Annotated in this window: 50 protein-coding genes (2 of these 50 running past the window's edge); 33 read left to right on the top strand and 17 right to left on the bottom strand. The window is 71.6% G+C overall.

Features of this window, described 5'->3' with window-relative positions; all coding sequences use genetic code 11:
• The 3 genes in view from fmdA to ACFY3J_RS30185 are tightly spaced (at most 38 nt apart) and all read right to left on the bottom strand, a layout consistent with a single transcriptional unit that may run on beyond the window.
• Positions 1-633, bottom strand: partial view of a formamidase gene (gene fmdA / locus ACFY3J_RS30195; protein WP_384174677.1) — the 5' portion only. It extends 618 nt beyond the left edge of the window; 633 of the gene's 1,251 nt are visible here — the first part of the coding sequence; it begins with the start codon at positions 631-633; the stop codon falls past the left edge of the window.
• A 9-nt stretch (positions 634-642) separates the two neighbouring features.
• Positions 643-1,296, bottom strand: coding sequence for an AmiS/UreI family transporter (locus ACFY3J_RS30190; RefSeq protein ID WP_384174679.1), 654 nt, complete (start codon positions 1,294-1,296; stop codon positions 643-645).
• Between the two features lie 38 nt (positions 1,297-1,334).
• Entirely contained in the window at positions 1,335-1,613 is a 279-nt protein-coding gene (locus ACFY3J_RS30185; protein WP_390842137.1) for an FmdB family zinc ribbon protein, read from the bottom strand.
• Positions 1,614-2,005: 392 nt separating this feature from the next.
• On the opposite strand from ACFY3J_RS30185, the gene ACFY3J_RS30180 reads away from it, so the two are divergent.
• Positions 2,006-2,428 carry a hypothetical protein gene (locus ACFY3J_RS30180; RefSeq protein ID WP_361427156.1) on the top strand — a complete coding sequence of 141 codons (423 nt, stop codon included), beginning with the start codon at positions 2,006-2,008 and terminating at the stop codon, positions 2,426-2,428.
• 79 nt (positions 2,429-2,507) lie between these two features.
• Here the strand turns inward: ACFY3J_RS30180 and ACFY3J_RS30175 are convergent, their stop codons facing one another.
• A complete protein-coding gene (locus ACFY3J_RS30175) occupies positions 2,508-3,401 on the bottom strand; it encodes a Yip1 family protein (RefSeq protein ID WP_384174683.1) in 894 nt (297 codons plus the stop codon).
• A gap of 218 nt (positions 3,402-3,619) precedes the next feature.
• On the opposite strand from ACFY3J_RS30175, the gene ACFY3J_RS30170 reads away from it, so the two are divergent.
• Positions 3,620-3,952, top strand: coding sequence for an antibiotic biosynthesis monooxygenase (locus ACFY3J_RS30170; protein WP_141359740.1), 333 nt, complete (start codon positions 3,620-3,622; stop codon positions 3,950-3,952).
• A gap of 74 nt (positions 3,953-4,026) precedes the next feature.
• Here the strand turns inward: ACFY3J_RS30170 and ACFY3J_RS30165 are convergent, their stop codons facing one another.
• Positions 4,027-6,309, bottom strand: a complete 2,283-nt coding sequence (locus tag ACFY3J_RS30165) for a (Fe-S)-binding protein (RefSeq protein WP_390842136.1) — start codon at positions 6,307-6,309, stop codon at positions 4,027-4,029.
• Positions 6,310-6,534: 225 nt separating this feature from the next.
• Here ACFY3J_RS30165 and ACFY3J_RS30160 point away from each other — a divergent pair, with 225 nt between their 5' ends.
• From ACFY3J_RS30160 to ACFY3J_RS30130, 7 genes are all read left to right on the top strand, one after another.
• Positions 6,535-7,920: an undecaprenyl/decaprenyl-phosphate alpha-N-acetylglucosaminyl 1-phosphate transferase gene (locus tag ACFY3J_RS30160; protein WP_390842135.1), complete on the top strand. Its 1,386-nt coding sequence runs from the start codon at positions 6,535-6,537 to the stop codon at positions 7,918-7,920.
• 94 nt (positions 7,921-8,014) lie between these two features.
• Positions 8,015-9,862 (top strand): molecular chaperone DnaK, encoded by a 1,848-nt coding sequence (dnaK, locus tag ACFY3J_RS30155; protein ID WP_225077047.1) that lies wholly within the window; start codon positions 8,015-8,017, stop codon positions 9,860-9,862.
• Complete coding sequence (gene grpE / locus ACFY3J_RS30150; protein ID WP_390842134.1) at positions 9,859-10,545, top strand: nucleotide exchange factor GrpE; 687 nt, start codon at positions 9,859-9,861, stop codon at positions 10,543-10,545. The genes dnaK and grpE overlap by 4 nt, the downstream gene beginning before the upstream one ends.
• Positions 10,546-10,584: 39 nt before the next feature.
• Complete coding sequence (gene dnaJ, locus ACFY3J_RS30145) at positions 10,585-11,760, top strand: molecular chaperone DnaJ (RefSeq protein WP_384174691.1); 1,176 nt, start codon at positions 10,585-10,587, stop codon at positions 11,758-11,760.
• A gap of 5 nt (positions 11,761-11,765) precedes the next feature.
• Positions 11,766-12,215 carry a heat shock protein transcriptional repressor HspR gene (locus ACFY3J_RS30140; protein WP_384175063.1) on the top strand — a complete coding sequence of 150 codons (450 nt, stop codon included), beginning with the start codon at positions 11,766-11,768 and terminating at the stop codon, positions 12,213-12,215.
• A gap of 649 nt (positions 12,216-12,864) precedes the next feature.
• On the top strand, positions 12,865-13,974 hold the full coding sequence (locus tag ACFY3J_RS30135) for a sugar ABC transporter substrate-binding protein (protein ID WP_384175065.1): 1,110 nt from the start codon (positions 12,865-12,867) through the stop codon (positions 13,972-13,974).
• 197 nt (positions 13,975-14,171) lie between these two features.
• A complete protein-coding gene (locus ACFY3J_RS30130) occupies positions 14,172-15,215 on the top strand; it encodes a LuxR C-terminal-related transcriptional regulator (protein ID WP_384174694.1) in 1,044 nt (347 codons plus the stop codon).
• Here ACFY3J_RS30130 and ACFY3J_RS30125 read toward each other — a convergent pair.
• Together ACFY3J_RS30125 and ACFY3J_RS30120 are read right to left on the bottom strand one after the other, a co-directional pair.
• Positions 15,178-16,167, bottom strand: a complete 990-nt coding sequence (locus tag ACFY3J_RS30125) for a helix-turn-helix transcriptional regulator (RefSeq protein WP_384174696.1) — start codon at positions 16,165-16,167, stop codon at positions 15,178-15,180. The two genes, ACFY3J_RS30130 and ACFY3J_RS30125, sit on opposite strands and share 38 nt — an antisense overlap.
• A 19-nt stretch (positions 16,168-16,186) precedes the next feature.
• Positions 16,187-17,188, bottom strand: a complete 1,002-nt coding sequence (locus ACFY3J_RS30120) for a helix-turn-helix transcriptional regulator (protein ID WP_384175067.1) — start codon at positions 17,186-17,188, stop codon at positions 16,187-16,189.
• Positions 17,189-17,498: 310 nt separating this feature from the next.
• Here ACFY3J_RS30120 and ACFY3J_RS30115 point away from each other — a divergent pair, with 310 nt between their 5' ends.
• Entirely contained in the window at positions 17,499-17,834 is a 336-nt protein-coding gene (locus ACFY3J_RS30115; RefSeq protein ID WP_390842133.1) for a hypothetical protein, read from the top strand.
• 146 nt (positions 17,835-17,980) lie between these two features.
• Here the strand turns inward: ACFY3J_RS30115 and ACFY3J_RS30110 are convergent, their stop codons facing one another.
• Complete coding sequence (locus ACFY3J_RS30110; RefSeq protein ID WP_390842132.1) at positions 17,981-18,400, bottom strand: pyridoxamine 5'-phosphate oxidase family protein; 420 nt, start codon at positions 18,398-18,400, stop codon at positions 17,981-17,983.
• A gap of 165 nt (positions 18,401-18,565) precedes the next feature.
• Between ACFY3J_RS30110 and clpB the strand changes: the two genes are divergently transcribed.
• Entirely contained in the window at positions 18,566-21,163 is a 2,598-nt protein-coding gene (clpB, locus tag ACFY3J_RS30105; RefSeq protein ID WP_390842131.1) for an ATP-dependent chaperone ClpB, read from the top strand.
• A gap of 42 nt (positions 21,164-21,205) precedes the next feature.
• Here clpB and ACFY3J_RS30100 read toward each other — a convergent pair whose 3' ends face one another.
• The gene (locus tag ACFY3J_RS30100; RefSeq protein WP_384174702.1) at positions 21,206-21,355 is read right to left on the bottom strand and encodes a hypothetical protein; all 150 of its coding nucleotides are present in this window, start codon (positions 21,353-21,355) and stop codon (positions 21,206-21,208) included.
• Positions 21,356-21,494: 139 nt separating this feature from the next.
• Here ACFY3J_RS30100 and ACFY3J_RS30095 point away from each other — a divergent pair, with 139 nt between their 5' ends.
• A complete protein-coding gene (locus ACFY3J_RS30095) occupies positions 21,495-22,028 on the top strand; it encodes a YbjN domain-containing protein (protein ID WP_384174704.1) in 534 nt (177 codons plus the stop codon).
• Between the two features lie 188 nt (positions 22,029-22,216).
• Here ACFY3J_RS30095 and ACFY3J_RS30090 read toward each other — a convergent pair whose 3' ends face one another.
• A complete protein-coding gene (locus ACFY3J_RS30090; RefSeq protein WP_384174706.1) occupies positions 22,217-23,410 on the bottom strand; it encodes a pyridoxal phosphate-dependent aminotransferase in 1,194 nt (397 codons plus the stop codon).
• An 866-nt stretch (positions 23,411-24,276) separates the two neighbouring features.
• Between ACFY3J_RS30090 and ACFY3J_RS30085 the strand changes: the two genes are divergently transcribed.
• From ACFY3J_RS30085 to ACFY3J_RS30000, 18 genes are all read left to right on the top strand, one after another.
• Positions 24,277-24,804 (top strand): DUF2617 family protein, encoded by a 528-nt coding sequence (locus tag ACFY3J_RS30085; protein ID WP_384174708.1) that lies wholly within the window; start codon positions 24,277-24,279, stop codon positions 24,802-24,804.
• Between the two features lie 89 nt (positions 24,805-24,893).
• Positions 24,894-26,534: a polyamine aminopropyltransferase gene (locus tag ACFY3J_RS30080; RefSeq protein ID WP_390842130.1), complete on the top strand. Its 1,641-nt coding sequence runs from the start codon at positions 24,894-24,896 to the stop codon at positions 26,532-26,534.
• A gap of 94 nt (positions 26,535-26,628) precedes the next feature.
• A complete protein-coding gene (locus ACFY3J_RS30075) occupies positions 26,629-27,729 on the top strand; it encodes an SRPBCC domain-containing protein (protein WP_384174712.1) in 1,101 nt (366 codons plus the stop codon).
• 484 nt (positions 27,730-28,213) lie between these two features.
• The gene (locus tag ACFY3J_RS30070) at positions 28,214-29,011 is read left to right on the top strand and encodes an aldose 1-epimerase (protein ID WP_390842129.1); all 798 of its coding nucleotides are present in this window, start codon (positions 28,214-28,216) and stop codon (positions 29,009-29,011) included.
• Positions 29,012-29,021: 10 nt separating this feature from the next.
• Positions 29,022-29,570 carry an orotate phosphoribosyltransferase gene (gene pyrE / locus ACFY3J_RS30065; RefSeq protein WP_384174716.1) on the top strand — a complete coding sequence of 183 codons (549 nt, stop codon included), beginning with the start codon at positions 29,022-29,024 and terminating at the stop codon, positions 29,568-29,570.
• A 163-nt stretch (positions 29,571-29,733) separates the two neighbouring features.
• Positions 29,734-30,765 (top strand): class II fructose-bisphosphate aldolase, encoded by a 1,032-nt coding sequence (gene fbaA, locus ACFY3J_RS30060; protein WP_225077030.1) that lies wholly within the window; start codon positions 29,734-29,736, stop codon positions 30,763-30,765.
• Positions 30,766-30,881: 116 nt separating this feature from the next.
• Positions 30,882-32,387, top strand: a complete 1,506-nt coding sequence (locus ACFY3J_RS30055) for an MFS transporter (protein ID WP_390842128.1) — start codon at positions 30,882-30,884, stop codon at positions 32,385-32,387.
• 75 nt (positions 32,388-32,462) lie between these two features.
• On the top strand, positions 32,463-32,876 hold the full coding sequence (locus ACFY3J_RS30050) for a DUF3151 domain-containing protein (RefSeq protein ID WP_384174720.1): 414 nt from the start codon (positions 32,463-32,465) through the stop codon (positions 32,874-32,876).
• A gap of 142 nt (positions 32,877-33,018) precedes the next feature.
• On the top strand, positions 33,019-33,876 hold the full coding sequence (locus ACFY3J_RS30045; protein WP_390842127.1) for a tryptophan 2,3-dioxygenase family protein: 858 nt from the start codon (positions 33,019-33,021) through the stop codon (positions 33,874-33,876).
• Positions 33,869-35,071, top strand: coding sequence for a kynureninase (kynU, locus tag ACFY3J_RS30040; RefSeq protein ID WP_384174725.1), 1,203 nt, complete (start codon positions 33,869-33,871; stop codon positions 35,069-35,071). The genes ACFY3J_RS30045 and kynU overlap by 8 nt, the downstream gene beginning before the upstream one ends.
• A 207-nt stretch (positions 35,072-35,278) precedes the next feature.
• Entirely contained in the window at positions 35,279-36,253 is a 975-nt protein-coding gene (locus ACFY3J_RS30035; protein WP_384174727.1) for an alpha/beta hydrolase, read from the top strand.
• Between the two features lie 513 nt (positions 36,254-36,766).
• A complete protein-coding gene (locus ACFY3J_RS30030; protein WP_384174729.1) occupies positions 36,767-37,741 on the top strand; it encodes an alpha/beta hydrolase in 975 nt (324 codons plus the stop codon).
• Positions 37,734-38,951 (top strand): acyltransferase, encoded by a 1,218-nt coding sequence (locus ACFY3J_RS30025; RefSeq protein WP_384174731.1) that lies wholly within the window; start codon positions 37,734-37,736, stop codon positions 38,949-38,951. Before ACFY3J_RS30030 ends, ACFY3J_RS30025 begins: the two co-directional genes overlap by 8 nt.
• Entirely contained in the window at positions 38,951-40,441 is a 1,491-nt protein-coding gene (locus ACFY3J_RS30020; RefSeq protein ID WP_384175069.1) for a sensor histidine kinase, read from the top strand. The genes ACFY3J_RS30025 and ACFY3J_RS30020 overlap by 1 nt, the downstream gene beginning before the upstream one ends.
• Positions 40,438-41,112, top strand: coding sequence for a response regulator (locus ACFY3J_RS30015; RefSeq protein WP_384174733.1), 675 nt, complete (start codon positions 40,438-40,440; stop codon positions 41,110-41,112). Before ACFY3J_RS30020 ends, ACFY3J_RS30015 begins: the two co-directional genes overlap by 4 nt.
• A gap of 101 nt (positions 41,113-41,213) precedes the next feature.
• On the top strand, positions 41,214-42,581 hold the full coding sequence (locus ACFY3J_RS30010) for a sensor histidine kinase (RefSeq protein ID WP_390842126.1): 1,368 nt from the start codon (positions 41,214-41,216) through the stop codon (positions 42,579-42,581).
• Complete coding sequence (locus ACFY3J_RS30005; RefSeq protein WP_384174737.1) at positions 42,578-43,252, top strand: response regulator; 675 nt, start codon at positions 42,578-42,580, stop codon at positions 43,250-43,252. Before ACFY3J_RS30010 ends, ACFY3J_RS30005 begins: the two co-directional genes overlap by 4 nt.
• Positions 43,253-43,338: 86 nt before the next feature.
• Positions 43,339-44,568, top strand: coding sequence for a cytochrome P450 (locus ACFY3J_RS30000; protein WP_384174739.1), 1,230 nt, complete (start codon positions 43,339-43,341; stop codon positions 44,566-44,568).
• An 89-nt stretch (positions 44,569-44,657) separates the two neighbouring features.
• Here ACFY3J_RS30000 and ACFY3J_RS29995 read toward each other — a convergent pair whose 3' ends face one another.
• Together ACFY3J_RS29995 and ACFY3J_RS29990 are read right to left on the bottom strand one after the other, a co-directional pair.
• Positions 44,658-46,301 carry an ABC transporter permease gene (locus ACFY3J_RS29995; protein WP_390842125.1) on the bottom strand — a complete coding sequence of 548 codons (1,644 nt, stop codon included), beginning with the start codon at positions 46,299-46,301 and terminating at the stop codon, positions 44,658-44,660.
• Entirely contained in the window at positions 46,298-47,296 is a 999-nt protein-coding gene (locus ACFY3J_RS29990; RefSeq protein ID WP_390842124.1) for an ATP-binding cassette domain-containing protein, read from the bottom strand. Before ACFY3J_RS29990 ends, ACFY3J_RS29995 begins: the two co-directional genes overlap by 4 nt.
• Before the next feature lie 114 nt (positions 47,297-47,410).
• Between ACFY3J_RS29990 and ACFY3J_RS29985 the strand changes: the two genes are divergently transcribed.
• Complete coding sequence (locus ACFY3J_RS29985) at positions 47,411-47,908, top strand: GbsR/MarR family transcriptional regulator (protein WP_384174745.1); 498 nt, start codon at positions 47,411-47,413, stop codon at positions 47,906-47,908.
• Between the two features lie 28 nt (positions 47,909-47,936).
• On the opposite strand, the gene ACFY3J_RS29980 is transcribed toward ACFY3J_RS29985, so the two are convergent.
• Positions 47,937-48,803 (bottom strand): diacylglycerol kinase family protein, encoded by an 867-nt coding sequence (locus ACFY3J_RS29980; protein ID WP_384174747.1) that lies wholly within the window; start codon positions 48,801-48,803, stop codon positions 47,937-47,939.
• Between the two features lie 197 nt (positions 48,804-49,000).
• Here ACFY3J_RS29980 and ACFY3J_RS29975 point away from each other — a divergent pair, with 197 nt between their 5' ends.
• A complete protein-coding gene (locus tag ACFY3J_RS29975; RefSeq protein WP_141359700.1) occupies positions 49,001-50,284 on the top strand; it encodes an adenylosuccinate synthase in 1,284 nt (427 codons plus the stop codon).
• A gap of 114 nt (positions 50,285-50,398) precedes the next feature.
• On the opposite strand, the gene ACFY3J_RS29970 is transcribed toward ACFY3J_RS29975, so the two are convergent.
• The 4 genes from ACFY3J_RS29970 to ACFY3J_RS29955 all read right to left on the bottom strand — a co-directional run bounded on the left by ACFY3J_RS29970 (position 50,399) and on the right by ACFY3J_RS29955 (position 55,738).
• Positions 50,399-51,049, bottom strand: a complete 651-nt coding sequence (locus tag ACFY3J_RS29970) for a hypothetical protein (protein WP_390842123.1) — start codon at positions 51,047-51,049, stop codon at positions 50,399-50,401.
• 92 nt (positions 51,050-51,141) lie between these two features.
• On the bottom strand, positions 51,142-53,571 hold the full coding sequence (locus ACFY3J_RS29965; RefSeq protein WP_390842122.1) for a glycosyltransferase: 2,430 nt from the start codon (positions 53,569-53,571) through the stop codon (positions 51,142-51,144).
• Positions 53,568-54,269, bottom strand: coding sequence for a GntR family transcriptional regulator (locus ACFY3J_RS29960; protein WP_384174754.1), 702 nt, complete (start codon positions 54,267-54,269; stop codon positions 53,568-53,570). Before ACFY3J_RS29960 ends, ACFY3J_RS29965 begins: the two co-directional genes overlap by 4 nt.
• Positions 54,270-54,382: 113 nt before the next feature.
• The gene (locus tag ACFY3J_RS29955) at positions 54,383-55,738 is read right to left on the bottom strand and encodes an aspartate aminotransferase family protein (RefSeq protein WP_390842121.1); all 1,356 of its coding nucleotides are present in this window, start codon (positions 55,736-55,738) and stop codon (positions 54,383-54,385) included.
• Between the two features lie 217 nt (positions 55,739-55,955).
• Between ACFY3J_RS29955 and ACFY3J_RS29950 the strand changes: the two genes are divergently transcribed.
• On the top strand, positions 55,956-56,653 hold the start of the coding sequence (locus ACFY3J_RS29950) for a protein kinase (RefSeq protein WP_390842120.1). 1,906 nt of this gene lie beyond the right edge of the window; only the first 698 of its 2,604 coding nucleotides appear in the window; the start codon lies at positions 55,956-55,958; its stop codon lies off the right edge, out of view.

Raw genomic sequence — 56,653 nt, 5'->3', positions numbered from 1 at the left:
GAGGTCTCCGGTGGCCGTGCCGGCGAGCGCGTTGTTGGCGTCCGGAGGTACGGCGAGAGGTGGGACCCGGTTCGGGTCGGTGTCGATCAGCGCCTTCTCGCGGGCGTTCCAGCGGGCGAGCATCTCGGCGGACGGGGCCGTTCCGAACAGCCCGGGGTGGGTGATTCCGGTGTAGCGGATGCCGGGCAGGTGGCGGGAGACCGCCTGCTGGCCGTGGAAGTTCCAGACGGCCTTGTAGGAGTCCGGGAAGTAGTCGGTCAGGAAGCCTCCGCCGTTGGCCTTGGCGAAGATGCCGGTGTAGCCCCAGCCCTGGCCGGCCGCGTCCCCGCTCTGCTGCGGCACGGGGCCGAGGTCGAGGATGTCGACGACGAGCAGGTCGCCCGGTTCGGCGCCCTCCACGCCTATCGGCCCGCTGAGCATGTGAGGGATGGTCAGGTCGATGTCGCGCACATCGTTGGCGGAGTCGTTGTTGCCGATCTGGCAGTCGGTCCAGTCGCGGCACTCCACGCGGAACTCCGCTCCCGGCTTCACCATGGTGAAGCTGGGGATGTCGGGGTGCCACCTGTTGTGTCCGGGAACGTCCTGCTCACGCATCGACTTGCTCTGGTCCACACTGAAGAGGATTTCGGGCATGACAGCTCCTCACTTCTGATCCGGTGACGTTGGAGCGCCCCCACCATTGGCCGGCGGAGTGGCTTGGGTGGGCTGAGGCGATTGACGGGTGCGCGGCCACAGCCCCACGAACATCAGCACGCCGAAGACTCCCAGGGCGATGGCGGTCTCGGTGGGGTGCTTCCAGTAGCCGGAGAGCAGCAACCCCGCCGGAATGGCACCGGTGACCCAGCCCTCGATCGCGGTGATCCAGCCCGTATAGGTCCTGAGGTGGTCCATCTTGAGACCGAGCAGCAGGAAGAACAGGAACCACAACAAGGCCCAGTAGAGCCAGATGACCCCGAAGGGGTAGTCCTTCAAGAGTCGGAAATTGGCGTACGAATATCCCAGGGCGGCAATTGCCACAAACAATGAGTAATAGCCGACCCCGGTGGTGTCGAGGTCGGCGAGCAGGCCGATTCCCACATAGAGGTAGGTGAAGGCGAACAGGTAGATGCCGGATGCCGCCAGGATCTTCTTGGGGTCGCCGCCGGAGGTGAAGATGAGGTAAGTCGGCGTCACTACCTGCAGTGTTCCCACGAATAGGTTGAACACTGCTCCCGCCCGGGCGTCGACCTTGCCGAGAAGCAGCAACCCATTCATGAAGAGCACCGCACCGACAAAGAGGAGTCCCGCATTTCCCACCGGGACGCACCTCCTGACTCCGCGTGGGGTGGAGACAGTCAGGGACGCGGCAACCGCGAGAGCGAGGGGTGCGGTCGCGGCTCCGGCCTTGTGCGCGGCGGCACTTCGGAGACTACTGCCGGAGCCTCACGGGCCTGCTCCTCCCGTTCGCGGAGGACGGCGGAAGCACTCGAGGCCGTCGACAGGCCGGGCGCGGAGTACAAACGCCTCGCAGCGTCCGCGCAAAAAGGGCAGCCATACGTCTCGGGTGCCGTTCCGATCGTCAATTTCACATCGAAAGGACCGCAATGGCTGCACAGATATTCGTAAGTGGCCATTATCGCTCCGGAAGCCACTGGACGCTCGAACCCGAGTGTGCGGCACGCCTGGAAAAGCGTCTGCCGCAACTGTTTCCTCTCTTCAAGGAGACGTCTCGCCAATGGGCGTGTCAAGTCGGAGAGGGGTCGCCCGTGCCCCTCGCCTGCTCCGGCAGCGTGGTGTGCGCGTCAGTGCATGATCGAGCGGCCGCGTTGATCAGTCGGGTGCCGCAGGGGGCCAGTGGAAGATCCACCGCGAGGGGGAGAGTGAGCCGACTCACTCCGAATTCTGCTGGACGGTTGCGACCGAGACCTTTAGTTTCAGTAAATAGATTGACTTTTCCTTATGCGGAGGCGCCGGCGCCACGCATACTGTCTCGCAGAAAACCAAGGAGGGCGGATCGGTGAGCAACATGGACGCCGTGTGGGTACGAGGCGTGAACGGCATTCAGTTGCATCACGTGACCGACCTTCAGGACGCCGGCAGGTTTTTGGGCAACGCGGCGATGGCGCTGCGGGCCGCACACGTGAGGACCGGCACCGATCAGTACGCCGGCATCGCCGCCGAGCTGAAGAGCCTGGTGGAGCGAGTGCGGGAGCTGGAGGACAAGGCACGGTCGAGCATGCACGACCTGCACTCCACCGACCCCGAGCGGTTCGCCCGCTGCCGGGACGGCCACGAGCCGTGGCCCGGCGAGATCCCGGCGGGGTTCATCCCGCGCCACACCTGCAAGGACGAGTGCCTCTACCACGACCGCGGGGTCGTAGAGGCCGTCATGCAGTGCACCTGCGGGCAGCCGCCGTGCAGGGCGTGTGAGATCGGCGGCAAGCTCTGACGGCAGGAGACGAGCAAGGGGCCCGGCGAATCGTCGCCGGGCCCCTTGTGTGCTGGTGGGCTGCGGGAAGGCCGGAACGCTAGAACGTGCCGAGCTTCACGATCGACAGCAGTGCGATCAGCTGGATCGCCGAGGCGCCCAGGGCCTTGGGCCAGGGCAGGTCGTGGGAGCGGCTGACCATGAGGGTCAGCAGGGCGCCGCACGCGACCCAGGTGGCCCAGCCGAGCAGCTGGACGAAGCCCGCGTCGCCGCCGAGGAACATGGCGACGAGCAGACGCGGCGCGTCCGTGATCGACATGATCAGCATGGACAGGCCGACCGTGGGCTGCCAGGCTCCGTCGCCGCCGAGCTGGCGGGCCAGCGTGTGGGTGACCACACCGAGGATGAAGGAGCTGATCACGATGGCCACGGCGGTGATCAGGACGATCGGGACCGCGTTGGAGAGGGTGGCGTTGATGGCGTCCTTGCGGGCGCCGTCGAAGCCGAAGACCGCGAGCAGTCCGTAGAGGAACGTCACGATGAGGGCGGGGCCCCACATCGTGTAGTCGCGCATCCGGAGGAAGGTCTGGTTGGGGGACAGGACTATGCCCCGCAGCAGGTCCGTCCAGTGCAGCCGGGGGCCGATCGGACCGGCCGGTGCCGAGCCCGCGCGGTAGGTCCCGCTCTGGTTGTAGGGGTCCTCACCGACGGCGAACGCCTGGGTGTGGCCTGGGTTGTTGGCCGCGTACGGGTCGGGGCCGCCCTGCGGGTAGCCGCCGCCGAAGTACTCCGGCTCGCCCTGGCCGCCGCCGTAGCCGCCGCCGTCGGCCTGGGGCCACTGGGCGCCGCCGCCTCCGTACGGCGGCCGCTGCTGCGCCGGGGGATAGCCGTACGAGGGGGCCTGGGGCGCCTGCTGCCCGTACGGAGGTCGTTGGGTTCGCGCTTGCGGGGCCCGGTCGTTCCGGCCGCCGCGTCCGCTCCTGAATCCAGCCACGTCATCGAACGTACCCGAGCCCGGCAAGTCACGTGCGGGGCCGGGTGTTCCGGCAGGGCTTTGGGTCCGAGCTGTGACATCCCTTAAGGGGAGTTCCGGTCGCTTCTCAGGGGCGTTCACGGGGTGTTCCGAGGTGTCGGGCGGGAACTCTCCGGACCACGGAGGCGACCACGGAGGCGCTGAGTGGCGGCCCGGGGGCCACCGGGCAGGATGGGACCATGAGCGTAGTCAAGATCAACGTACTGACCGTGCCCGCCGAGCAGCGCGAGACGCTGGAGAAGCGGTTCGCCTCCCGGGCGCACGCGGTCGAGAACTCCGACGGGTTCGAGTGGTTCGAGCTCCTGCGCCCCGTCGAGGGCACCGACACCTATCTCGTCTACACGCGCTGGCGTGACGAGGAGTCGTTCCAGGCCTGGCTGGAGGGGCCGATGAAGGCCGCGCACCAGGGCGCCGGCGGGGGTGAGGGAGGGGAGAGGCCGAAGCCCGCGGCCACCGGCTCCACCCTGTGGTCCTTCGAGGTCGTGCAGCAGGCCGCGCCCAAGGGCGCGTAGCGCTCCCGGAAACACGGCGACGCCCCCGTGCCCGTACGGACGCGGGGGCGCCGAGCGCGGGACGGCCGGGCCGCCTACTTCACCGGCGCGGGCTCCGGCTCGCTCTCGTCGGCCGCCTCGCCCGCAGGGTCGACCGGCGTCCGGACGGAGTCCAGCAGGAGCTGGGCGACGTCCACGACCTGGATGGACTCCTTGGCCTTGCCGTCGTTCTTCTTGCCGTTCACGGAGTCCGTGAGCATGACCAGGCAGAACGGGCAGGCCGTCGAGACGATGTCCGGGTTCAGCGAAAGGGCCTCGTCGACGCGCTCGTCGTTGATGCGCTTGCCGATCCGCTCCTCCATCCACATCCGGGCGCCGCCGGCGCCGCAGCAGAAGCCGCGCTCCTTGTGGCGGTGCATCTCCTCGTTCCTGAGGCCCGGGACCTTGCCGATGATCTCGCGCGGAGGCGTGTAGATCTTGTTGTGGCGGCCCAGGTAGCAGGGGTCGTGGTAGGTGATGATGCCCTCGACCGGGGTGACCGGGACCAGCTTGCCCTCGTCCACCAGGTGCTGGAGCAGCTGGGTGTGGTGGATGACCTCGTAGTCGCCGCCGAGCTGCGGGTACTCGTTGCCGAGCGTGTTGAGGCAGTGCGGGCAGGTGGCGACGATCCTCTTCGCCGACTTCGGCTTGCGGGACTCCTCGGTGACGTTGCCCTCGTCGTCCGTCTCCTCGCCGAAGGCCATGTTCAGCGTGGCGACGTTCTCCATGCCGAGTTCCTGGAACAGGGGCTCGTTGCCCAGGCGGCGGGCCGAGTCGCCGGTGCACTTCTCGTCGCCGCCCATGATCGCGAACTTCACGCCGGCGATGTGCAGCAGCTCCGCGAAGGCCTTGGTGGTCTTCTTGGCGCGGTCCTCCAGGGCGCCGGCGCAGCCGACCCAGTACAGGTAGTCGACCTCGGAGAGGTCCTCGATGTCCTTGCCGACCACCGGGACGTCGAAGTCGACCTCCTTGGTCCACTCCAGGCGCTGCTTCTTGGCCAGGCCCCAGGGGTTGCCCTTCTTCTCCAGGTTCTTGAGCATCGTGCCCGCCTCGGACGGGAACGAGGACTCGATCATGACCTGGTAGCGGCGCATGTCGACGATGTGGTCGACGTGCTCGATGTCGACCGGGCACTGCTCGACGCAGGCGCCGCAGGTGGTGCAGGACCACAGGACGTCCGGGTCGATGACGCCGCTCTCTTCCAGCGTGCCGATCAGCGGGCGCTCGGCCTCCGCGAGCGCCGCCGCCGGGACGTCCTTCAGCTGCTCGGCGGAGGCCTTCTCCTCACCCTCCATCGACTTGCCGCCGCCGGCCAGCAGGTACGGGGCCTTGGCGTGCGCGTGGTCGCGCAGCGACATGATCAGCAGCTTGGGGGAGAGCGGCTTGCCGGTGTTCCAGGCCGGGCACTGCGACTGGCAGCGGCCGCACTCGGTGCAGGTGGAGAAGTCCAGCAGGCCCTTCCAGGAGAACTGCTCGACCTGGGAGACGCCGAAGACGTCGTCGTCGCCGGGGTCGGTGAAGTCGATCGCCTTGCCGCCGGAGGTCATCGGCTGAAGGGCGCCCAGGGCCGTACCGCCGTCGGCCTCGCGCTTGAACCAGATGTTCGGGAAGGCCAGGAAGCGGTGCCAGGCCACGCCCATGTTGGTGTTCAGGGAGACCACGATCATCCACACGAAGGACGTGCCGATCTTGATCATCGCGGTCAGGTAGACCAGGTTCTGCAGGGTGCCGGCCGACAGGCCCTTGAAGGCGAGCACCAGCGGGTACGAGGCGAAGTACCCGGCCTCGTAGTGCTCCACGTGGTGCAGCGCGCCCTCCAGTCCGCGCAGGACGTAGATCGCGAGGCCGATGGTGAGGATGACGTACTCGACGAAGTACGCCTGGCCGGCCTTGGAGCCGGCGAAGCGGGACTTGCGGCCGGGCCGGGACGGCAGGCTCAGCAGCCGGATCGCGATGAGCACGGCGATGCCGAGGACGGTCATCACGCCGATGAACTCGATGTACATCTCGAACGGCAGGAAGTCGCCGATGATCGGCAGCGTCCAGTCGGCCCGGAACAACTGGCCGAACGCCTGTGCGAGGGTGGGTGGCAGCGTCAGGAAGCCGACGGCCACGAACCAGTGGGCGACGCCCACGATGCCCCACCGGTTCATCCGGGTGTGGCCGAGGAACTCCCGGACCAGGGTCACGCTGCGCTGGTAGGGGTTGTCGGTACGGGTGCCGGCGGGTACGGGCTGGCCCAGCTTGAAGTACCGGACGAACTGGCCGATGGCACGGGCGAGCAGCGCGACGCCGACCACGGTCAGGACCAGCGACACGATGATCGCGGCGAGTTGCATGGGGGCTCCTGAGGCGGCCTCTAGATTACTGATCGGTAACTTATGTAGTCCGTCTGAGACTACCCCCATCATCTGTCGCAATGCAGCCGGGCGCGGGGTGATCTGGATCGCTGCGAGCCCTCTTGAGGGCCGTCCGGGGGGTGCCGGGGGCCGCCCGGGAATCCAGTCGTGTTCCGATCGTGTTATTCGCACCCAATCGCCCCATATACCCCTAATTTAAGAACCGTGCTATACGGGATCGCCACTGCCATCGCCGCTCTCCTCCTCGCCGCCCTGCTCTCGGCGCTGCTCCGAGTGCTCGCGCTCCGGCTGGGCCTCGTCGACCGCAGGAGGCGGGGACGCCCCTTGCCGCTGCTCGGCGGCCTCGCCGTGGTGCTCAGCACCTGCCTGGTCGCCGCGGCCGGCGGCTGGACGGGCACCGCCCCGCTGGGCGACGGGGTGGGCAGGCTGCTCGCCGCGGGCGCGGCGGTCGCCGTGCTCGGGACCGCCGCGGACGTATGGCGGCTGAAGACGCCGTTCCTGCTCGTCGGCACGGCCCTCGCGGCGGCCTGCGTGGTGCCGTACGACGAGATCGGGCCGGTGGCCGGGATCGCCGCCGTGGCCTGGATCGCCTGTGTGGCCGCCGCCTTCCGGGGACTCGACCACGCGGACGGCCTCGCGGGCACGGTGGGAGTGCTCACCGCGTTCGGGGTGGGCGCGTGCGCGGCGGTCGGGGTGATGGACGACCTCGCGGTGCTGCTGAGCGTGCTGGCCGCCGCCCTCACCGGCTTCCTGATGCACAACTGGCATCCGGCGCGGGTCGCGTTCGGGTCCGGCGGCTCGCTGTTCACCGGCTTCGTGCTCGCCTCCGCGGCCCTCCTCACCCGTACCGGGTACGACACGGTCTCCACCGTGGCGGTGCTGTTCGCGCTCACCGCCACGGCGAGCGCCGACGCCGTGCTGGTCCTCGTGTCGCGGAAGCTGGCCGGCCGTCCCGTCCTGCGCCGCGGCCCCGACCACCTGGGGCACCGGCTGCGTCGGCTAGGGCCGACCCCGCCGGGCGCGACCGTCCTGCTCGGCCTCGCCACCTTCGCCGCGGTGCTGGTCGGGGTGCTGGTGCACACGGGCTGGGCCGAGCCGACGGCCGTACTGTGGGTGGCCGGGGCGGCCCTGGCGGTCGTCCTCGGGCTGCTGCGGGTGCCGGCGTACGCGCCGCGGCGGCAGACCGAACTCAACGGCGCCCGGGCGCAGACCCCGGGTTCCGGTACGCGCACGCAGTCCCGGGTGCCCGGCACCCGCGGGCGGCCCGAGGAGCGGACTGCCCGCGGCTTTCCCGTCGCCGGTGGCGCCACGCGCGCGCGTGGCGCCGCGTCCGGTTCCGGGGTACCGCCACGCGCGCGTGGGGACGCCTCCGGCGCCCGTTCCCGCACCGAGCCCTTCCGGGCCCTCCGTGCTCTGAGGCAGTCCGGCGCGGGGGCTCCGGGAGCCCCGCGCGGCAGGGCTCCGTACGACGAGCAGACCGGCGCACCCGGCGTTCAGGTCCCTCGCCGTCAACTTGAATATCCGCCTCCTCCGCCCCGGCAATCCACATCACCGCAGGTCAGAGCGCCCTTGCGTATAAGGGATGGATAAGACTTGAGTCCAGGCGGCTCAGGTCTGTTGACCCGGCGGTGAGCCTCGGGCACACTTGAGTCCGTTCCACTCAAGTCAGCTGGAGGAATTCACCATGGCACGTGCGGTCGGCATCGACCTGGGCACGACTAACTCCGTCGTCAGCGTTCTCGAAGGCGGCGAGCCCACCGTCATCACCAACGCCGAGGGTGCCAGGACCACGCCGTCCGTCGTCGCCTTCGCCAAGAACGGCGAGGTGCTGGTCGGTGAGGTGGCCAAGCGCCAGGCCGTCACCAACGTCGACAGGACCATCCGGTCGGTCAAGCGCCACATGGGCACCGACTGGAGGATCAACCTCGACGGCAAGGACTTCAACCCGCAGCAGATCAGCGCCTTCGTGCTGCAGAAGCTGAAGCGGGACGCGGAGGCCTACCTCGGCGAGAAGGTCACGGACGCGGTCATCACCGTCCCGGCGTACTTCAACGACGCCGAGCGCCAGGCCACCAAGGAGGCCGGCGAGATCGCCGGTCTGAACGTGCTGCGCATCGTCAACGAGCCGACGGCCGCCGCCCTGGCGTACGGCCTCGACAAGGACGAGCAGATGATCCTCGTCTTCGACCTCGGTGGCGGTACGTTCGACGTCTCGCTGCTGGAGATCGGCGACGGTGTCGTCGAGGTGAAGGCCACCAACGGAGACAACCACCTCGGTGGTGACGACTGGGACCAGCGTGTCGTCGACTACCTGGTCAAGCAGTTCCAGTCCGGTCACGGCGTGGACCTGTCCAAGGACAAGATGGCCCTGCAGCGTCTGCGCGAGGCGGCGGAGAAGGCCAAGATCGAGCTGTCCTCGTCCACCGAGACCTCGATCAACCTGCCCTACATCACCGCGTCCGCCGAGGGCCCGCTGCACCTGGACGAGAGGCTCACCCGCGCCCAGTTCCAGCAGCTGACGGCCGACCTGCTGGAGCGCTGCAAGACGCCGTTCCACAACGTCATCAAGGACGCCGGCGTCTCCGTCAGCGACATCGACCACGTCGTGCTCGTCGGTGGTTCCACCCGTATGCCCGCGGTCGCCGAGCTCGTCAAGGAGCTGACCGGCGGCAAGGAGGCCAACAAGGGCGTGAACCCGGACGAGGTCGTCGCCATCGGCGCCTCGCTCCAGGCCGGTGTCCTCAAGGGTGAGGTCAAGGACGTCCTGCTGCTCGACGTCACCCCGCTGTCCCTCGGCATCGAGACCAAGGGCGGCATCATGACCAAGCTGATCGAGCGCAACACCACGATCCCGACCAAGCGCTCGGAGATCTTCACCACGGCCGAGGACAACCAGCCTTCGGTGCAGATCCAGGTCTACCAGGGCGAGCGCGAGATCGCCGCGTACAACAAGAAGCTCGGCATGTTCGAGCTGACCGGTCTGCCGCCGGCGCCGCGCGGCGTCCCGCAGATCGAGGTGTCCTTCGACATCGACGCCAACGGCATCATGCACGTCACGGCGAAGGACCTCGGCACCGGCAAGGAGCAGAAGATGACCGTCACCGGCGGCTCCTCGCTCCCGAAGGACGAGGTCGACCGCATGCGCGAGGAGGCCGAGCGCTACGCGGAGGAGGACCACAAGCGCCGCGAGGCCGCCGAGACCCGCAACCAGGGCGAGCAGCTCGTCTACCAGACCGAGAAGTTCCTCAAGGACAACGAGGACAAGGTCCCCGGCGAGATCAAGACCGAGGTGGAGTCCGCCGTCGCCGAGCTGAAGGAGCAGCTCAAGGGCGAGGACACCGCTGAGATCCGCACCGCCACGGAGAAGGTCGCCGCCGTCTCCCAGAAGCTCGGCCAGGCCATGTACGCCGACGCCCAGGCCGCGCAGGCCGCGGGCGGTGCCGGTGACGCCGGTGCGGGCCAGGCCAAGGCCGACGACGACGTCGTGGACGCCGAGATCGTGGACGACGAGCGCAAGGACGGTGCGGCGTGACGGAGGAGACCCCCGGCTTCGAGGAACATCAGCCGCAGCCTCCGCCGCAGTCCGACGCCGCCTCCGGCACCACCTCCGACGACGCCGCTCAGGCCGCCGCCCAGGACAAGGGCGCGGCCCCGGCCGGTGACGCGGACCAGTCGGCCGCTCTGACGGCCCAGCTGGACCAGGTGCGCACGGCGCTCGGCGAGCGCACGGCGGACCTGCAACGGCTCCAGGCCGAGTACCAGAACTACCGGCGCCGGGTCGAGCGCGACCGGATCGCGGTACGGGAGGTCGCTGTCGCGAACATCCTGTCCGAGCTCCTGCCCGTGCTCGACGACATCGGCCGCGCACGGGACCACAGCGAGCTGGTGGGCGGTTTCAAGTCCGTCGCCGAGTCGCTGGAGACCGTGGTGGCGAAGCTCGGGCTCCAGCAGTTCGGCAAGGAGGGCGAGCCCTTCGACCCGACGATCCACGAGGCCCTGATGCACTCGTACGCGCCGGACGTCACCGAGACGACGTGCGTGGCGATTCTGCAGCCCGGGTATCGGATCGGCGAGCGCACCATCCGCCCCGCGCGGGTGGCGGTGGCCGAGCCCCAGCCCGGCGCGCAGACGGTCAAGCCGGCCGAGGAGTCCGGCACGGCCCAGGCCGCCGAGCAGGGCGAGGACAAGGAGAACGGTGGCCCGGAGGAGGGCTGACGTAATAACAAACGACGCACGAGAGGAGGGACGTCGGGGATGAGCACCAAGGACTTCATCGAGAAGGACTACTACAAGGTCCTCGGCGTCCCCAAGGACGCCACCGAGGCCGAGATCAAGAAGGCGTACCGGAAGCTCGCCCGCGAGTTCCACCCGGACGCCAACAAGGGCAACGCCAAGGCCGAGGAGCGCTTCAAGGAGATCTCCGAGGCGAACGACGTGCTCGGCGACGCCAAGAAGCGCAAGGAGTACGACGAGGCTCGCACCCTGTTCGGCAACGGCGGCTTCCGCCCCGGACCGGGTGCCGGCGGCGGCTCCTTCAACTTCGACCTGGGCGACCTCTTCGGAGGCGCCCAGGGCGGCGGCGGGAGCGGCGGCTTCGGCGGCGGAATCGGTGACGTCTTCGGGGGCCTGTTCAACCGGGGCGGCACGGGCACCACGCGCGCCCAGCCCAGGCGCGGCCAGGACATCGAGTCCGAGGTCACGCTGAGCTTCACGGAGGCCATCGAGGGCGCGACGGTGCCGCTGCGCATGTCCAGCCAGCAGCCGTGCAAGGCCTGTTCGGGCACCGGCGACAAGAACGGCACACCGCGGGTGTGCCCGACCTGCGTCGGCACCGGACAGGTGGCGCGCGGCTCGGGCGGCGGGTTCTCGCTGACGGACCCGTGCCCGGACTGCAAGGGCCGCGGGCTCATCGCGGAGAACCCCTGCGAGGTCTGCATGGGTTCCGGGCGGGCCAAGTCGTCCCGGACGATGCAGGTCCGCATCCCGGCCGGGGTCAGCGACGGCCAGCGCATCCGGCTGCGCGGCAAGGGCGCCCCGGGCGAGCGCGGCGGACCCGCGGGCGACCTGTACGTGGTGGTGCACGTCGGGGAGCACCCGGTCTTCGGCCGCCGGGGCGACAACCTCACCGTCACCGTGCCGGTCACGTTCGCCGAGGCGGCCCTCGGCGGCGAGGTCCGCGTGCCCACCCTGGGCGGTCCGCCGGTGACGCTGAAGCTGCCTCCGGGCACGCCGAACGGGCGTACGATGCGGGCCCGCGGCAAGGGCGCGGTCCGCAAGGACGGCAGCCACGGCGACCTCCTGGTCACCGTGGAGGTGAGTGTCCCGAAGGACCTGTCGGGGAAGGCTCGTGACGCGCTTCAGGCGTATCGCGAGGCCACCGCGGGCGAGGACCCGCGGGCCGAGCTGTTCGAGGCCGCGAAGGGAGCATGAGTGAGATGGACGGCCGCCGTCGCAACCCGTACGAACTGACGGAAGACACACCGGTGTACGTCATCTCGGTGGCCGCCCAGCTGTCCGGACTGCACCCGCAGACACTCCGCCAGTACGACCGGCTGGGCCTGGTGTCCCCCGACCGCACCGCCGGTCGTGGGCGCCGCTACTCGGCCCGTGACATCGAACTGCTCCGCCAGGTACAGCAGTTGTCGCAGGACGAGGGCATCAACCTGGCCGGCATCAAGCGCATCATCGAACTGGAGAACCAGGTCGCGGCGCTCCAGTCCCGGATCGTGGAGCTCCAGGCGGCGCTGGACGGCGCCGCGGCGGCGATGCGGCAGCGCGAGGCCGCCGTCCACGCCTCCTACCGCCGGGACCTGGTCCCCTACCAGGAGGTCCAGCAGACAAGCGCGCTGGTGGTGTGGCGGCCCAAGCGGCAGCAGCCGGACTGACACGCACCCGGCCGCGGGCGACACACGACACCACTCGGACACGAGCGACGACGAGGGGCCGGGAGGCCGTACAGCCTCCCGGCCCCTCGTCGTGCCGCCGGCGGCCCCGGCTCGGGTGAACGCGTGGGTGCCCACCGGCGCCGACTCGGTCCCGTCCGGGTAGGCGACGGTGGCCCGGTGGAAGACCGTGGTGCCCGGAAAACATGGTGTTCGCACAGAACTGCCGCTTGTGGGCGGGCGAGGCGCAGTTCACGGTCGCCGACACGGGAGCGGTCGCCGGGAGCGGCCCGCAGGCGGCGGTGAGCACGAGGGGCGTCACCGTGGTACGGCCGTCCGGCTTCATTCGGTCCTCCGGTCGTGGCGGGAACATCGGAGCAGGGCTCCCGTGATCATGACTCGCCCGGCGGGGAGTTGGTTGTACGGATCTCGGCCCGGCGGTGGGCGGCCGTCGAGTGGGGGGCCCGTAAAGGGCGTTTGGAGGCGATTCCGCAAGACTCCGCAAGGTCTTCACAGGCACAGCGGAGCGTTGTGTTGCCATCTCGTTAAGTGGTTCCGCTTGACGCCGGTGGTCGCCTCCGCGTTGGCTTTTCAGTCACCTGGGTCGCAATGCTGCGCCCTCGTCCGGAAGGCACCAGAAGTGAGCACCTCGATGCGTCGTATCGCCATGGCCGTGGCCGCGCCCACGCTGACTTTCTCGCTCGCCGCCTGCGGGGCGCTCGGCGGCTCGGGGAGCAGCAGCGCCGCGAGCCCGACCAAGGGCAACGACCTGACGGTGGGTCTGCTGCTGCCTGAGACGGCCAACACCCGTTACGAGAAGTTCGACTACCCCATCATCAAGGAGAAGGTCGCCGCCCTGACCCGGAACCAGGGCAAGGTCGAGTACGCCAACGCGGACGCGGACGCGGGCCGGCAGGCGAGCCAGATGCAGCGAATGATCGACAACAAGGTCGACGTCATCCTGCTCGACGCCGTCGACTCGCACGCCATCGCCGACATGGTGCAGAAGGCCAAGGACGCGGACATCCCGGTCATCGCCTACGACCGGCTCTCCGAGGGCCCGATCGACGCGTACATCTCCTTCGACAACGAACTGGTCGGCGAGGTGCAGGGCCGTTCCCTGCTCGAGGCGCTGGGTTCCGGCGTCGACACCACCGACAAGATCGTCATGATCAACGGCTCGCCCACCGACCCGAACGCCAAGCAGTTCAAGGAGGGCGCGCTCTCGCAGCTCAACGGGAAGGTCACGATCGCCAAGTCCTACGACACCAAGGACTGGAAGCCCGAGAACGCCGAGGCGAACATGGCCCAGGCGCTCGCCTCGCTCGGCAAGGAGAACATCGACGCCGTCTACTCCGCCAACGACGGCATGGCGGGTGGCGTCATCAAGGCCTTCAAGGCGGAGGGCATCACCGACCTGCCGGCCATCACCGGCCAGGACGCCGAACTCGACGCCGTGCAGCGGATCGTCACCGGCGAGCAGTACATGAGCGTGTACAAGTCCTACCCGACGGAGGCCGAGACGGCCGCCCAGATGGCGGTCGCCAAGGTCCAGGGCAAGGACATCCAGTTCGACTCCCTCACCCGGGACCGGATCAGCAGCCCCACCCACAAGAACATTCCGGCCCAGTTGGTGTCCGTGGTCGCCCTGACGAAGAACAACATCAAGAGCACGGTCATCGAGGACGGCATCTACGAGGTGTCCGACATCTGCACCGCGAAGTACCGGGAGGCCTGCACGGCGATCGGCCTGCTGAAGTAACTCCCGTGCGGTCATGACCCGTTCGGGTTCAACAGCCGGTTCAGGCCATACCGCGTTCCGTCAACTGGAGGCTGGTGCACACCGGTTGAAACCGCTGGTTTTCGGGGGCCGCGCCGGTAGGAGCCGTGTTGCACAGCCGGTCCGCGCCGCGCATAGTTGCGCTGCGGAAGACGCGGAGACCGGGGGTGTGATGGGGCATGACCGGGCACGGGACGGCGGAGCATCCACACGGTGCCGAGCGACTGTGCGAGGCCGGCGAGCACGTGTATTCCCGGGCCGTACGACGGGGCCGGGTGCCGCGCCGGCTCGCCGAGCCGGTGCCCTGCCTGCTTGAACTCGCCCTGCTGCACCCGGACCCCGACGACATGGACTTCCTGGTGCCGACCGCGCCGCAGGAGGTCATGACCCGGCTGCTGCGCGGGATGTACGACGAGGTCAGTGAGAGCCACCGGCGGGTGGGCTCGGTGGTGGCCGCCGTCGAGCGGTACGCCGGACTGGGCCGCCAGGTGCGTGTGTCCGCCACGGCCGTGGAGGGCACGGCGATCCGGGTCCTGGACGGCCTGTCGCGCATCCAGGCGGCCATGGACGAGGCGACCGAGGCGTGCACCACCGAGGTGCTGACCGTCCAGCCGGGCGGCATCCGCCGCGAGCACGAGCTGACCGAGGGGCTGCACCGGGCGCTGGCGCTGCGCGGGCGCGGGGTGCGGATGCGGGACCTGTACACGCACGTGGCCCGGCACGGCCAGGGGCTGCTCAACTACCTGGAGCTGATGGGCGACGCGGTCCAGGCGCGCACGCTGGACGAGGTGATCGACCGGCTGATCCTCTTCGACCGCACGGTCGCCTTCGTGCCCGCCAACGCCGACTGCACGATGGCGCTGGAGCTGCGCCATCCCGCGCTGGTGGAGTACCTGGGGACGGTCTTCGAACGGCTCTGGCGGCTGGCGATCCCGCTGACCGCGCCGCTGCCCGACACGGGCATCGAGGGCATCTCCCACCGTGAGCAGTCCATCGCGGCGCTGCTGGCCGAGGGCCACCAGGACGCGGTGATCGCCGAGCGGCTGGGCATCAGCGTCCGCACCTGCCGGGCCCACATCGCCCGGCTGTCGGAGACGCTGGGCGCGGCCAGCCGTACGCAGTTGGGCGTGCGCATCGCCCAGGCGGGGCTGGACGGGCCGCCGCGCACCGCCGTGGCGGGGCCGATCACGCTTCCGGGTCAAGAATTCCCGACTGTCCGATGAGGTAGCCCAACTGGGCCCGGCTGCCGCTGCCGAGGGTGGCGGCGAGCTTGGCGATGTGCTCACGGGCGGTGCGTACGTTCATGCCGAGACGGTCGGCGATGACGGTGTCGGTGTGCCCCTCGACGAGGAGGCCGGCGATGGCGCGCTGGCGGGGCGTGACGCCGTCCGCGGACGGCTGTCGGACGGCCAGTGGGTACATGGGGGTGGCCAGCCGCCACAGCCGGTCGAAGGTGGTTGCGAAGTACCCCACGAGGGCCGGGTGGCGCACTTCGAGCGCCATCGTGCGGTCGTCGTTGGCGGGGATGAAGGCGACCCGGCGGTCGACGAGGATGAGACGGGCGGTGACCTCGTCGAGGGAGCGGGCCTCGACGTCGCCGGTCAACCGCTCGTGATAGGCGGGCACCGAGGGCACATGACGCAGAGTGTGCTGGTAGAGGGTGCGGATGCGGCCACCCCGGTCCAGCAGCGCCTGGTCGCGCACCAGCGCCACGGCCCGGGCCTCCTCGACGCGTCGGCCGACGAGGCCCGCGTGTGGTTGCACGCACAGGAGCTCCTGGCTCGCTTCGGCCATGGCCTCGGTGATGGCCTGGTTGATCCGGCGGACACCGCTGAGGATCACCAGCGCCGAGGTGTCCGCCTCCCCGGTGCGCCGGCCGTCGATGCGCATCAGCGGCTCGAAGGTCTGGGCCAGTCGATCCTCGCGCCGCCGCTCCTCTGCGATGCGCTCCTCGGTAGCGCGCAGCAGTCGGTGGAGGGCGGCGGCGGGCGCCACGGGCTCCAGCCGGCCGAGATCCTCGACGGCCGGGTGCAGCAGACCGAAGTCGATGAGACAGGGGGCCCCGTCCGCCTCGCCCGCACGCACCCATCCGTTCCGCAGGGCGCGTTCGTACAACTCTGCGCCCGTTGGGCACAGGTCCTCCGCACCGTGCTCCGGATGACGTGTCGGGCCCACCCCGGTCCTCCCTGTGGCTTCAGTGTTTCTGCTGCAGAATCCCCGACTGGGCTATGAGGTAACCGAGTTGGGCGCGGCTGCCGCTGCCGAGGATGGCCGCGAGCTTGGCGATGTGGGCCCGGCAGGTACGGACGTTCATTCCGAGGCGGCGAGCGATGGCCTCGTCGACGTGGCCCTCGACGAGGAGCTTGGCTATGGAGTGCTGGATGTCGTTGATGCCGCCGGGCGCGGTCTCATAGGGGGCGCCTGCGCTCAGTGGGACCGATCGGCCCCACATGAACTCGAAGACCTTGATCAGGTAACGGACGAGACCCGGGTGGCGGAGTTCCAGAGCGACTTGCTGATCGTCGCGGGTGGGGATGAAGGCGACGGTCTCGTCGCACACGATGAGCCGTTCCACCACCTCGTCGATTGTGCGGTACTCGGCCTTCCCGCTCGACAACTGGTCCACGTAGGCCAGCTTCTCGGGGCTGTAGCGCGCGGTGTGCTGATAGAGGGTCCGGATGCGCACGCCGCGCTCGATCAGCGGCCGGTCCCGCTCGAGGCCCTGGGTGAGGCTGCGTTCGGAGAAGCGGTCGTCGCTCGGCTGGATGGTGAGCATCTCGGTGCGGCACTGGGCCGTGGCCGCGTTGAGCGCCGCGTTGATCCGCGTGCCTCCCTCCAGCACCGTGATCGAGTGGTCGGTCGTCACCGACTGCGCGCTGAGCGCGAGGAACGGCTCAAAGAAGTCCGCAAGTTGGATGGACAGCCGCCGGCGTTCCGTGATCTCCCGCTCGATCGGGTGGAGTCGCTCGGCCAGCGCGACCGACGGGTGCACCGGGCGCAGCCAGTCCGCGTCGTCCGGATCCGGGTGGAGAAGGTCGAACTCCAAGAGGCAGGGGGCGCCTTCGGCATCCGCCCGCCCGATCCTCCCCAGACGGAGGGCGTTCGCATAAAGTCGGCCACCTTCCTCACAAAGTTCGGTCACCGCATGGGGATGCGTCGCCTTAGTCTGATTTGCCACGAAATCTCCACCCCCCAGGGTCCTGAACGTGCAGGAACATGATGCATCGATCCTGTGGCCATGACGTGCCGGAATGAGCCATCGTCTTATCCGACGGGGGAAAGGGAGACTTTCAAGTGAGGACGAAGCCGACTATGCGTAAGACAATGCTTCGCTCGGTGCTTGTGGCCGCCTTCTCCGCCGTTGCGGTTTTCGGGGCGCTGGGTGGTCACTCCGGTGCGAAGAGTGATGTTCAGGCGGACAGCCACTGGCCGGCAGTCGTGGTCGCGGGTCCTCCCGACTCGCACTGGCCGGGCGCTCCCGCGGCAGTTGACTCCGGAGAGCTGATGTGACCACTCCACCCGACGACCGTTCCTTCCGCCGCGAGATGGCCACCGCCTACCGCTCCGGTTGGCACTTCATCGACCTGGTCACCGCCATCCCCCACAGCGGTGACTCGTTGATGGTGACCGTCTTCGGTGAGCCGGTCGTCGTTACGCGGGACGAGGACGGAGACGTACGGGCGTACCGGTGTCTGCGGCGGCCTCGGGGGGCGCCGCAGCCCGTACGGTGTGCAGTCCGCTACGGAATGATCTTCGTGAACCTGGACCAGAGGGATCACCGTCAGGTGGCGGCGGAATCCTCGGTCCTCAGGACCATCACCGCCACCCCCCGCAGTGCCTGACGCGATTCCCCCGTCGTAACAGATCGCTCAGGTGCTTCCCCCCGCAGCGGCGTCACCGTGACCTGAACACGGTGACGCCGCTGTCGTTTTCCCTGGAAAACTCCGGGTATCGGCGCATTCGATCACTGGCCGAAAAAGAACGCCGCTCAGCCGCGCCCCAGCGCCCGGGTCAGCTCGATCTCGATCACCACGCGGTACGGGTTGGGTCCCGGGGTCCGCTCGTAGCGCTCGGCGTACCGCCGCTCCGCCTCCGCGATCCGCTCCGGCTCCGTGCGGACGAACGCGCGTCCCTCCAGCGTCGCCCACCGCCGCCCGTCCACCTGGCACACCGCGACCGGCGCGCCCTGCGGGCCGGCCGCCAGGACGTGTGCCGCCTTGGCGCTCGCCTTGTCCGTGATCACCCGGGCCAGCCGCGCCCGCGGGTCGTAAGTCACCCCGACGGGAACGACGTGCGGGGTGCCGTCAGGGCGGAGGGTGGTCAGCGTGCACAGGTGCCGTTCCCGCCAGAACCCGAGATACGGCGCGTCGGGGGCGCCCGGGTCGAGGGCATACGTGGTGGTGGCCATGACCCGCAACCTAACCCGCCCGGCACCCCGGGAGTCGCGAACCCCCTTCCCCGCGAAAGCTCCCGGGCTCACCTTGAGTGGAATAGACTCAAGTTTGTGTACGCTGACTGAGTCAGCACTGGGAGATGTGGCTGAGAGCGCTCGTCAAGGAGGAGAGAAGCGACCGTGGACGCCGAGCTGACCAACAGGAGCCGTGACGCGATCAACGCGGCCGGCAACCGGGCCGTACGGGAGGGGCACCCGGACCTCACCCCCGCCCACCTGCTCCTCGCGCTGCTCGAGGGGCAGGAGAACGAGAACATCATCGACCTGCTGTCGGCCGTCGAGGCCGACCAGGCCTCCGTCCGCTCCGGCGCCGAGCGCGTGCTCGCGTCACTGCCCAGCGTGACCGGGTCCACGGTCGCGCCGCCGCAGCCCAACCGCGAGCTGCTCGCCGTGATCGCGGACGCGCAGAGCAGGGCGCGGGACCTCGGGGACGAGTACCTGTCCACCGAGCACCTGCTCATCGGCATCGCCGCGAAGGGCGGCGCGGCCGGCGAGGTGCTGTCCGGCCAGGGCGCCGGCGCCAGGAAGCTACAGGACGCCTTCTCGAAGGCGAGGGGAGGACGCCGGGTGACCACAGCCGACCCCGAGGGCCAGTACAAGGCCCTGGAGAAGTTCGGCACGGACTTCACCGCGGCGGCGCGCGAGGGCCGTCTCGACCCGGTGATCGGCCGGGACCAGGAGATCCGCCGTGTCGTGCAGGTGCTGTCGCGCCGCACCAAGAACAACCCGGTCCTCATCGGTGAGCCCGGCGTCGGCAAGACCGCCGTCGTCGAGGGGCTCGCCCAGCGGATCGTCAAGGGCGACGTGCCCGAGTCCCTGAAGGACAAGCGGCTGGTGGCGCTGGACCTCGGGGCGATGGTCGCGGGCGCGAAGTACCGCGGCGAGTTCGAGGAGCGGCTCAAGACCGTACTGGCGGAGATCAAGGACTCCGACGGCCGGATCATCACCTTCATCGACGAGCTGCACACCGTCGTCGGCACGGGCGCCGGCGGCGACTCCGCGATGGACGCCGGCAACATGCTCAAGCCCATGCTGGCCCGCGGTGAGCTGCGCATGGTCGGCGCCACGACGCTCGACGAGTACCGGGAGCGGATCGAGAAGGACCCGGCGCTGGAGCGGCGCTTCCAGCAGGTGCTGGTCGCCGAGCCCAGCGTGGAGGACTCCATCGCGATCCTGCGCGGGCTCAAGGGCCGCTACGAGGCCCACCACAAGGTGCAGATCAACGACTCCGCGCTGGTGGCCGCCGCGACCCTGTCCGACCGGTACATCACCTCCCGCTTCCTGCCCGACAAGGCGATCGACCTCGTCGACGAGGCCGCCTCCCGGCTGCGGATGGAGATCGACTCCTCCCCGGTGGAGATCGACGAACTCCAGCGCGGCGTCGACCGGTTGCGCATGGAGGAACTGGCGCTCGACAAGGAGACCGACGCGGCCTCGCGCGAGCGGCTGGAGAAGCTGCGCCGCGACCTCGCCGACAAGGAGGAGGAGCTGCGCGGCCTGACCGCCCGCTGGGAGAAGGAGAAGCAGGCCCTCAACCGGGTCGGTGAGCTGAAGGAGCGGCTCGACGACCTGCGCGGCCAGGCCGAACGCGCCCAGCGCGACGGCGACTTCGACACCGCCTCCAAGCTGCTGTACGGCGAGATCCCGGACCTGGAGAAGGAGTTGGAGGCCGCCTCGCAGGCCGAGGAGGAGGCCGCCAAGGACACCATGGTCAAGGAGGAGGTCGGCCCCGACGACATCGCCGACGTGGTCGCCTCCTGGACCGGGATCCCGGCCGGCCGCCTGCTGGAGGGCGAGACGCAGAAGCTGCTGCGCATGGAGGAGGAGATCGGCAGGCGGCTCATCGGCCAGTCCGAGGCCGTGCGCGCCGTCTCCGACGCCGTACGCCGCAGCCGGGCCGGCATCGCGGACCCGGACCGGCCGACGGGCTCGTTCCTCTTCCTCGGCCCGACCGGCGTCGGCAAGACCGAACTCGCCAAGGCGCTCGCCGACTTCCTCTTCGACGACGAGCGGGCCATGGTCCGCATCGACATGTCGGAGTACGGCGAGAAGCACAGCGTGGCCCGGCTGGTCGGCGCCCCGCCCGGCTACGTCGGCTACGAGGAGGGCGGCCAGCTCACCGAGGCCGTACGCCGCCGCCCGTACAGCGTGGTGCTGCTCGACGAGGTGGAGAAGGCCCACCCGGAGGTCTTCGACATCCTGCTGCAGGTGCTGGACGACGGCCGCCTCACGGACGGCCAGGGCCGCACGGTCGACTTCCGCAACACCATCCTGGTACTGACCTCGAACCTGGGCAGCCAGTACCTGGTCGATCCGCTGACGAGCGAGGAGGAGAAGAAGGAGCAGGTCCTGGAGACGGTCCGCACCTCCTTCAAGCCGGAGTTCCTCAACCGCCTGGACGACCTGGTGGTCTTCTCGGCGCTGTCCAAGGAGGAGCTGAGCCGGATCGCCGGGCTCCAGATCGACCGGCTCGCCCGTCGCCTGGCGGAGCGCCGCCTGATCCTGGACGTCACCCCCGACGCCCTGGCCTGGCTCGCCGAGGAGGGCATGGATCCGGCCTACGGCGCCCGCCCGCTGCGCCGCCTGGTCCAGACCGCCATCGGCGACCGACTCGCCAAGGAGATCCTGGCCGGCGAGATCAAGGACGGCGACACGGTCCGCGTCGACCGCTTCGGCGAGGGCCTGCTGGTGGGCCCGGCGACCGGCAAGACGCTGTAAGCCCCCGGCGCGGTCCGCCACCACGGTGGGTGGCGGACCGCGTCACACCGTGAACGCCGGGAACCGCGTCGCGGCCGGTGTGGAGATCTCCGTGGGTCCGGCGCTCATTGGGTACTCGGAGTCGGACAGCACGATGCCCGCGAAGGCGGCGAGGAAGGGCAGTCCCTTCGTCCCGCCCCGTGTCCGCGTCATGACCTCCCACCTCCGTTTGCCGGACGTCCACCTGGCGGCCGGATCGTGTCAGCCCAGGGCTGACAGCCTCCCGGAGGGCTTGCCACCCCCCTCCCCGCATGAGGGAGGATGGCGAGATCCGTACGAAGGGAAAAACACGGTGAGCATCGACCCGTCCTCGATTCCGAACTTCGGGGGCCAGCCCGAGCCGCAGCCCCAGGGACCGGCGGGCCCCGTCGTCCCGGATCAGGACCTCGTGAAGCAGCTCCTGGACCAGATGGAGCTCAAGTACGTCGTCGACGACGAGGGCGACCTCGCGGCGCCGTGGGAGCAGTTCCGTACGTACTTCATGTTCCGCGGCGAGGCCGACCAGCAGGTCTTCTCGGTGCGGACGTTCTACGACCGGCCCCACAAGATCGACGAGAAGCCGCAGCTGCTGGAGTCCATCGACGACTGGAACCGGCGCACCCTGTGGCCCAAGGTGTACAGCCACACCCACGACGACGGCACCGTCCGCCTCATCGGCGAGGCGCAGATGCTGATCGGCATGGGCGTGAGCCTGGAGCACTTCGTCTCCTCGACGGTCAGCTGGGTGCGAGCCGCCATCGAGTTCGACCGGTGGCTCGTCGAGCAGCTCGGCCTCGAGCAGGACGTCAACGAGGCGGACAAGCCCGAGGACGACGACGAGGAGTAGTCCCTCGGCGGTCGCGCACAGCGGTGTCCGCGTGAGCGCGCGCAGATACGTGCCGTAGCCGGACGGGAGCCCGGCCCGGGACGCAGGCCATCACCGGCCGCGTACCGGGACCGGGCTCTTCGCTGTAGCGGACCGGGGCCCGCGCGCCGTCCAGGGCCGTGCGGACCAGGACCCGCGCGCAGCCCGGCTCACAGGCTCCGGAGGCGGGACACGGCCTCGTGCAGGACGTCCGTCCGCTTGCAGAAAGCGAAGCGGACCTGGGTGCGGCCCGCCTCCCGGTCGTCGTAGAAGACCGCGTTGGGGATGGCGACCACCCCGCAGCGTTCGGGCAGGGCGCGGCAGAAGGCGATGCCGTCCTTCTCGCCGAGCCGGGCGATGTCGGTGGTGATGAAGTACGTGCCCCGGGGGCGGAAGACCTCGAAGCCCGCCTCGGTCAGGCCGGTGCCGAGCAGGTCGCGCTTGGCGCGCAGGTCCTCGCGGAAGCCGGTGAAGTGGCTGTCGGGGAGGGCGAGCGCCTCGGCGACCGCGTACTGGAACGGCCCGGCGCTCACGTAGGTCAGGAACTGCTTGGCCGAGCGGACCGCCGTGACCAGGGGAGCGGCGGCGGTGACCCAGCCGACCTTCCAACCGGTGAACGAGAACGTCTTGCCCGCCGACGAGATGCCGACGGTGCGCTCGCGCATGCCGGGGAACGTGGCGAGCGGGATGTGCTCGGCGTCGTCGTACACCAGGTGCTCGTACACCTCGTCCGTCACCACGAGCAGGTCGTGCTCGACGGCGAGCCGTGCGATCTCGGCCAGTTCGGGGCGGGTGAGGACGGTGCCGGTCGGGTTGTGCGGGGTGTTCAGGAGCAGCAGCCGGGTCCGCGGGGTCACCGCGTCGCGCAGCTCGTCCAGGTCGAGCCGGAACCCGGCACCCTCCTCGTGGTGCGGCCGGAGCGTCACCGGCACCCGCTTCCCGCCCGCCATGGCGATGCAGGCGGCGTAGGAGTCGTAGTACGGCTCCAGGGCGATCACCTCGTCGCCGGGCTCCAGCAGCGCGAGCAGCGCTGCCGCGATCGCCTCGGTGGCGCCCGCCGTGACCAGCACCTCCGTGTCCGGGTCGTAGGAGAGCCCGTACCGCCGCAGCTGATGCTCCGCGACCGCCGTGCGCAGCTCGGGGATGCCCGGGCCCGGCGGATACTGGTTGCCCCGCCCGTCGCGCAGTGCGCGGACGGCCGCCTCCCGGATCTCCTCGGGGCCGTCGGTGTCGGGGAATCCCTGCCCCAGGTTGATCGACCCGGTCCGTACGGCGAGCGCGGACATCTCGGCGAAGATCGTCGTCCCGAACTCGGCGAGCCGGCGGTTGAGGAGCGGGCGTGCGCTGGAGGTCATGCCGGCCATCCTCCGTCCAAGCTCTGGAGTTCCTCAAGTGTGCTTTGGCCGCTCCGGTGGCCGGGCATCTCCCGGGCACGCTGCGAGGCGCCCACGGGGGGTCGCTTCGGCGAACGCCCCGGGAGCGTCCGGCGGCGTCCGGGGAACGGACTCGGGCGCGGTCGGCGGGCCCCGGGGATCGGAGGGAGGACGCCATGGTTCTGGGCATCGTCCTGGCGGTGATCGCGGTGCTGTGCGTGACCGCCGTGGCGGCGGGACGCCGCAGGGCCCGCCGCGACCGCTACGTCAAGTCGTACCGAGGCCGGCGCACGGAGTCGGTCGGGGGCAGTGCGAGCGGCGGGGGCGCCGGCTGGTGGGCCGGGTCGGAAGGCGGCGGCAGTACGTGCTCGTCCGGCGGCGGCCATCACTCGGGAGGGGGTCACTCGGGAGGGGGTCACCACTCGTGTGGGGGTCACTCCTGCGGGGGGAACTCCTCGTGCGGCGGAGGGTCGTCGTGCGGGGGCGGATGCGGGGGAGGCAGCTGATCCGGGCAGTTGAGGCGGGGCAGCCGAGTTCCATGGGGGAACCGCATCCGGGCCGGCGCCCGTCGGGAGGCAGTCTCCGGCGGGTGCGCCGGCCTCACGCGTACGCCCTGGCATCTGCCAGGGTTGAACAGTTGAGCTGTGGGGCCCTCTGAGGGATGGAAACCGCACGAAGTTGGGTAAAAACCCTGTGGCGGAACCGCTGTTCATGATTGCCTCTACCGACGCAGCCCCTCGGACGTCTCGCACACCCCCTCCCGAGCTGGGCTGAGCCGGGCCGTTGTCCCCGTGCCCACCGGGGCGTGCCGGCCCGTCCCTCCCTTCTTTTTCTTTGCGTGCTAGCGGAGCCGATCCATGCTCACGACCCTGAACACCTCCTACACCGACACGCGCGCGGCCGACCTCGCCTGGGCCCTGGGGCGCGAGCCGCTGCCCGCACTTGCCACCCTGGACCTCGAACTGACCGGCGCGAAACTCCAGTTGAGACTTCTCGGCGCGTCCCACCAGGTGCTCCTCGAGGAGGAGCGGGGAAGCTGTTCGGAGACCGTGGCGTGCATCCCGGGCTCCAGCACACCCCTGCCGCTCGGCGTCGCCAAGCGGGCCGACGACTGGGAGTACGAGTTCGCCGCCCGCGTCGAGTTCCTCTCGCCGGGGTCGTTCACCGGCCGCGCCCAGGAGCTGCTGGCCCTCGTCTCCGACCATCCGCACGGTCTCGCGGGGGTCTTCCCGGGCAGCCCGAACGCGTTCACCGCGATGCTGGCGCAGTGGCACGACGGCCAGGTGCACTGGCGGACCTGGCACGCCTACCCGCAGGACGGCCAGTTGGTGGCGACCCGGACCAGGGTGGGGGTACGCCGTTCCGCGCCGGCGGGAGCGAGTTGAGCGCGGGTAAACATGTGACGCGCGACAACTTCCTTTTCCACACGTGTGGGTGACGAAGCGTCCTGCTGCTGTGACGTAACGTCACAGGTGTGATCGAACCGCACGCCCCGGCCCCGCCCGGCGCGGCGCCGCCCTTCAGCGGCCCCGCGCGACTGCCCGTCCGGCCGGGAACCGGCCGGTTCCTCGTCCTCGCGGGTGTCTTCGTCTGCGCGGCCTGCGGACTCGTGTACGAGCTCGAACTCGTGGCGCTGGCCTCGTACCTGATCGGCGATTCGGTCACCCAGGCGTCGATCGTGCTGTCCGTCATGGTGTTCGCGATGGGCATCGGCTCGCTCGCCGCGAAGCGGCTGCGCCGGCACGCCGCCGTCGCCTTCGGCGCGATCGAGGCGACGCTCGCGCTGGTCGGCGGGTGCAGTGCCATGGCGCTGTACGCGGTGTTCGCCTGGACCGGCGGCTGGGGCGGCATGTGGGCGGACGGCCCGCGCTGCCTGCTGGTCGCCTTCTCCCTGGCCATCGGCCTGCTGATCGGGGCGGAGGTGCCGCTGCTGATGGAGCTGATCCAGCGGATCCGCCGCCAGGACGCGGGTGGCGCCGTCGCCGACCTGTTCGCGGCGGACTACGTGGGCGCACTCGTCGGCGGGCTCGCCTTCCCGTTCCTCCTGCTGCCGCTGCTGGGGCAGTTGACCGGGGCGCTGGTGACCGGCGCCGTCAACGCCGTGGCGGGCGGCGTCCTCGTACTCGGCCTGTTCACGCGGGACCTGACCCCGCGCGGCCGCTGGCTGCTGATCGTCGCCAACCTCGCCGTGCTCGGTCTGCTCGCCTCCCTCACCGCCCTGGTCGGCGACTTCGAACGGGCCGCGCGGCAGGCGATGTACGGCGGGGACGTCCGGGTGGCGCTGCGGACCGGCGAGCAGGAGGTGGTCCTCACCGGCGGCGGCCGGGGCCGTCCGCTGCGCCTGTTCCTCGACGGGCGGCTGCGGGTCAGCGGCCGCGACGAGCGCCGCTACCACGAGGCGCTGGTCCACCCCGCGATGACCGGGCCGCACGCGCGGGTGCTGATCCTCGGCGGCGGCGACGGGCTCGCCGCGCGCGAGGTGCTGCGGCACCCCGGCGTGGAGCGGGTGGACGTCGTCGAGCGCGATCCGGCCCTCGTCCGGCTGGCGCGCGGCGACCCGGTACTCGCCGGACTGGACGAGCACGTCTTCGACGACCGGCGTGTGCACGTGGGCACCGCCGACGCCTTCGACTGGCTGCGCGGGGCTTCGGCGGCGGCGTACGACGTGGTGATCGAGGACCTGCCCGATCCGGGCATCACGGCGAGCACGAAGCTGTACGCGCAGGAGTTCTACGGCCTGGCCCGGCGGACCCTGGCGCCCGGCGGGCGGCTGGTGGTGCACGCCGGGCCGGTCTCCTCCCGGCCCCGGGTGTTCTGGACGGTGGAGGCCACGGTCCGGGCCGCCGGACTGCGCACCCTGCCGTACCGCGTGGACGGCCGCGACGCCGACTTCGCCGCCGGGCCCGACCGCACGGCCGGCGCCCTGCGCGCCCCCCGCGACTGGGGCTTTGTCCTGGCGGCCCGTATGCCGCCCGCCCTCCGCCTGGACCCGCGGGCCCCCGCTCCCCGCACGCTGACGACGGCGTCGCTCACGGCGGCCGCCCGCGACGCGGCCCGCACCCGGGTCCCCGGCCTTCCGCCCTCGACGCTGGTCCACCCCCGGTACGCGGACTGATCCGGGCCTGCCGTCGGCGCGTGCGGTTCGCGGGCGGACGGGTTCTGGGCGACGGGAGGGTAATCGGGGGCGGCACTGGGTACCCTCGGCTGACATGGAGCACGAGGTGTTCGTTCCGGTTCCGGTTCGGCGGCTGCGGAGGGCGCTCGCCGATCCCGCGCGGGTTGCCCGGGCGGTTCCCGGGCTCCAGCAGGACGCGGGCGGCGAGCCCGTCAGCGGTCGGCTCAAGATGCGGATCGGCGGCCACTCCATCACCTACCGCGGCGCGCTGCGCGTCCGTGCGCTCGACGACGGCTCCTACGCCGTCGAGGGCGACGCGACCGAGTCCCGCGGCACCGGCTCGGTGAAACTCACGCTCACGCTCCGCCTCCGCGACACCGACGACGGCTCCACCCTCACCTTCGAGGGCACGGCCTCCGCCGAAGGCCGCGTCACCGAGCTGCCCCCGGACTCCGTACACACTGCCACGACCCGCCTCTTGAACCGCTTCGCGGAAAACCTGTCCACGGAACCGGCTGCCGCCGGGGCGGATGGTGTCGAGCCGGTAGGCCGAGGGGTGGAGGGACCCGAGTCGTCCGCCGCTGGATCGGACGGGGCTGAGGAGGAGGCTGCCGGGTCGGCTGCCGCCGGGGCGGGTGGCGTCGAGGCGGAAGCCTCCGAGTCGGAAGCCCCCGAGGCGGAAGCCTCCGAGTCGCGGGACGCCGGGCCCGAGGCGCCCGGGGCTCATGGTGTCGTGGGGCTGGCCGATGAGGCGACCGAGGACTTTGCTCCGTTGGCGAGTGGTGACTTCGAGGCCGCTCCGGACGCGGACGATGCCCCGGCCCCGCCGCTCGGGGACGAAGGCGAGGCGCGCCCGGCCGGGCCGGGCGGGCGCGGTTCCGTCTTCGACGCCGAGGTTCCGCCCTCCGCCCTCGATCCGCTGGCCGACGAGGAGGACGAGGACGACGAGCCCCCCGTCTCCGAGGACTTCGCCGAGGCCGCCGAGCCGCCCGCCGAAGCGGCGCACGCGCGGCGCACGATGATCGGACGCAGTGCCGAGGAGGTGGACCACGCTCCGCCCCGCGGCCGTTACGCCCCTGTCCCCGCGCCGCTCACCGTCTCCGCCGGTCCCACCCTTCGCTGGGCGGCGCCCGCGGCGGCGTTGGTGGTGGCGTCGGTGATCGTCGTGGGCCGGGCCCTGAGGCGCCGTCGCTGAGCGGCGCCCTTCCTCGCCCGAGGGCGTCAGGCGCCCGTTCGGCTGACCGTCTCCGCCGGGCCCATCCCACTGGGCGCCCCCGTTCCTGCTCCGCTCACCGTCTCCGCCGGTCCCACCCTTCGCTGGGCGGCGCCCGCGGCGGCGTTGGTGGTGGCGTCGGTGATCGTCGTGGGCCGGGCCCTGAGGCGCCGTCGCTGAGCGGTGCCCGGCCCGGCCCCCGTGGCCGTTACGCGCCCGTTCCCGCGTCGCCGGCCGTTTCTGCCGGACCCACTCTCCGCCGTGATCGTCATGGGTCGGGCTCTCCGACGCCGTCGCTCGGCGCCGCCCCGGCGGGCGTTGCGCCCCCGCCCCCGTCCCCGCCCCGCTGGCCGTCTTCGCCGGGCCGCCCCGGTGCTGCCCCAGTCCTGTCCCTCCCACCGCGCTCGACGCACCCGCTCGACCGCGGCGCGGAACGCCGTCTTGATCGGCCAAGTAGCCTCGTGGGGTGAGTAACGAAGACATCACGCTGACCGCGGGCGACGCGGAAGCGGTCGTGCAGCCGGGGAACGGCGGGCGCGTCGGGAGTCTGCGGGTCGGCGGCCTCGAACTGCTCCGCCAGGGAGAGCGGTTCGGCTGCTTCCCGATGGTCCCCTGGTGCGGCAGGATCCGCGACGGCCGCTTCCGGGACGGCGCCACCGTCCACCAGATGCCGCGCAACTCCCCACCGCACGCCATCCACGGCACCGCCCGCGACGGCGCCTGGCGCACCGCCCGCACCTCGGCGGGCGAGGCGGTGATCACGTACGACCTCGTCGACCCCTGGCCCTACCCCGGCCGCGTCACCCAGGCCGTCACTCTGACCGAGGACGCCCTGACCCTGACCATGTCCGTGGAGACGTACGAGTCGTCCTTCCCGGCGCAGATCGGCTGGCACCCGTGGTTCCACCGCAACCTCGGGGGAGCGGGCGCCCAGGACGTCCGCGTCGACTTCCGGCCCGCCTGGCAGGAGGAGCGCGGCGACGACCACCTGCCCACCGGTCACCGCGTCGAACCCAAGCCCGGCCCCTGGGACGACTGCTTCGGCATGCCCGGCGGCGTCGACGTCACGCTCACCTGGCCCGGCCAGCTGGAGCTGAGGGTGACCAGCCGTGAGGAGTGGGTCGTCGTCTACGACGAGCAGCAGACCGCCGTGTGCGTGGAACCGCAGACCGGCCCGCCCGACGGACTGAACACCCTCCCGCGCCTGGTCACCCCGCTGGAACCGCTGGAGGCCTCGACGACCTGGACCTGGCGCCGCGCTTAAGCTGGCTGTCATGAGCGACGTTCGCGGCGAGCTGCTGCAGCAGATCAAAGACAAGGCCGTGGTGCACGGCAGGGTGACACTGTCGTCCGGCCTGGAGGCCGACTACTACGTCGACCTGCGCCGCGTCACCCTCGACGGTGAGGCGGCTCCGCTGGTCGGTCAGGTGCTCCTGGACCTGACCGCCGACTTCGACTTCGACGCGGTGGGCGGCCTGACGATGGGTGCCGACCCGGTCGCGGCCTCGATGCTGCACGCCGCCGCCGCGCGCGGGCGCAGGCTGGACGCCTTCGTGGTCCGCAAGGCCGCCAAGGCCCACGGTCTGCAACGGCGCGTGGAGGGCCCGGAGATCAAGGGCCGCCGCGTCCTGGTGGTGGAGGACACCTCCACCACGGGCGGCTCCCCGCTCACCGCCGTCGAGGCGGTGCGCGAGGCCGGCGCCGAGGTGGTCGCCGTGGCGACGATCGTCGACCGGGCCACGGGCGCGGCCGAGAAGATCAGTGAGGGCGCCGGTGTGCCGTACGTCTTCGCGTACTCGAAGGACGACCTGGGACTGGACTGAGACGGCCCCGGGTCCGTGTCGCGCGACCCGGTCGTCCACCGGCTGGGCAGGGTGTCCGACACATCCGTCGACGTCTGCGAAGATGGGGCCGACGATGACGTCACTCCCTAGGTCAGGGCCGTAAGTACGCAGAACGCACCCCGCACATACAAGGAGCGGACAGATGCCCATCGCAACCCCCGAGATCTACAACGAGATGCTCGACCGGGCGAAGGCAGGCAAGTTCGCCTACCCGGCCATCAACGTCACCTCCTCCCAGACCCTGCACGCGGCCCTGCGCGGCTTCGCGGAGGCGGAGAGCGACGGCATCGTCCAGATCTCCACGGGTGGCGCGGAGTTCCTGGGCGGCCAGTACAGCAAGGACATGGTCACCGGCGCCGTCGCCCTGGCCGAGTACGCGCACATCGTCGCCGAGAAGTACCCCGTCAACATCGCGCTGCACACCGACCACTGCCCGAAGGACAAGCTCGACGGGTACGTGCGTCCGCTGATCGCGATCTCCGAGGAGCGCGTCAAGGGCGGCCGCAACCCGCTGTTCCAGTCCCACATGTGGGACGGCTCCGCGGAGACCCTCGCCGACAACCTGGCCATCGCCCAGGAGCTGCTCGTCCGCACCGCCGCCGCCAGGATCATCCTCGAGGTCGAGATCACTCCGACCGGCGGCGAGGAGGACGGCGTCACCCACGAGATCAACGACAAGCTGTACACCACGGTCGACGACGCGATCCGCACCGCCGAGGCCCTGGGCCTGGGCGACAAGGGCCGCTACCTGCTGGCCGCGTCCTTCGGCAACGTGCACGGCGTGTACAAGCCGGGCAACGTCGTGCTCCGCCCCGACCTGCTCAAGGAGCTGAACGAGGGCGTCGCGGCGAAGTTCGGCCGCCCGGCCGGCAGCCAGCCGTTCGACTTCGTCTTCCACGGCGGCTCCGGCTCCACGGAGGAGGAGATCCGCACGGCGCTGGAGAACGGCGTGGTGAAGATGAACATCGACACCGACACCCAGTACGCCTTCACGCGTCCGGTGGCCGACCACATGTTCAAGAACTACGACGGCGTCCTCAAGGTCGACGGCGAGGTCGGCTCCAAGAAGACCTACGACCCGCGCACCTGGGGCAAGCTGGCCGAGACGTCGATGGCCAAGCGCGTGGTGGAGGCCTGCGGCAACCTCCGCTCGACCGGCACGAAGATCAAGTAACTCCCGGTTCCCCGCGACGGGCCCGGTGCCTCGGCACCGGGCCCGTCGTCCGTCCGTCCGCAGCTCGTCCGTCCCTTCGCCTGGCCTGGAACCGGTCGGCGCGGGATGATCCCCTCATGGCTGTCGCCGCACAGCACGCCCCCTCCGTGAGGATCTCCAGTCCCACCGGCCGCTGGATCCTGCTCACCACCGTGCTCGGCTCCAGCATGGCCATGCTGGACTCGACCGTCGTCAACGTCGCCCTGCCCCGCATCGGCCGCGACCTGGACGCGAACCTCGCCGCGCTCCAGTGGACGGTCAACGCCTACATGGTCACCCTGGCCGGCCTGATCCTCCTCGGCGGTTCGCTCGGCGACCGCTACGGCCGCCGCAGGATCTTCGTGCTCGGCGTCGTCTGGTTCGCCACCGCCTCCCTGCTGTGCGGCCTCGCCCCGAACGCGGGCATCCTCGTCGCCGCCCGCGCCCTCCAAGGGATCGGCGGCGCCCTTCTCACCCCCGGCTCGCTCGCTCTCATCCAGGCCTCCTTCCACCCGGACGACCGGGGCAGGGCCGTGGGCCTGTGGTCCGGATTCGGCGGCATCGGCGCGGCCGTCGGCCCGTTCCTCGGCGGCTGGCTGGTGGCCGGGCCCGGCTGGCGCTGGGTGTTCCTGCTCAACGTCCCACTGGCCCTGGTCTGCGCTCCCATCGCCGTGCGCCACGTCCCCGAGTCCAGTGGGGGCACCGCCCACGGCCGTTTCGACGTCCTGGGCGCGGCCCTCGGCGCCCTGTCCCTGGCCCTGGTGACGTACGCCCTGATCGAGGCCCGCGACGGCACCCTGGCCGTCGCCCTGACCGCCGTCGCGGGCGTGCTCGCCGCCGTCGCCTTCGTGTACGTGGAGAAGCACCGCCGCGATCCGATGATGCCGCCGGACATCTTCGCCTCCCGCCAGTTCACCGCCGTCAACCTGGTCACCCTGTGCGTGTACGCGGCGTTCGGCGGCTTCTTCTTCCTCACCGCCCTGCAACTCCAGGTGGTGGCCGGCTACTCACCGCTGGAGGCGGGCACCGCCCTGCTCCCCACGACCGCTCTCATGCTGCTGTTCTCGGCCCGCTCGGGCGCCCTCGCCGACCGCATCGGGCCGCGTCTGCCACTCACCGCCGGGCCGCTGCTGTGCGCGGTGGCGATGCTGCTGATGCTGCGGGTCGGCGAGGGGGCGGACTACCTCACGGACGTGCTGCCGGCCCTGCTGGTCATGGGCGCGGGGATGGTCACCCTGGTCGCCCCGCTCACCGCCACCGTGCTCGCCTCGGTGGACACCTCCCGTGCCGGACTGGCCAGCGGCATCAACAACGCGGCCGCCCGCGCGGCCGGCCTGATCGCGGTGGCCGCCCTCCCGCTGCTGGCCGGGATGAGCCCGGAGGCGTACCGCTCGGCGGACGCCTTCGACGCCGCGTTCCGCCGGGCCATGCCGATCTGCGCGGCGGTCCTGGTGGTGGGGGCGGTCCTCGCCTTCACGACCGTCCGCCGCCCGGCTCCGGGCTGCCGCCGGCCCGAGTGCCGCACCCACGGCAGCGTGACGACACCGCCGCTGGAGACGGGCCGCGGGGGTGGTGCGGCATCCGGTGCCGGTCCGGCTTCGTGAGCCGTGGAAGGGGCCGTTCCGGGACGGCCGGGAGCAGCCGTCACCGATCACGGACCATGCAGCAGACTGGACCCCATGACCATTCACGAGAACCTTCTGGGCGGTCCGCCGCCCACGCACCTCCCCGACGACCCCGAGCCCCGCGAACTCCTCGCGAAGGGGACCTCGCCGGCCGAGGTGGCGGCGCGGTACCCGGCGTCGTCGCTGGCCTGGGCGCAGCTGGCCGACGACGCCTTCGAGCGGGGGGCGGCCGTGGAGTCGTACGCGTACGCCCGTACGGGCTACCACCGCGGTCTGGACGCCCTGCGCCGCAGCGGCTGGAAGGGCCATGGTCCGGTCCCCTGGGAGCACGAGCCCAACCGCGGCTTCCTGCGCGCCCTGCACGCCCTCGCGCGCGCCGCGCAGGCGATCGGCGAGCAGGAGGAGTACGAGCGCTGCACGCAGTTCCTGAAGGACTCCTCGGAGGCGGCGGCGCGGACGCTGGGCTGACCCCGTACGAGTGTGAGGCCCGCCCGACCGGGCGGGCCTTGCGATCTGTCCACGTGATGCGCAGGATGCCGGTGGGGACCGGGGCCCCCGTGCCGGCATCGGCAGGGGCGGACCGCTACCCGGAGTACAACAGGAGACAGCGATGTCCCAACCGGCTCACCCGACTCCTCAGTCCGCTGAGGCCCTTGAGCCCGAGACCCCGCATCTCGACTTCGCAGGCACGACGCCGTACGAGGACTACGTCCGGGCGGACGTGCTCACCCACCTCCAGCACACCCTCTCCGACGACCCCGGAGAGATGGTCTTCCTGGTCACCACCCAGGTGATGGAGCTGTGGTTCACGGTCATCGTCCACGAGTGGGAGACCGCTGCCAGTGCCCTGCGCTCGGACGACGTGCCGACGGCGGTCGCCGCGCTGAAGCGGTCCGTACGGGAGCTTCAGGCGCTGAACGCCTCCTGGAAGCCGCTCGCCGCACTCACTCCGGCCCAGTTCAACAGCTACCGCGGCGCCCTCGGCGAGGGCTCCGGCTTCCAGTCGGCGATGTACCGCCGCATGGAGTTCCTGCTCGGCGACAAGTCCGCCTCGATGCTCGTCCCGCACCGCGGCGCCCCCCGCGCCCACGCGGAACTGGAGAAGGCGCTGCACGAGCCGAGCCTGTACGACGAGGTGCTGCGGCTGCTCGCCCGGCGCGGGCACGCGGTCCCGGACGCGGTGCTGCGCCGTGACGTGTCGCTGCGCCACGAGCCCAGCGAGGAGGTCGAGGCCGTCTGGGCGGCCCTCTACTCCGGTGACCAGGACGACGAACTCGCCCGGCTCGGCGAGGCGTTGACCGACGTCGCCGAACTGGTGTGGCGCTGGCGCAACGACCACCTCGTCGCCACCCGCCGCGCGATGGGCGCCAAGCCCGGCACGGGTGGCTCCGCCGGTGTGGCCTGGCTGGAGAAGCGGGCCCGGAAGAACGTCTTTCCCGAGCTGTGGACGGCGAGGTCCCATGTCTGAGTCGACCATCCGAGCGGAGAAGCTGGACGCCGCCGACGAACTCGCCGGGCTGCGCGACCGGTTCGTCCTCGACGAGGGCGTCTACCTGGACGGCAACTCGCTGGGCGCGCTCCCGGCGAACGTCCCGGACCGGATCACCGACGTCGTACGCCGCCAGTGGGGCGAGTTGCGCATCCGTTCCTGGACGGAGAGCGGCTGGTGGACCGCGCCCGAGCGGGTCGGCGACCGGATCGCCCCGCTGGTCGGGGCCGCGCCGGGCCAGGTCGTGGTGGGCGACTCGACCAGCGTCAACGTGTTCAAGGCGCTGGTGGCGGCGGTCCGGATGGCCCGGGAGGAGAGCGGCGGCGGTGACCGGGACGAGATCCTGGTCGACGCGACGACGTTCCCCACGGACGGGTACATCGCGGAGTCGGCGGCCCGGATGACGGGCTGCGCGCTGCGCCCGGTCACGCCGGCCGAGGTGCCCGGGGCGCTGACCCCGCGCACCGCCGCGGTCCTGCTGAACCACGTCGACTACCGCACCGGCCGGCTGCACGACCTGCCGTCCCTGACCGCCGCGGTGCACGCGGCGGGCGCGTACGCCGTCTGGGACCTGTGCCACAGCGCGGGCGCCCTGCCGGTGGGGCTGGACGGGCACGGAGTCCGCCTGGCGGTCGGGTGCACCTACAAGTACTTGAACGGCGGCCCCGGTTCACCTGCGTTCCTGTACGTCCGCCGCGATGTGCAGGACCGCTTCGACTCCCCGCTGCCCGGCTGGAACTCGCACGTCGAGCCCTTCGGCATGCGGCCCGAGTACGAACCGGCGGCGGGCGCGCTCCGCGGCCGGGTCGGCACGCCCGACATCCTCTCCCTGCTCGCCCTGGAGGCGGCGCTGGACGTCTGGGACGGGGTGCCGATCGAGGCCGTACGCGCCAAGTCCCTGGCGCTGACGGACTTCTTCCTGGAGTGCGTCGCCGAGTACGTCCCCGCCGGACGCGTGGAGTCCCTGACCCCGGCGGTCCACGAGGAGCGGGGCAGCCAGGTGGCCCTGCGCTGCCCGGACGCCGGGGACGTGATGAAGCGGCTGATCGAACGCGGGGTGGTCGGCGACTTCCGGCACCCCGACGTCCTGCGCTTCGGCTTCACCCCGCTGTACGTCGGGTTCGCGGACGTGGAGCGGGCGGCGCGGGTGCTGGCGGAGGTGCTGGCCGGCTGACACACCGCCGTACGGCCGGCTCCCACGGGCGTACCGGAACGGAGGTTCTGCCGCACGGTCCCGGATCGTGCGGCAGAACCGTTCAGCCTCACCCAGCGTGACATCCCCATGTCGGCGCATGTCACCGGCCTGATACCGTCCCGGCCAACGGCCGGTTGATTTCCTTCCCGGACGGCCAAAACCGTTTCACCGCTGAGAGGTTGGAGCATGCCGGAAGCCGACGCCCCCGTCCCCCGAGCGCTCGCGTCCGAGCGTGCGGAGGGAACCACCGCCGCGGAACCGGGGAACACCGGCGGCCGTGACGCGGCCGCGCGCGCCGCCGCGGAGGAGGAGTCGGTCTTCTCGCACGCGCCCGTAGCACCCGACAGCACGGCCGCCTACGGCGACCACCCCGACCAGGTCGTCGACTTCTACCGCCCGCGCGGGGCGGTCGGCTCCTCGGAGTCCTCCCCGCTCGCCCCGCTCGTGGTGGTGCTGCACGGCGGCGCCTGGCGGGCCCCGTACGACCGTCGCCACATCACCCCGTTCGCGGACTTCCTCGCCCGCCGGGGCTTCGCCGTGGCCTGCGTCGAGTACCGGCGCGGCAGCGCCGCCCCGGCAGCGCCGGGCGAGGAACCGGTCGCCGGCCGCTGGCCGGACACGTTCGACGACGTGGCGGCGGCGCTCGACGCGCTGCCCGCGCTGGCCCGGGAGGCGCTCCCGCAGGCCGACGCGCGGCGCACGGTGCTCTCCGGACACTCGGCGGGCGGCCACCTGGCCCTGTGGGCGGCGGCCCGGCACGTCCTGCCCCCGGACGCGCCCTGGCGCACGGATCACCCCGCCCGGCTGCGGGGTGTGGTCGCGCTCGCCCCCATCGCCGACTTCGCGGTCGCCGAGAAGCTGGACGTGTGCGGCGGGGCGGCCCGTCAACTGCTGGGCGGAGAAGAGGGGTTCGTCGAGCGGCAGCCCTACGCCGACCCGGCTCTGCTGCTGCCGACCGGTATCGCCACGACCCTCGTCCAGGGGCGTGACGACCTGGTCGTACCGCAGGCGGTCGCGGAGTCCTACACCGAGGCCGCGGCGAAGGCGGGCGAGGTGGTGGGCCTGACCCTCCTGGAGGAGGTCGGCCACTTCCCCCTGATCGACCCGGCGGCCGACGCGTGCGCGGTGGTGGCGGAGGAGATCGCCCAGCTGGCGTGGTGACTTCGGCCGGGCAACCCGATGCGGGTCGTACCCGTAGTACTTGAGAGCTACGGCCGCGAACACCTCCCTGGCGTGACGCGAGTTACTGCCCCGGATCCGTAATTTCCCTTCTGGACCGGCCCGACGGCCGGGCGGAGCCGGAGGGGATGAGCCGTGGGGCGTGGGCGGGAGAGACGGGGCATAGCCGCGAGGCTGGGTGCGGGTGCGGCTCCGATTGCGGGTGCGGGTGCGGGTGCGGGTGCGGGGGTCGGTTCGGGGGCGGCTCCGTTTGCGGGCGTGGTTGAGCACCCGGGCATGGGCCTGGACGTGGGGCCGGGGCCGGATCGGGGTGCGGTCGCGGTTGCGGGTCCGAACGCGGGGCCGCGTTCGGGTTCGAACGCGGGCTCGGCGGCCGGTTCGTGGTGGGGCCCTCGGCCGCGCGGCGCGAACGCGGGCTCGGAGACCGGTCCGGGTGCCGGTCCGGGAGCGTGGCCGAGTGCCGGGACCGCAGCGGGTCCGAGTGCCGGGCGGGAGATGGTGCCGGGGATCGGGAAGACCGGTCGGCGGCGGCGGGCGCTGCTCGCCCTCCTCGTCATGGCCGCCGTGGTGGTGCCTCTGTCGGCCGCGGCCCGCCCCCGGATCCCCGCGCCCGCCCCGGCGGTTCTCGCACCCCTGACCCGCACCACCCTCGACGCGGCCTACGGGGCGAACCGCGCCGACGCGGCCCGCGCCTCCGACATGGCCGCGGCGCACGGCGACACGCACCGCGCGGCCGTGGACCACGCGCTGGCGTCCCCCTCCCGTCATCTGCTCTCCTTCGACGGCCGCGGTTCCGGCCGCGTGACGGAGGTGTTCGGCGACCTGGCGCACGCCGACCGCACAGCGGTCCTCGTCCCCGGTTCCGACACCTCCCTGGACACCTACGACCGCTTCCGGAAGGGCGCACTCGCCCTCTACCAGGAACTCGGCCGCGAGACCGCGGCCGGTCCGCGCCCGGCGGTCGTCGCCTGGCTCGGCTACGAGACGCCGGGCACGGTCAGCACCTCGGTGCTCACCACGGGCCGCGCCGAACAGGCGGCCCCGCACCTGCGGGAGCTGATACGCGACCTGCGTGCCGTGGCGGGGCGGGCGCCGCACATCACCCTGGTGTGCCACTCCTACGGCTCGGTGGTGTGCGGGCGCGCCGCGGCAGGCCTGGACGTGAACGACATCGCCCTCATCGGCAGCCCCGGCACCGGCGCGGACTCCGTGCCCGCGCTGAACACCCGGGCCCGGGTCTGGGCGGCCCGCGGCACCGGCGACTGGGTGGCGAACGTGCCGCACGTCCAAGCCGACCTCTTCGGCACGACCGTCGGCCTGGGCACCGACCCCATGGACCCCGCCTTCGGCGCCCGCCGGTTCACGGCCGGAAGCGGCGGCCACAGCGCCTACTTCGCGCCCGGCTCCCCGTCTCTGACCAACCTGGCCCGGATCGTCCTGGGCGCCACGAACGAGGTGCAAGGTGACTGACCGCCTCACACCGGTACTCACCCGCGTACGAGCCTCCGCCGACCGCCTCCACATCCAGACCCCACCGCACCGGGACCGGGCGGTGGACGCCCTGCGAGCCGTCGCCATCCTCGGCGTGGTCCTGGGGCACTGGCTGGTCACGGCCCTGGTCGCGGACACCCGCACCCAGCCCCACCCCACCCTGCGCACCGCGAGCCCCCTCCACTACCTGCCCGCCCTGGCCCCGGTCTCCTGGGCGTTCCAGACCCTCGCCGTGTTCTTCCTCGTCGGCGGGCACGTCGCCACCCGCGGCTACCGTTCGGCCCGCGCCCGCGGGACCAGCTACCCGCGGTGGCTCCGCGCCCGCCTGGCCCGGCTGTTCAGGCCGGTCGCGGCCGTACTGGCCCTCTGGACGGTCACCGCCACCGCCCTCCTCCTGACCGGCGCGGACCCCGACACGGTCCGCACCCTCGTGAAACTGGCTCTGTCCCCCCTGTGGTTCCTCCTGGTCTTCGCCCTGCTGACGGCGGCGACCCCCCTCCTCACCCGGCTCAGTCCCCTGTGGCCCGTGGCCGTCGTCCTGCACGTGGACCTCCTTCGCTTCGGCCTCGGCGCCCCCTCCTGGCTCGGCTGGCTGAACCTGCCGGCAGGCTGGCTCGTGCCGTACACCCTGGGCGCGGCGTGGACCCGCGGTGAGCTGGACCGCCGCCGCGCGGGCTGGATCCTGCTGACCTGCGGCGCGACGGCGACCGCGGCCCTCGTCGCCTGGGCGGGCTACCCGGTGTCGATGGTCGGCGTCCCAGGGGCCGCGGTCTCCAACCTCAACCCGCCGACCCTGGCGGCCGTCACCTTCGGCCTGGCCCAGGCCGGCCTGGCCCTGCTCCTGCGCGAGCGGCTGCGCCGCGCGATGTGCCGCCCGCTCGCCTGGGCGGCGGTGGCGCTGGTCAACCTCTCCGCGATGACGATCTTCCTCTGGCATCAGACGGCCCTGATGGCGACCACCGCCATGGGCCTGTTCGCCGGCCGCGTCCCGGGTCTGCACACGCTCCCCGACGACCTCGGCTGGGTGGCGGCCCGGCTGGCCTGGCTCCCGGTCTTCGCCCTCGCCCTGACCGTCTGCTGGGCTGCTTTCCGCACCTGTGAGCAGGGCGGTGGCCGGCGCCGTTCCCGGGTGGTCCGGTCTCATCGGCCCGGGGCGGCCCACACGCCAGACCCTAAAGTGGGCGCGTGATGCGATGGCAAAGCCGCGTCGGGCATGGACTGCGGGTGCTGCGCGACGACCTGTGGACCGCACGGCTGGATCCGCTGCCCCCGTCCGTCTGGCTGCGCTGGCTGCCGCACGGGATCGTATGGCTGGTCGCGTTCGTGGTGCTGCTGACCGCCGCGGCCCAACTCCAGGGGGACGCGGGGCTGGCCTTCGGGTACGTCTTCCTCATCGCGCTCGGACAGGCCGGTGCGGTGGCGCTCGCCCTGTGGCGGCCCATCCCGGCGTGGTGGCTGTCGACGGCGGCCACGGTGCTGGGGGCGGTGGCGTTGCGCGGCCGGCTGCTCGCCCGCGTGGCGAACGACTTCACCTGGCCCTGGACCGCGTCCGGGATCATCGCCCACCTGTTCGTCCTGCTGCTGCTCGCCCTGCGGGTGCGCACCCGCGTCGCCGCGGAGGCGCTGGCCCTGACCGCGCTGCTCACCTATGTCCTCCAGGGCGCGTGGGGCGCGGCGTACTACCAGCCCACCGGTGTTCTCGCGACGGCGCTGTTCGCGGTGGTGGTGGTGCTGGGCACGGCCCTGCGCGGCCGCCGCGAGGCCCGTGCGGAACTGGTGCAGCAGACCACGCTCACCGCGGAGGAGCGGGCCCGCCGCACGCTTCTGGAGGAGCGCAGCCGTATCGCCCGTGAGCTGCACGACGTGGTCGCCCACCACATGTCGGTGATCTCCATCCAGGCGCAGGTGGCACCGCACCTCACGCGGAACCCCTCGCCGGAGCTGAAGGAGAACCTCGACGGCATCCGGCAGAACGCGCTGGAGGCGCTCGCCGAACTGCGCCGGGTGCTCGGCGTGCTGCGTTCGGAGAACCCCGAGGACCCGTACGGCCTCGGTGAACCCGGCACCAGGGCCGCCCCGGACGCCCCGCAGCCCACCCTCGACCGCCTCGGCGCCCTCGTCGAGAACACCCGCGCCGCCGGTCTGACGGTCACCATGGACACCGAGGACTCGCGGCGCGAGCGCCGGCCGTATCCGCCGGCCGTGGAGTTGTCGGCGTACCGCATCGTCCAGGAGGCCCTGAGCAACGCCCTGCGGCACGCCCCGGGGTCGACGGTCCGCGTGGAAGTCACGCACGTTCCCGACGGCCTGTTCCTGGGCGTGGTCAACTCCCGCCCCCGACAGCCCGTCCAGCCCTCCCCGGGCGCCGGGCACGGCCTGCTCGGCATGCGCGAGCGGGCGGCCATGCTGGGCGGGCACGTCACGGCGGTCAGGACACTGCACGGCGGCTTCGCGGTCTCGGCCTTCCTCCCCCGCGACGGCATCGCACCCGTGACCGGGATCGGCCCACCCCGCCTGCCCGTCATCTACACCGACCCGGCCGACACCCTCGTCGTCCACGTCGAACCGTCCGGCGCGCCCGCCGGCTCCGGCCCCGACGTCGGCACCGGTCCCGACGTCGGCCCCGACGCCGCACCCGCTCCCGGCTCACCGTCCCCGACAGGAGAAGACACTCCATGACGAGCGGCAGCATCCGCGTACTCATCGCCGACGACCAGCAGATGGTCCGTCAGGGTTTCACCGTGCTGCTCAACACCCAGCCGGACATCGAGGTGGTGGGCCAGGCGGTGGACGGCCTGGACGCGGTCGCCAGGGCCGCCGAAGTCTCCCCGGACGTCGTCCTGATGGACATCCGCATGCCCGAACTCGGCGGCATCGAGGCCACCCGCCGCATCACGACCGCCACCCCGGACATGAAGGTCCTGGTGCTCACCACCTTCGACCTGGACGAGTACGTGTACGAGGCGCTGCGCGCCGGCGCGTCCGGCTTCCTGCTCAAGGACGCGTCCGCGGACCAGCTCGCCGAGGCGGTCCGGGTGGTCGCGGCCGGCGACGCGCTGCTGGCACCAGGGATCACGCGCCGGCTGATCGCGGAGTTCTCCCGGCTGAAGGACACACCGCGCGCGCCGCTGAAGTCGCGTATCGGCGTACTGACCGAACGCGAGACGGAGGTGCTCGCCCTGATCGCGCAGGGCCTGTCCAACGCGGAGATCGCCGGGCATCTCGTCGTCGCCGAACAGACCGTGAAGACCCACGTGGGCCGCATCCTGGTGAAACTGGGCCTCAGGGACCGCACTCAGGCGGCGGTGTTCGCCTACGAGTCGGGACTGGTCCGCCCCTCCGGGTACTGACGAGGGAAGCAGGGCACTACCCGTAGTACTTGAGACGGACCGCGAAGGACCCCTCTCACAGGGGACGACCGCGACCGCCGCCTGCGCCTACCGTTTTCAGCGTGACCGAGACGACACAGACGCAGCAGACGACGCCGGACGGCGCCTTCAGCCCGTACAAGCCGCGCAGCCCGGAGTACAAGCTCGCCGCGAAAGCTCTGCACGGGCTGCGGCAGGGTCTGTTCCACGACGCCTTCGCCTACCGTCCGCTGCAGCCCGTGGGTGTCGACGGCCCGCTGTCCCGGCGGCTGCCCGGCCGCCTGCGTCCCTACGCGGCCTGGAGGCCGCACGCCGTGGTGGCGGGGGCCGGCCTGCTGGCGCTGTTCGTCGGCTGGGCGAGCGGCTCGGGCAGCGGGGCGGCCCCAGTGGTGGGTCTGCTGGCTCTCGCCCCGGTGCTGCTCACCCTGACCCGCCCGGTCGGAGCGTTCTGGGTCTCCCTGATGACGGCCACGGTCTCGGCGTGGCTCGTCGGCAGCTACACGACCTGGCCGTGGCAGCCCGGCAGCTACATCGCGCACCTGACGGTGCTCACGGTGGTGGCGATACGCACCCGGCCGCGCACGGCGGCGTGGATGTGGGCGACCACCGCGTTCCACGCCGTGTTCACCGACGCCCTGTTCGGCTACGCCTACGGCAACAACTCGGCACCCATGCTGGTCCTCTCCGCGCTCGTCCTCCTCGTCGTCACCGTCTGGCACATACGCAGGGACGCCGAGGAGGAGGTGACCGCCCAGCAGACGGTGACCGCGCACGAGCGCTCCCGCCGCACCCTGCTGGAGGAGCGCACCACGATCGCCCGCGAGCTGCACGACGTCGTGGCCCACCACATGTCCGTCGTCGCCATCCAGGCCGAGGCCGCCCCCTACCGGGTGCAGAACCCGCCGCCGGAGCTGGAGAAGGCCTTCGCCACCATCCGGGAGAACGCGGTGGCGGCCCTCACCGAGCTGCGCCGCGTCCTCGGTGTCGTCCGCGCGGAGGACTACGAGGCCCCCGACGCCCCGCAGCCCACCCTCGCCGACCTCGGCACCCTGCTGGCGAACGTGCGGGAGGCCGGTCTGGCGGTGGACAGGACCACGATGGGCGCGGTGCGCGAACTCCCGCAGGGCGTCGAGCTGTCGGCGTACCGGATCGTCCAGGAGGCCCTGAGCAACACCCTGCGGCACGCGCCCGGCGCGAGCGCCCGCGTCGAGATCGGCTACGTCCTCGGCGGGTTGGCCCTGCGCGTAGTCAACGGCCCGCCGCCCAAGCCGTCCCTGCTCAAGCCCTCGCCCGGATCCGGACACGGCATCACCGGCATGCGGGAGCGGGTGTCGATGCTCGGAGGCGAGATGACGGCGGGCCCGGCCGCCGACGGCGGGTACGAGGTGGCGGTGTTCCTGCCGGTCGCCACGGTGGTCGCGCCCGCGGACGACGACGAGGCCGGCGCATGAGGACGGGCACGATCCGGGTGCTGGTCGCGGACGACCAGATGATGGTGCGCGAAGGCTTCTCGGTCCTGCTGAACGCGATGCCGGGCATCGAGGTCGTCGGCGAGGCCGTCAACGGCCGCGACGCGGTGGAGAGGGTACGCGAACTGGCCCCGGACGTCGTCCTGATGGACATCCGCATGCCGGAGCTGAACGGCATAGAGGCGACCCGGGAGATCGTCGCCGCGGACGGCACGGCGAAGGTGTTGGTGCTGACCACGTTCGACCTGGACGAGTACGTGTACCAGGCGCTGCGGGCCGGGGCCTCCGGGTTCCTGCTCAAGGACGCCTCGGCGCGGCAGCTCGCCGACGGGGTGCGGGTGGTCGCGGCTGGCGAGGCGCTGCTCGCCCCCTCGGTCACCAGGCGGCTGATCACGGAGTTCTCGAAGCTGACCGAGCCCCCGCGGCTCGCCGCCACCGCGCAGGCGGCGTACGGGGAGCTGACCGAGCGGGAGACGGAGGTGCTGGTGCTGATCGCGCAGGGCCTGTCGAACGCGGAGATCGCCGAGCGGCTGGTGGTCGCCGAGTCGACCGTCAAGACCCATGTGAGCCGCGTCCTGGTCAAGCTGGGCCTGCGGGACCGCACCCAGGCGGCGGTGTTCGCCTACGAGGCGCGACTGGTCACGCCGGGGTGAGCCGCCCCGGGCGGTACCCGGGCCGAGCCGCGAGAGGTCGGCGACACCCCTGGTCGGATCGGGGGTGGCCGGGCTAACGTCCGGCCATGTCCGCTCTTTCTGGTCCTTCCGGCCTCGCCTTCGACCCGTGGGACCCGGCGTTCCTCGCCAACCCCTACCCGGCTTACGCCGAGCTGCGCGCGCGGGGCCGCGTGCTCCACTACGAGCCCACCGACCAGTGGCTGGTGCCGCACCACGCGGACGTCTCGGCGCTGCTGCGGGACCGGCGGCTGGGCCGGACGTACCAGCACCGCTTCACGCACGAGGACTTCGGCCGTACGCCGCCCCCGCCGGAGCACGAGCCGTTCCACGTCCTCAACGACCACGGGATGCTCGATCTGGAGCCGCCGGACCACACCCGGATCCGGCGCCTGGTGTCGAAGGCGTTCACGCCGCGCACGGTGGAGCGGCTCAAGCCGTACGTGTACGACCTGGCGAACGAGCTGGTCTCCGCCCTGGTGGAGGCGGGCGGCGGCGATCTGCTGCGGGACGTGGCCGAACCGCTGCCGGTCGCTGTGATCGCCGAGATGCTGGGCATCCCCGAGGCGGACCGGGCCCAGCTGCGGCCCTGGTCGGCGGACATCTGCGGGATGTACGAGCTGAACCCGTCCGAGGAGACGGCGGCGAAGGCGGTACGGGCGTCGGCCGAGTTCTCCGACTATCTGCGCGAGCTGATCGCCGAGCGCCGCAAGGAGCCGGGCGAGGACCTGATCTCGGGGCTGATCGCGGCGCACGACGAGGGCGACCGGCTGACCGAGCAGGAGATGATCTCCACGGCGGTGCTGCTCCTCAACGCCGGTCACGAGGCCACGGTGAACGCCACGGTCAACGGCTGGTGGGCGCTGTTCCGCAACCCGGAGCAGCTGGCGGCCCTGCGCGCGGACCACTCCCTGATCCCGTCCGCGATCGAGGAGCTGATGCGCTACGACACCCCGCTCCAGCTCTTCGAGCGCTGGGTGCTGGACGAGATCGAGATAGCGGGCACCACGATCCCGAGGGGCGCGGAGATCGCCATGCTCTTCGGCTCGGCCAACCACGACCCGGCGGTCTTCGCCGACCCCGGGCGCCTGGACCTCACCCGCCGGGACAACCCCCACATCTCCTTCAGCGCGGGCATCCACTACTGCATCGGCGCCCCCCTGGCCCGCATCGAACTGGCCGCTTCCATGACGGCCCTGCTGGAGCGAGCCCCGACCCTCACACTCGCGGCGGAGCCGGACCGGAAGCCGAACTTCGTGATCCGCGGGCTGAACGGGCTGAGCGTGGCGGTGGGCTGACGCATCGGGAGCTCCTCGGCATCGAATCCGATCCAACTCGACGCCGAGGAGCCCGAGCACCACCGGCCGAGCCGCGCCCCGCCGTAAGCTCAGCCGCTGATGTCCCGTCTGCGCAGGCCCGCCAGTCCTCCGGTCACCAGGAGCGCGGCGAGGGCGAGCAGGGTGGCGACCGGGCCCCACTCCATCCGGCCGCCCGGCAGCTTCGGCAGGTGGCCGAAGGGGGAGAGGTCGAGCACGAGCTGGGGGACGTTCAGGGCGGGGCCGATCCAGCCGATCAGCAGGACCGCTCCGGCCACGCCCCACGCGGCCACGGCACCCCGCGGCAGGACGCCGTAGAGCAGGACGGTGATGCCGCCGATCACCCACACCCCGGCCACCTGCACGAGGCACGCGCCGAGCATCGGCCCGACCTGCTTGCCGTGGCCGACCGCGATGCCCAGCCCGGCCAGGAGCATGATCAGGGCGGAGCCGCCGAAGGCGATCAGCAGATGCCCGGCGGCCCAGCGCAGCCGGCCCACCGCGCCCGCCAGCACCGGCTCGGCGCGGCCGGACGTCTCCTCGCCGTTCAGGCGCAGCACGGACGCCACGACGTAGAGCGCGGCGACCAGGCCGAGCATCCCGGCCATCGCGGCGAGGAAGGCGTCCGTCAGACCGGACTGCCCGCCCATCCGCTGGAAGATCTCCCGCGCCTTGGCGTTGTCGCCGACGAGCTGGGCCGCGCCGTCCGCCATCCCGCCGTAGACGACTCCGGCGACGAAGAAGCCGATGCTCCAGCCGAGCACGCTGCCGCGTTGCAGCCGCCAGGCCAGCGCGCCCGCCGTGGCGAGGCGGCCCCGGGCCGGTCCCGGCCTGGTGGGCAGGAAGCTCATGCCGAGGTCCCGGCGTCCGGCGAGTTCGTAGGCGATGCCCGCCTGGAGGGCGGTCGCCGCCGCGAACAACAGCAGCACCCACCAGCGTTCGGCGGCGAAGGCGCGCAGGTTCTCCAGCCAGCCCAGCGGGGACAGCCAGGTCAGCACCGACGAGCCTCCCCCAGTGCTGAACGCCTGGGAGGTACCCCCATCCGTCCCCGAGTCGCCCGCGGCCCGCAGCACGAAGGCGGCGCCCAGGACGGCGGAGGTCAGGCCCCGGGCCAGCCGGGCGCTCTCCGTGAGCTGGGCGACGATCGCCGCCATCGTGGCGAAGACCATGCCCACGCCCGCCACCCCGAGCCCGAAGGCCAGGGCACCGGCGGCGCCCTGCCCGGCCAGGCCCGCCGTGATCAGCAGGGCCAGGGCCGCGTTCGCGACCGCCGCGGCGAGCAGTGCCGCCGTCAGCGGTGCCCGGCGGCCCACCATCCCGGACGACACCAGTTCCTGCCGTCCGCTCTCCTCCTCGTCCCGGGTGTGCCGGACGACGACGAGCAGGCTCATGACGGCGGCGAGGACACCCGCGTACACCCCCACCCGCCAGGCCGTCAGCGCGCCCAGCGAGTCGCCGAACACGGGGCCGACCATGGCGCGCAGGGAGGCGTTCGTCGCCATCTGGCGCACCAGGTCGGAGCGCTCGGCCGGGGTGGCGTACAGGCCCTTGAGCGTGTTCGGCATGGACAGGACCATCAGCGCGTTCACCGCGACCCACACCGGGATCATCACGCGGTCGCGGCGCAGGGCGAACCGCAGCAGGGTGCCGGTGCCGGCCAGGTTGCGGGAGCGGCCGGCGGGCACGGCGGCGGCCGTGGAGACGGCGGCGGTCATCGCGCCACCCCCGCGGCTTCCGCGTCGGTCCCGGAGTCCGCCTCGGCCTCGGCCTCGTCGTGGTAGTGCCGCAGGAACAGCTCCTCCAGCGTCGGCGGGGTGGAGGTCAGCGACCGCACGCCCGAATCGCTCAGCGAGCGCAGCACCTCGTTCAGCTTGTCGGTGTCCACCTGGAGGCGGACCCGGTGCCCCTGGACGTCGAGGTCGTGCACGCCGGGCAGCCCGGCGAGCCCGCCCGGCGGGCCGGCGAGTTCGGCGGTGACGCTGGTGCGGGTGAGGTGGCGCAGGTCGGCCAGGGAGCCGCTCTCCACCGTGCGGCCCTTGCGGATGATGCTCACCCGGTCGCACAGTTCCTCGACCTCGCTGAGGATGTGGGAGGAGAGCAGGACGGTGCGGCCCCGGTCGCGCTCCTCCTCCACGCACCGCTGGAAGACCTCCTCCATGAGCGGGTCCAGGCCCGAGGTCGGCTCGTCCAGGATCAGCAGGTCGACGTCGGAGGCGAAGGCGGCGACCAGGGCGACCTTCTGCCGGTTGCCCTTGGAGTACGTCCGCCCCTTCTTGGTCGGGTCCAGCTCGAACCGTTCGACCAGCTCGTCCCGGCGCCGCCGGTCGAGGCCGCCCGCCCGTCGCCCACCACCACCCTGCCTGACGCGCTTCACGCGGCCCCCTTGACGCAGCCTGCCGTACAGGTCGATGACCTCTCCTCCGGAGAGGTTGCGCCACAGGGTCACGTCGCCGGGCACGTAGGCGATCCGGCGGTGCACCTCGACCGCGTCCGCCCAGGGGTCGCGGCCCAGGATCCGGGTGGCGCCCGAGTCGGCGCGCAGCAGGCCGAGCAGGACCCGGATGGTGGTGGACTTGCCGGCGCCGTTGGGGCCGAGGAAGCCGTGCACCTCGCCGGCGGCGACATTCAGGTCGAGGCCGTCCAGCGCCCGCGTGCCGCCGAACGACTTGTGCAGGCCGGATACCTCGATGGCGGGGTTTGCCTTGGTCATGCTTTGGAACGTACGCTAACTTCACAAATTTGTGAAGTTAAGGAAGCGTATAAAAGCGAGGTTAGACTCGACGGTGGTTGTCCGAACAGGGGAGAGCAGGGGAGAGGGTCCGGAATGACGGAGCGGGAAGCAGCGGTGGAGCGGGATCCCGAGGTGGTGTCGCAGTTCGTGGAGCACTTCGCGGCCCAGCTCGTCGAGGCGGGCGTGCCGCGCATGCCGGCCCGGGTCTTCGCCGCGCTGCTCGCCTCCGACGCCGGCGCCCTGACCTCCGCCGAGCTCGGCGGCCAGCTGAAGATCAGCCCCGCGGCCGTCTCCGGCGCGGTGCGCTACCTCGCCCAGGTGCACCTGGTCTCCCGCGAGCGGGAGCCCGGCTCGCGGCGGGAGCGCTACCGGGTCCACAGCGACCAGTGGTACGAGGCGCTCACCAGCCGTGACGCGCTCATCAAGCGGTGGGAGGACGCCCTGCGGGAAGGCGTGGCCAGCCTGGGGGCCGAGACCCCGGCGGGACGCCGGCTGGCCGACACGCTGGCCTTCTTCGAGTTCATCGAGCAGGACGTCGCCGGAATGATGGAGCGCTGGCGCCGCTACCAGGAGGAGAAGCCCCGCAGGTGACGCGGTCGGCCGGCCCTCCGGGGCCTCCTCACCCCGTCACCGGCAGCGTCAGGCCCCAGGCCCCCTCCACGACCCGCCATGTCCGCGTCCGTACCGGCCCCGACACCACCGCGTCCGCCCGGTAGCGGAAGCCGGCTCCCGAGACGGTCACCGTGCGCCCCCGGGCCAGCAGCGGCGACGCCTCCGCGCCCACCGACAGCCGTCGCACCTCCACCTCGGCCTTCCCCGTGCCGCCGCCCGGCGTGACCGAGACCGCCTCCACCGGCTGCTCCAGGTCCACGACCGTCTCCCCGTCGACCTCCACCCGCAGCCGGGAGGGGCCGCCCGGCCCGGCGACCGCCGTGGCCCTCGGCGGGCGGGTCACCAGCGTCCGTACGAGGGACTGGCAGGTCCGCAGCCACGGATGTCCCACCCCGGACGAGACCGCCGCGGACTCCGCCGGATCCTCCTGACGCGGGGAGACCGGCGGGATGCGCAGCGTGCCCAGCACCACTCCGTCGCTGTCGTCGACGAGCAGGTCCAGCCGTCGCTCGGCGCCCTCCAGCACCGCCCGTGCCGCCGCCACCGGTCCCGTCGGCACCCCCAGCGAACGGGCCAGCGACAGGGCACCCCCGACCGGCACCACCGACAGTGCGCATCCGGCCAGCTCCCGCTGCCGGTGCAGCGCCGACACCGCCCGCAGCAGCGCCCGGTCGTCGCCGATCACCACCGGCCGCCGGGAGCCGCGTCGCGCCAGCGCACGGGTGAACTCCTCCGGCCCGTCCGGCAGGCACACCTTGGCGGACGCACCCGCGCTGAGCACGTCTTTCGCGATCCGTACGGACTCCCCGTCCGTCCTCCGGGCGGCCGGGTCGATGACCACCAGCAGCTGATCGGACGTCGGATAAGTCGCCACCTCGGTCCTGCCTCGCTTCCTCGGGTAGCATCTTTGTGCAAGAGCCCCTTTGCGCTATTGCGCCGGGGGCTTCGTCTATTCCGGGGCATCCGGTCCGACGGTTGAGCGGCCGACGACGGTCGCGGTGCACGCGGCGGTGAACCCTCCGCGTACGCCCCTGACCCTGGACATGCCCCGCCCGGAAGGGGTGTACGCGCGTGCCCGCACTTGTGCTGCTCGGTGCTCAGTGGGGTGACGAGGGCAAGGGGAAGGCCACCGACCTGCTCGGTGGCTCCGTGGACTATGTAGTGCGATATCAAGGCGGCAACAACGCCGGCCACACCGTCGTCGTCGGTGACCAGAAGTATGCACTGCACCTCCTTCCTTCCGGAATCCTCTCGCCCGGTTGCACGCCGGTCATCGGCAACGGTGTGGTCGTCGACCCGTCGGTCCTGCTCTCCGAGCTGAGCGGTCTGAATGAGCGCGGCGTCGACACGTCCAAGTTGCTGATCAGCGGCAATGCCCACGTCATCACGCCGTACAACGTCACCGTCGACAAGGTGACGGAACGCTTCCTCGGCAAGCGGAAGATCGGCACCACCGGCCGGGGCATCGGCCCTACCTACGCGGACAAGATCAACCGCGTCGGCATCCGGGTGCAGGACCTGTACGACGAGTCGATCCTCACCCAGAAGGTGGAGGCGGCCCTCGACGCCAAGAACCAGATCCTCACCAAGCTGTACAACCGGCGCGCGATCGCCGTGGACCAGGTGGTCGAGGAGCTGCTGGGCTACGCCGACCAGATCAAGCCGTACGTCGCCGACACGGTCCTGATCCTCAACCAGGCGCTGGACGAGAACAAGGTGGTCCTCTTCGAGGGCGGCCAGGGCACGCTGCTGGACATCGACCACGGCACGTACCCCTTCGTCACCTCCTCCAACCCGACCGCGGGCGGTGCCTGCACGGGCGCCGGCGTCGGCCCGACGAAGATCAGCCGCGTCATCGGCATCCTCAAGGCCTACACCACCCGCGTCGGCTCCGGCCCCTTCCCGACCGAGCTGTTCGACGAGGACGGCGAGGCGCTGCGCCGGATCGGCGGCGAGCGGGGCGTCACGACCGGCCGCGACCGCCGCTGCGGCTGGTTCGACGCGGTGATCGCCCGCTACGCCACCCGGGTCAACGGCCTGACCGACTTCTTCCTCACCAAGCTCGACGTCCTCACCGGCTGGGAGCAGATCCCGGTCTGCGTCGCCTACGAGATCGACGGCGAGCGCGTCGAGGAACTCCCGTACTCCCAGACCGACTTCCACCACGCGAAGCCCGTCTACGAGTACCTCCCCGGCTGGCAGGAGGACATCACGAAGGCCAAGACCTTCGCCGACCTCCCGAAGAACGCCCAGGCCTACGTCAAGGCCCTGGAGGACATGTCCGGTGCCCCGATCTCCGCGATCGGCGTGGGCCCGGGCCGCGACGAGACGATCGAGATCAACTCGTTCCTCTAGAACGGCGTCCCCGAGGCTCGGGACCTGGGGGCGGCCGGCACGGTGAACCCGTGCCGGCCGCCCCGCCCGACGGTGGTGGTCACAGCAGGGCGATCAGCTCCGCGAGCGGGTGCCTCAACTGAACACGATCATCGAGCCCTGGGCCAGGCTCCGTGTCGCCGCCGCGTGGAGGCTCAGCCAGACGTGGCGTTCCCGGGCGAACGGGCTGGGGTCGTACGGCGCGGGGGCGGCCGGCTGTTCCAGTTCCGTGGGGCCGAGCGGCGGGTCGGGGGCGGCCGGCGGGTTGGCCGGGTCGATGCCCAACGACGGGGCGACGTGGTCCAGTTCGCGCAGGAGGGCCTGGGAGGAGCCCAACGGGCCGCCGCCGGACAGGAGTTCCTCGTTGGACAGGGGGTGCGGGAAGTCCAGCGGGACGTACGCGCCGGCGTGGTCGTAGTGCCAGACCAGGTGGGACTGCTGGGCCGTCGTCTCGAACATCTCCAGCAACTGCTCGTAGTCGCCGCCCAGTTCGTCGACCGGGGTCAGCGGCAGGCCGCAGACCTGGAGAAGGTAGGCGCGGCGCAGGAAGTGCAGCGCGTCGTAGTCGAAGCCGGCCACCGGTGCCACCTCCCCGGACAGGCCGGGCATGTACTGGTACACCGGCACCGGTGGAAGCCCGTTTTCGGCGAGCACCTTGTTGTACTGCGCGAGTTCCTCGGCGAACGGGTTGTCCGGGGTGTGGCACAAGATGTCGACGAGCGGTACCAGCCACAGGTCACAGGCCAAAGAGGGCTCCTCGGGGAGGGCAGGGCTTCCAGCGTGTTCGGTGGTCGAAGAGTGTGAAGAAGAGTCTAGAAGCGTAGTCGGTGCGGAACCGCTCAACTCCCCTCGTGCAGGTCCCATACCCACACCCCGCCGGTCCACGTGCCCGGACGGCCCACCAGCTTCGTCACCGCCTCCCGCAGCGGTTCCTCGTGCCGCTGGGGCGCCAGGACCAGGACGCCCGCGTGCCAGTCGGCGAAGTCCCGCCGCGCCTGGGCCCGCCAGTTCTTGTCGAGGGCCGGTACGGACCCGGTGTAGCTCACGTCCCGCAGCATGTTGGAGGTGTAACGGGGGACGGCGCCGTAGATGCCGACGCGGTCGGGGCCGTAGGGGCCGTTGAAGTAGCCCCCGGGGAGCTTGAAGCCGAGGTGGGCCGCGGTCTGCCAGTGCAGGGCCTCCGCGTTGCCGGGGTCGGGCAGCGGTATCGGCACCAGGGTCTCGCCGTCGCGGACGTAGGACTTCCAGAGGCCGGCCGTGATGAAATCCGGTACCGGGGCACGGTCCTCGGCCTTCAGCGGCGCCGGGACCAGCGGCAGCAGCGCGAGACAGACCGCCAGCAGGCCGCCGTAGAGCGTGCCGACGCGGCGGGTCGCCGTGATCCTGGCGACGGCGATCGCCAGCAGCATGCCCAGCGCCGGCGCGCAGATCATCGCCACACGACCCTCGATGACCGATTCGAACAGCGGCAGGTGGGCGAGCGGCGCCCACGGGCCGGGGTAGACCGTGTCGGTCAGCGGGACGCGGAACTTCGGGCCCAGGGACAGCAGGGCCGCGGCGGCCGTCGTGACCGCCAGCGCCTTCACCAGCGCGTGCTCCCACAGCCGTACGGTGATCCCGAAGGCGAGCAGGAGCAGCGGCCAGCCGTAGAAGGCGTTCTGCTCCGTGGGGTTCAGGGACAGGGCGTCCGCCTTCTGGGCGTCGCCCGCGAACAGGGAGCGCTCGGCGAAGGAGATCAGGGCGAGCGGACTGTTGCCGGCGTTGTCGCCGTGCAGCACGCTCTTGTAGCTCTGCGGGCCCGCGAACTGCCAGTACAGCGGGTAGGCGACGATCGGCAGGCACACCGCCGCGGCGATCAGCAGGCCCTTCAGGAGGGGCCTCCAGGCCTCCCGCGCGACCTCCCTGCGGACGAGCCCGTAGGCGGCGGCGAACAGGGCCATGCCGATCGCGGCGAGCAGCAGCGGCTCCTCGCCCAGGAAGATCTGGTATGCCGCCATCAGTCCGAGCACGATCCCGTCCCGCCGCACCCGCGTGCCCTCGCACAGGCGCAGCGCCCGGTCGACGATCAGCGGGATCATGAACAGGATCACGAAGTTCGGGTGCGCGTTGGCGTGGCTGACCATCGGCGGGGCGAAGGCGGCCAGGCAGGCGCCGGTGAAGGCGGCGCCCCGGTGCCGTACGACCCGTCTGACGATCAGCCAGTACCAGGCGGCCGCGGTGGCCGCGAGCCCCAGGGTCATGCAGACGCTGAGCGAGACCGCCGGACCGAAGGCCAGCGTGACCGGGGCGAAGGGGACGGACATCCCCAGCATGACCGTGTTGGCCATGAGGTTCACGCCGTCGGGGAAGCCCTGGAGATCGGTGAACAGGGGGTTGCGCAGATGGGCGACGCTGTCGGCGGTGACCGCGAAGAACCACTCCCACTGGTTCTGGTCCTGGAGGGAGTCGGGAAGATAGCGGTGGGCGGGGTCGAAGAGGCGGCCCGAGTAGAGGGTGACCGCCATCAGCAGGAAGAGCGCGGCGGCGAACAGGTCGGCCGGGCGGACGGAACGGCTCTTGAGCCGGCCCAGTTCGGCGAGGACCCGTAGGTAGTCCAGCGGGGCGACCTTCGAACCGGACTGGTGCGCCCAGCGGACCGGCACCTCGGCCACCGGCCAGTCGCGGCGGCGGAAGTGCTGGAGGACCTCCACGTCGATGCCCCAGCCGCTCAGCCGCGAGGCGGCGAACGCCTCGCGGGCCTGGTCGCCCTCGAAGAGTTTGAAGCCGCACTGGGTGTCGCGTATGCCGGGCACCGCGATGCGCCGTATCAGCAGGTTCCCGGCGCGGCCCAGCAGTTCGCGCACCCGGTGCTGGCGCCTGGCGATCGTCGCGCCCGGCACCGAGCGGGAGCCGATCGCGGCCGCGCCGCCCTCGCCGAGCGCCTTGTCGAGCTGTTCCAGCTCCTCGATGGGGGCGGCGAGGTCGGCGTCGGTGACCAGCACCCGGCGGCCGCGGGTGGCGGCCACCCCGAGGCGCAGTGCGTGGCCCTTGCCGCGGTTGCGGTCGCCGGCGACGAGCCGGACGCGCGGGTCCCGGCGGTCCGTGACGAGGCCGCCGGTGCCGTCGGTGGACCCGTCGTCGGCGACGACGACCTCCCATGAGCCGAAGCGGCCCTCGTTGTCGACCAGGTAGGCGGTGACCGCGTCGAGGGTGGGCCCGAGCCGCCGTTCCTCGTTGTAGGCCGGGATGACGACGGACAGGGCGACGGCCCCGGTGACGGTCTCACTCATGCGGTGGCCAGCCGCTCGACGAGGGCGAGGTCGTGCGCGTTGTACGCGGCGACGATCGCGCGGGCGGCCGGGGCGTCGCCCCTCACCATGGCGTCGACGAGTTCGGTGTGGGCGGACCACAGCAGGCCGCGTAGATCACCGCGGCGGCGCAGGTGCTGCACCGCGCACACCCAGAACTGCACGCGCAGCCGGTTCAGGAAGTCGGAGAGGTAGGGATTGCCGAACAGGGCGCCGAGTTCCCGCCAGAAGCGCAGGTCGTAGCCGATCAGAACGGTCAGGTCGCCGGCGGTGGCCGCGCGCTGCGCCTCCTCGCCGCGCCTGCGCACCCCGGTGAGCGTGGCCTTGACGTACGGGTCGTCGGGCCGGCGGAAGGCATCGGGCGCCGAGACGGCGGCCTGGAACATGCCGTCGGTGACCAGAGCACGGGCCTTGATCATGTCGTGGAGGTCGTGCAGCGAGTACTCGCGCACGTGGAAGCCGCGGTGCTGGTCGGCCTCCAGCAGACCCTGCGCGGACAGGTCGACGAGCGCCTCGCGCACCGGGGTCGCGGACACCCCGTACTGCTCGGCGATCTCCTTGACCGTGAACTCCTGCCCCGGCTGGAGCCGCCCGGCCAGCACCTCGTCCCGGAGCGCGTCCGCGATCTGCTGCCGCAGGGTGCTGCGCGTCACGGCGCCGTTGCCGCTGATGCCGGGCATGGTCGGGGCGTCTCCTTGCGCGTGCGGGTGGCGTACTCGTACATCCATGTCTACGAGCACGCCACCTTACGCGTTCGGGATGCCGCCGATTCCGGCTCGTGCGGCCCGCGCCGCTACTCGGTGTGCTCGTCGGCCACCGACAGCGCGGCGTCCAGCGCCGCGAGGCCCTCCTTCAGTTCGGCCTCGGTCGCGTTGCACGGCGGGACGACGTGCGTGCGGTTCATGTTGATGAAGGGCCACAGGCCGTTCGCCTTCGCGGCGGCGCCGAAGGCCGCCATGGGGGCGCCCGCCTCCCCGGCCGCGTTGTACGGCACCAGCGGCTCACGGGTCTCGCGGTTCTTCACCAGCTCCACGGCCCAGAACATGCCCACGCCGCGCACGTCGCCGACACTCGGGTGCCGCTCGGCCAGCTCGCGCAGCCCCGGCTCCACGACCTCGGCGCCGAGCCGCTTGGCGTTCTCGACGACGCCCTCCTCGGCCATCACGTTGATCGTCGCGACGGCCGCCGCGCACGCCAGCGGGTGCCCGGAGTACGTCAGACCGCCGGGGTAGGCCCGCTTGCCGAAGGTCTCCGCGATCTTCCCGGAGATGGCGACGCCGCCCAGCGGCACGTACCCGGAGTTCACGCCCTTGGCGAAGGTCATCAGGTCCGGCACGACGTCGAAGAGGTCCGCCGCGAACCACTCACCGGTCCGCCCGAAGCCGGCCATGACCTCGTCCAGGATGAAGACGATCCCGTACTTGTCGCACAGCTCGCGCACCCCGGCCAGGTAGCCGGGCGGGGGCACCATGATCCCGGCGGTTCCGGGGATGGTCTCCAGGATGATCGCGGCGATGGTCGCGGGACCCTCGAAGGCGATCGTCGCCTCCAGGTGCTCGAGGGCCCGCGCGCACTCCTGCTCCTCGGTCTCGGCGTAGAAGCGGGAGCGGTAGAGGAAGGGCGCCCAGAAGCGCACCACGCCCGCCGAGCCGGTGTCCGACGCCCAGCGGCGCGGGTCGCCGGTGATGTTGATGGCCTGCTGCGTGCCGCCGTGGTACGAGCGGTACGCCGAGAGCACCTTGGGCCGCCCGGTGTGCAGCCGCGCCATGCGCACCGCGTGCTCGACGGCGTCCGCGCCGCCGTTGGTGAAGAAGATCTTGTCCAGGTCGCCCGGCGTCCGCTCGGCGATCAGCCGTGCCGCCTCGGACCGTGCCTCGACGGCGAACGCCGGCGCGAACGTGGCCAGGGTGGCGGCCTGCTCCTGTATCGCGGCGACGACCTTGGGGTGCTGATAGCCGATGTTGGTGAAGACGAGCCCGCTGGTGAAGTCCAGGAAACGCTTGCCGTCGTAGTCCCAGAAGTACGAACCTTCGGCACCGGCCACGGCCGGCGGGTCGATGAGGTCCTGGGCGGACCAGGAGTGGAACACGTGCGCCCGGTCCGCGGCCTTCACGACTGCACCGGCTTCGGGATTCGGCTGAGGGGTCATGCGGCGAGGGTAAACGGCGCGGACGGGAGCGCGACATCGGCGCCCTGTCTGCGGACGCGGGGTTTTAGCGACAGGTTGTCGGGAGGGCGGCCCGCGCGGGGCGGACCTGTTACGGAACCGTAGACGCCGGGTCGCCCGGCCGGACGGGCCGCCGCACTATTCTCGGTCTGACGCACAGGGGCCGTATCGGGGGATATCGGGGGGAGGCGGTTCGGCCATGGAAAGGCTGGGGCCTGGCGATCCGCAGAGGATTGGTGCCTACCGGCTGCTGGCGCGGCTCGGGGCCGGCGGCATGGGGCAGGTGTTCCTGGCCCGGTCGGACCGGGGGCGGACCGTCGCCGTGAAGCTGGTACGGCGGGAGCTGGCGCAGCAGGAGGAGTTCCGGGCGAGGTTCCGGCAGGAGGTGCGGGCCGCGCGGCAGGTCGGTGGGTACTGGACCGCGCCCGTGCTGGACGCGGACACCGAGGCCGCCGTGCCGTGGGTCGCCACCGGGTACGTCGCCGGGCCGAGCCTGCAACGGGTCGTCGGGCACGACCACGGCCCGCTGCCCGAGCGGTCCGTGCGGATCCTCGCGGCCGGGCTGGCGGGCGCGCTGAAGGACATCCACGCCGCGGGTCTCATCCACCGCGACCTCAAGCCCTCGAACGTGCTGGTGACGATCGACGGGCCGCGCGTCATCGACTTCGGCATCGCCCGCGCGCTGGAGACCGTCACGGACGGCGGGCTCACGCGGACCGGCGCGCTGGTCGGCTCGCCCGGGTTCATGGCGCCCGAGCAGGTCCGCGGCGACCGGGTCACGACCGCGTGCGACGTCTTCTGCCTGGGCTCGGTCCTCGCGTACGCGGCGACCGGCGCGCTTCCGTTCGGCGGTGCCGACAGCGGAGTGCACGCGCTGATGTACCGCATCGCCGAGAA

The sequence above is a fragment of the Streptomyces sp. NPDC001231 genome, assembly GCF_042896885.1.
Classification (GTDB): domain Bacteria; phylum Actinomycetota; class Actinomycetes; order Streptomycetales; family Streptomycetaceae; genus Streptomyces.
The sequence above is the reverse complement of the archived record's forward strand: the minus strand, read 5'-3'. Positions and strand labels throughout refer to the sequence as shown.

What these genes read in the sequence shown, in the direction of transcription:
- ACFY3J_RS30020 (WP_384175069.1), top strand. Translation starts at nt 38,951, where the DNA reads ATGCGATGGCAAAGCCGCGTCGGGCATGGACTGCGGGTGCTGCGCGAC.
- ACFY3J_RS29985 (WP_384174745.1), top strand. Translation starts at nt 47,411, where the DNA reads ATGACGGAGCGGGAAGCAGCGGTGGAGCGGGATCCCGAGGTGGTGTCG.
- ACFY3J_RS30035 (WP_384174727.1), top strand. Translation starts at nt 35,279, where the DNA reads ATGCCGGAAGCCGACGCCCCCGTCCCCCGAGCGCTCGCGTCCGAGCGT.
- fbaA (WP_225077030.1), top strand. Translation starts at nt 29,734, where the DNA reads ATGCCCATCGCAACCCCCGAGATCTACAACGAGATGCTCGACCGGGCG.
- ACFY3J_RS30090 (WP_384174706.1), bottom strand. Translation starts at nt 23,410, where the DNA reads ATGGCCGGCATGACCTCCAGCGCACGCCCGCTCCTCAACCGCCGGCTC.
- ACFY3J_RS30045 (WP_390842127.1), top strand. Translation starts at nt 33,019, where the DNA reads ATGTCCCAACCGGCTCACCCGACTCCTCAGTCCGCTGAGGCCCTTGAG.
- ACFY3J_RS30180 (WP_361427156.1), top strand. Translation starts at nt 2,006, where the DNA reads ATGGACGCCGTGTGGGTACGAGGCGTGAACGGCATTCAGTTGCATCAC.
- ACFY3J_RS30030 (WP_384174729.1), top strand. Translation starts at nt 36,767, where the DNA reads ATGGTGCCGGGGATCGGGAAGACCGGTCGGCGGCGGCGGGCGCTGCTC.
- dnaK (WP_225077047.1), top strand. Translation starts at nt 8,015, where the DNA reads ATGGCACGTGCGGTCGGCATCGACCTGGGCACGACTAACTCCGTCGTC.
- ACFY3J_RS29965 (WP_390842122.1), bottom strand. Translation starts at nt 53,571, where the DNA reads ATGAGTGAGACCGTCACCGGGGCCGTCGCCCTGTCCGTCGTCATCCCG.
- ACFY3J_RS30050 (WP_384174720.1), top strand. Translation starts at nt 32,463, where the DNA reads ATGACCATTCACGAGAACCTTCTGGGCGGTCCGCCGCCCACGCACCTC.
- ACFY3J_RS30100 (WP_384174702.1), bottom strand. Translation starts at nt 21,355, where the DNA reads ATGACGCGGACACGGGGCGGGACGAAGGGACTGCCCTTCCTCGCCGCC.
- ACFY3J_RS30140 (WP_384175063.1), top strand. Translation starts at nt 11,766, where the DNA reads ATGGACGGCCGCCGTCGCAACCCGTACGAACTGACGGAAGACACACCG.
- ACFY3J_RS30055 (WP_390842128.1), top strand. Translation starts at nt 30,882, where the DNA reads ATGGCTGTCGCCGCACAGCACGCCCCCTCCGTGAGGATCTCCAGTCCC.
- ACFY3J_RS30185 (WP_390842137.1), bottom strand. Translation starts at nt 1,613, where the DNA reads ATGGCCACTTACGAATATCTGTGCAGCCATTGCGGTCCTTTCGATGTG.
- ACFY3J_RS29960 (WP_384174754.1), bottom strand. Translation starts at nt 54,269, where the DNA reads ATGCCCGGCATCAGCGGCAACGGCGCCGTGACGCGCAGCACCCTGCGG.
- ACFY3J_RS30000 (WP_384174739.1), top strand. Translation starts at nt 43,339, where the DNA reads ATGTCCGCTCTTTCTGGTCCTTCCGGCCTCGCCTTCGACCCGTGGGAC.
- dnaJ (WP_384174691.1), top strand. Translation starts at nt 10,585, where the DNA reads ATGAGCACCAAGGACTTCATCGAGAAGGACTACTACAAGGTCCTCGGC.
- kynU (WP_384174725.1), top strand. Translation starts at nt 33,869, where the DNA reads ATGTCTGAGTCGACCATCCGAGCGGAGAAGCTGGACGCCGCCGACGAA.
- ACFY3J_RS30005 (WP_384174737.1), top strand. Translation starts at nt 42,578, where the DNA reads ATGAGGACGGGCACGATCCGGGTGCTGGTCGCGGACGACCAGATGATG.
- ACFY3J_RS29990 (WP_390842124.1), bottom strand. Translation starts at nt 47,296, where the DNA reads ATGACCAAGGCAAACCCCGCCATCGAGGTATCCGGCCTGCACAAGTCG.
- ACFY3J_RS30135 (WP_384175065.1), top strand. Translation starts at nt 12,865, where the DNA reads ATGCGTCGTATCGCCATGGCCGTGGCCGCGCCCACGCTGACTTTCTCG.
- ACFY3J_RS30130 (WP_384174694.1), top strand. Translation starts at nt 14,172, where the DNA reads ATGACCGGGCACGGGACGGCGGAGCATCCACACGGTGCCGAGCGACTG.
- ACFY3J_RS29955 (WP_390842121.1), bottom strand. Translation starts at nt 55,738, where the DNA reads ATGACCCCTCAGCCGAATCCCGAAGCCGGTGCAGTCGTGAAGGCCGCG.
- ACFY3J_RS29995 (WP_390842125.1), bottom strand. Translation starts at nt 46,301, where the DNA reads ATGACCGCCGCCGTCTCCACGGCCGCCGCCGTGCCCGCCGGCCGCTCC.
- ACFY3J_RS30075 (WP_384174712.1), top strand. Translation starts at nt 26,629, where the DNA reads ATGGAGCACGAGGTGTTCGTTCCGGTTCCGGTTCGGCGGCTGCGGAGG.
- ACFY3J_RS30085 (WP_384174708.1), top strand. Translation starts at nt 24,277, where the DNA reads ATGCTCACGACCCTGAACACCTCCTACACCGACACGCGCGCGGCCGAC.
- ACFY3J_RS30165 (WP_390842136.1), bottom strand. Translation starts at nt 6,309, where the DNA reads ATGCAACTCGCCGCGATCATCGTGTCGCTGGTCCTGACCGTGGTCGGC.
- pyrE (WP_384174716.1), top strand. Translation starts at nt 29,022, where the DNA reads ATGAGCGACGTTCGCGGCGAGCTGCTGCAGCAGATCAAAGACAAGGCC.
- ACFY3J_RS30110 (WP_390842132.1), bottom strand. Translation starts at nt 18,400, where the DNA reads ATGGCCACCACCACGTATGCCCTCGACCCGGGCGCCCCCGACGCGCCG.
- ACFY3J_RS30015 (WP_384174733.1), top strand. Translation starts at nt 40,438, where the DNA reads ATGACGAGCGGCAGCATCCGCGTACTCATCGCCGACGACCAGCAGATG.
- ACFY3J_RS30170 (WP_141359740.1), top strand. Translation starts at nt 3,620, where the DNA reads ATGAGCGTAGTCAAGATCAACGTACTGACCGTGCCCGCCGAGCAGCGC.